General features: G+C 72.3%; 52 protein-coding genes and 1 tRNA gene (2 of these 53 running past the window's edge). 16 read left to right on the top strand and 37 right to left on the bottom strand.

From position 1 onward, the window contains the following. Window positions 1-702, bottom strand: partial view of an AAA family ATPase gene (locus DEI82_RS10275; RefSeq protein WP_375334622.1) — the 5' end (the start) only. The gene continues 3,063 nt to the left of window position 1, outside the view; 702 of the gene's 3,765 nt are visible here — the first part of the coding sequence; the start codon lies at window positions 700-702; its stop codon lies beyond the left edge, outside the window. 138 nt (window positions 703-840) lie between these two features. On the opposite strand from DEI82_RS10275, the gene DEI82_RS10270 reads away from it, so the two are divergent. From DEI82_RS10270 to DEI82_RS10240, 7 genes are all read left to right on the top strand, one after another. Continuing rightward, entirely contained in the window at window positions 841-1,704 is an 864-nt protein-coding gene (locus tag DEI82_RS10270; RefSeq protein ID WP_111036696.1) for a CoA ester lyase, read from the top strand. Continuing rightward, window positions 1,701-2,213, top strand: coding sequence for a DUF6264 family protein (locus DEI82_RS10265; protein WP_111010443.1), 513 nt, complete (start codon window positions 1,701-1,703; stop codon window positions 2,211-2,213). Before DEI82_RS10270 ends, DEI82_RS10265 begins: the two co-directional genes overlap by 4 nt. Window positions 2,214-2,259: 46 nt before the next feature. After that, the gene (gene soxR / locus DEI82_RS10260; protein ID WP_111010444.1) at window positions 2,260-2,805 is read left to right on the top strand and encodes a redox-sensitive transcriptional activator SoxR; all 546 of its coding nucleotides are present in this window, start codon (window positions 2,260-2,262) and stop codon (window positions 2,803-2,805) included. After that, the gene (locus DEI82_RS10255; RefSeq protein ID WP_258372033.1) at window positions 2,802-4,649 is read left to right on the top strand and encodes a gamma-glutamyltransferase family protein; all 1,848 of its coding nucleotides are present in this window, start codon (window positions 2,802-2,804) and stop codon (window positions 4,647-4,649) included. Before soxR ends, DEI82_RS10255 begins: the two co-directional genes overlap by 4 nt. A gap of 127 nt (window positions 4,650-4,776) precedes the next feature. Next, entirely contained in the window at window positions 4,777-5,658 is an 882-nt protein-coding gene (locus DEI82_RS10250; protein ID WP_111010445.1) for an aldo/keto reductase, read from the top strand. A 40-nt stretch (window positions 5,659-5,698) separates the two neighbouring features. Continuing rightward, window positions 5,699-6,397, top strand: a complete 699-nt coding sequence (locus tag DEI82_RS10245; protein WP_111026258.1) for a DUF6766 family protein — start codon at window positions 5,699-5,701, stop codon at window positions 6,395-6,397. 24 nt (window positions 6,398-6,421) lie between these two features. After that, window positions 6,422-7,402: an NAD(P)H-quinone oxidoreductase gene (locus DEI82_RS10240; protein WP_111036695.1), complete on the top strand. Its 981-nt coding sequence runs from the start codon at window positions 6,422-6,424 to the stop codon at window positions 7,400-7,402. A gap of 138 nt (window positions 7,403-7,540) precedes the next feature. Here DEI82_RS10240 and DEI82_RS10235 read toward each other — a convergent pair whose 3' ends face one another. After that, window positions 7,541-8,197, bottom strand: a complete 657-nt coding sequence (locus DEI82_RS10235; RefSeq protein WP_181435175.1) for a TetR/AcrR family transcriptional regulator — start codon at window positions 8,195-8,197, stop codon at window positions 7,541-7,543. A gap of 96 nt (window positions 8,198-8,293) precedes the next feature. On the opposite strand from DEI82_RS10235, the gene DEI82_RS10230 reads away from it, so the two are divergent. Continuing rightward, a complete protein-coding gene (locus DEI82_RS10230; RefSeq protein WP_111036715.1) occupies window positions 8,294-9,769 on the top strand; it encodes an MFS transporter in 1,476 nt (491 codons plus the stop codon). Between the two features lie 116 nt (window positions 9,770-9,885). On the opposite strand, the gene DEI82_RS10225 is transcribed toward DEI82_RS10230, so the two are convergent. From DEI82_RS10225 to DEI82_RS10185, 9 genes are all read right to left on the bottom strand, one after another. Next, complete coding sequence (locus tag DEI82_RS10225; protein WP_258368615.1) at window positions 9,886-10,563, bottom strand: amino acid ABC transporter ATP-binding protein; 678 nt, start codon at window positions 10,561-10,563, stop codon at window positions 9,886-9,888. Window positions 10,564-10,718: 155 nt separating this feature from the next. Next, window positions 10,719-11,585, bottom strand: coding sequence for an amino acid ABC transporter permease (locus DEI82_RS10220; RefSeq protein WP_111013209.1), 867 nt, complete (start codon window positions 11,583-11,585; stop codon window positions 10,719-10,721). A gap of 14 nt (window positions 11,586-11,599) precedes the next feature. Then, window positions 11,600-12,433 carry an ABC transporter substrate-binding protein gene (locus DEI82_RS10215; protein ID WP_111036692.1) on the bottom strand — a complete coding sequence of 278 codons (834 nt, stop codon included), beginning with the start codon at window positions 12,431-12,433 and terminating at the stop codon, window positions 11,600-11,602. Window positions 12,434-12,533: 100 nt separating this feature from the next. Continuing rightward, window positions 12,534-13,175 carry a hypothetical protein gene (locus DEI82_RS10210; RefSeq protein ID WP_111036691.1) on the bottom strand — a complete coding sequence of 214 codons (642 nt, stop codon included), beginning with the start codon at window positions 13,173-13,175 and terminating at the stop codon, window positions 12,534-12,536. Between the two features lie 175 nt (window positions 13,176-13,350). Then, window positions 13,351-13,848 (bottom strand): cupin domain-containing protein, encoded by a 498-nt coding sequence (locus DEI82_RS10205; protein WP_258372032.1) that lies wholly within the window; start codon window positions 13,846-13,848, stop codon window positions 13,351-13,353. Then, on the bottom strand, window positions 13,845-15,203 hold the full coding sequence (locus tag DEI82_RS10200) for an amidohydrolase family protein (RefSeq protein ID WP_309146646.1): 1,359 nt from the start codon (window positions 15,201-15,203) through the stop codon (window positions 13,845-13,847). Before DEI82_RS10200 ends, DEI82_RS10205 begins: the two co-directional genes overlap by 4 nt. Continuing rightward, the gene (locus DEI82_RS10195) at window positions 15,200-16,903 is read right to left on the bottom strand and encodes an adenosylhomocysteinase (protein ID WP_111036713.1); all 1,704 of its coding nucleotides are present in this window, start codon (window positions 16,901-16,903) and stop codon (window positions 15,200-15,202) included. Before DEI82_RS10195 ends, DEI82_RS10200 begins: the two co-directional genes overlap by 4 nt. A gap of 40 nt (window positions 16,904-16,943) precedes the next feature. Next, window positions 16,944-18,017 (bottom strand): PrsW family intramembrane metalloprotease, encoded by a 1,074-nt coding sequence (locus DEI82_RS10190; RefSeq protein ID WP_111036689.1) that lies wholly within the window; start codon window positions 18,015-18,017, stop codon window positions 16,944-16,946. Between the two features lie 34 nt (window positions 18,018-18,051). Next, the gene (locus tag DEI82_RS10185; protein ID WP_111036688.1) at window positions 18,052-19,584 is read right to left on the bottom strand and encodes a carboxylesterase/lipase family protein; all 1,533 of its coding nucleotides are present in this window, start codon (window positions 19,582-19,584) and stop codon (window positions 18,052-18,054) included. 212 nt (window positions 19,585-19,796) lie between these two features. Here DEI82_RS10185 and DEI82_RS10180 point away from each other — a divergent pair, with 212 nt between their 5' ends. Further along, a complete protein-coding gene (locus DEI82_RS10180) occupies window positions 19,797-20,792 on the top strand; it encodes a family 16 glycosylhydrolase (protein ID WP_146242889.1) in 996 nt (331 codons plus the stop codon). Between the two features lie 31 nt (window positions 20,793-20,823). Here DEI82_RS10180 and DEI82_RS10175 read toward each other — a convergent pair whose 3' ends face one another. Then, a complete protein-coding gene (locus tag DEI82_RS10175) occupies window positions 20,824-21,312 on the bottom strand; it encodes a hypothetical protein (protein WP_146242888.1) in 489 nt (162 codons plus the stop codon). A gap of 146 nt (window positions 21,313-21,458) precedes the next feature. On the opposite strand from DEI82_RS10175, the gene DEI82_RS10170 reads away from it, so the two are divergent. Next, window positions 21,459-22,823 (top strand): MFS transporter, encoded by a 1,365-nt coding sequence (locus DEI82_RS10170; RefSeq protein ID WP_111010456.1) that lies wholly within the window; start codon window positions 21,459-21,461, stop codon window positions 22,821-22,823. Window positions 22,824-22,898: 75 nt separating this feature from the next. Here DEI82_RS10170 and DEI82_RS10165 read toward each other — a convergent pair whose 3' ends face one another. The 4 genes from DEI82_RS10165 to DEI82_RS10150 form a co-directional block, all read right to left on the bottom strand. Continuing rightward, a complete protein-coding gene (locus DEI82_RS10165) occupies window positions 22,899-24,860 on the bottom strand; it encodes a prolyl oligopeptidase family serine peptidase (RefSeq protein WP_111036685.1) in 1,962 nt (653 codons plus the stop codon). Between the two features lie 25 nt (window positions 24,861-24,885). Continuing rightward, window positions 24,886-25,269: a DUF2267 domain-containing protein gene (locus DEI82_RS10160; protein WP_111036712.1), complete on the bottom strand. Its 384-nt coding sequence runs from the start codon at window positions 25,267-25,269 to the stop codon at window positions 24,886-24,888. 191 nt (window positions 25,270-25,460) lie between these two features. Continuing rightward, complete coding sequence (locus DEI82_RS10155) at window positions 25,461-26,135, bottom strand: ABC transporter ATP-binding protein (protein WP_111036711.1); 675 nt, start codon at window positions 26,133-26,135, stop codon at window positions 25,461-25,463. Window positions 26,136-26,296: 161 nt separating this feature from the next. After that, on the bottom strand, window positions 26,297-27,844 hold the full coding sequence (locus DEI82_RS10150) for an ABC transporter permease (RefSeq protein ID WP_111036684.1): 1,548 nt from the start codon (window positions 27,842-27,844) through the stop codon (window positions 26,297-26,299). Window positions 27,845-28,046: 202 nt separating this feature from the next. Between DEI82_RS10150 and solA the strand changes: the two genes are divergently transcribed. Continuing rightward, window positions 28,047-29,264 carry an N-methyl-L-tryptophan oxidase gene (gene solA, locus DEI82_RS10145; RefSeq protein ID WP_111036683.1) on the top strand — a complete coding sequence of 406 codons (1,218 nt, stop codon included), beginning with the start codon at window positions 28,047-28,049 and terminating at the stop codon, window positions 29,262-29,264. Window positions 29,265-29,336: 72 nt separating this feature from the next. Here solA and DEI82_RS10140 read toward each other — a convergent pair whose 3' ends face one another. The 5 genes from DEI82_RS10140 to DEI82_RS10120 all read right to left on the bottom strand — a co-directional run bounded on the left by DEI82_RS10140 (window position 29,337) and on the right by DEI82_RS10120 (window position 36,977). Next, window positions 29,337-32,378: a glycoside hydrolase family 38 C-terminal domain-containing protein gene (locus DEI82_RS10140; protein WP_111036682.1), complete on the bottom strand. Its 3,042-nt coding sequence runs from the start codon at window positions 32,376-32,378 to the stop codon at window positions 29,337-29,339. A 22-nt stretch (window positions 32,379-32,400) separates the two neighbouring features. Then, entirely contained in the window at window positions 32,401-33,777 is a 1,377-nt protein-coding gene (locus DEI82_RS10135) for a glycosyl hydrolase (protein WP_111036681.1), read from the bottom strand. Then, a complete protein-coding gene (locus DEI82_RS10130) occupies window positions 33,777-34,598 on the bottom strand; it encodes a carbohydrate ABC transporter permease (protein WP_111010545.1) in 822 nt (273 codons plus the stop codon). Before DEI82_RS10130 ends, DEI82_RS10135 begins: the two co-directional genes overlap by 1 nt. A 158-nt stretch (window positions 34,599-34,756) precedes the next feature. Further along, the gene (locus DEI82_RS10125; RefSeq protein WP_111010462.1) at window positions 34,757-35,635 is read right to left on the bottom strand and encodes a carbohydrate ABC transporter permease; all 879 of its coding nucleotides are present in this window, start codon (window positions 35,633-35,635) and stop codon (window positions 34,757-34,759) included. Between the two features lie 28 nt (window positions 35,636-35,663). Then, window positions 35,664-36,977: a sugar ABC transporter substrate-binding protein gene (locus DEI82_RS10120; protein WP_111036680.1), complete on the bottom strand. Its 1,314-nt coding sequence runs from the start codon at window positions 36,975-36,977 to the stop codon at window positions 35,664-35,666. Between the two features lie 215 nt (window positions 36,978-37,192). Here DEI82_RS10120 and DEI82_RS10115 point away from each other — a divergent pair, with 215 nt between their 5' ends. After that, window positions 37,193-38,266 carry a LacI family DNA-binding transcriptional regulator gene (locus tag DEI82_RS10115; protein ID WP_258370133.1) on the top strand — a complete coding sequence of 358 codons (1,074 nt, stop codon included), beginning with the start codon at window positions 37,193-37,195 and terminating at the stop codon, window positions 38,264-38,266. On the opposite strand, the gene DEI82_RS10110 is transcribed toward DEI82_RS10115, so the two are convergent. The 3 genes from DEI82_RS10110 to DEI82_RS10100 form a co-directional block, all read right to left on the bottom strand. Then, window positions 38,217-41,378: a GH92 family glycosyl hydrolase gene (locus DEI82_RS10110; protein ID WP_258372031.1), complete on the bottom strand. Its 3,162-nt coding sequence runs from the start codon at window positions 41,376-41,378 to the stop codon at window positions 38,217-38,219. The genes DEI82_RS10115 and DEI82_RS10110 overlap by 50 nt on opposite strands. A gap of 141 nt (window positions 41,379-41,519) precedes the next feature. Next, window positions 41,520-41,816 (bottom strand): DUF4190 domain-containing protein, encoded by a 297-nt coding sequence (locus DEI82_RS10105; protein ID WP_111013131.1) that lies wholly within the window; start codon window positions 41,814-41,816, stop codon window positions 41,520-41,522. A 588-nt stretch (window positions 41,817-42,404) separates the two neighbouring features. Continuing rightward, window positions 42,405-42,851, bottom strand: a complete 447-nt coding sequence (locus tag DEI82_RS10100; RefSeq protein WP_111036679.1) for a hypothetical protein — start codon at window positions 42,849-42,851, stop codon at window positions 42,405-42,407. Window positions 42,852-43,044: 193 nt separating this feature from the next. Here DEI82_RS10100 and DEI82_RS10095 point away from each other — a divergent pair, with 193 nt between their 5' ends. The 3 genes from DEI82_RS10095 (at window position 43,045) to DEI82_RS10085 (ending at window position 44,908) form a co-directional block, all read left to right on the top strand. Beyond that, window positions 43,045-44,310 carry a kynureninase gene (locus tag DEI82_RS10095; RefSeq protein WP_111036678.1) on the top strand — a complete coding sequence of 422 codons (1,266 nt, stop codon included), beginning with the start codon at window positions 43,045-43,047 and terminating at the stop codon, window positions 44,308-44,310. A 51-nt stretch (window positions 44,311-44,361) separates the two neighbouring features. After that, window positions 44,362-44,619: a hypothetical protein gene (locus tag DEI82_RS10090; protein WP_111036677.1), complete on the top strand. Its 258-nt coding sequence runs from the start codon at window positions 44,362-44,364 to the stop codon at window positions 44,617-44,619. Window positions 44,620-44,767: 148 nt separating this feature from the next. After that, window positions 44,768-44,908: a hypothetical protein gene (locus DEI82_RS10085; protein WP_220037261.1), complete on the top strand. Its 141-nt coding sequence runs from the start codon at window positions 44,768-44,770 to the stop codon at window positions 44,906-44,908. A gap of 347 nt (window positions 44,909-45,255) precedes the next feature. Here DEI82_RS10085 and nadE read toward each other — a convergent pair whose 3' ends face one another. From nadE to DEI82_RS10020, 13 genes are all read right to left on the bottom strand, one after another. Continuing rightward, a complete protein-coding gene (gene nadE / locus DEI82_RS10080; RefSeq protein WP_111013127.1) occupies window positions 45,256-46,092 on the bottom strand; it encodes an ammonia-dependent NAD(+) synthetase in 837 nt (278 codons plus the stop codon). A 54-nt stretch (window positions 46,093-46,146) separates the two neighbouring features. After that, window positions 46,147-47,229, bottom strand: coding sequence for a LacI family DNA-binding transcriptional regulator (locus DEI82_RS10075; RefSeq protein ID WP_111036676.1), 1,083 nt, complete (start codon window positions 47,227-47,229; stop codon window positions 46,147-46,149). 17 nt (window positions 47,230-47,246) lie between these two features. Beyond that, the gene (locus DEI82_RS10070) at window positions 47,247-48,206 is read right to left on the bottom strand and encodes a ribokinase (protein WP_111010483.1); all 960 of its coding nucleotides are present in this window, start codon (window positions 48,204-48,206) and stop codon (window positions 47,247-47,249) included. Continuing rightward, complete coding sequence (locus DEI82_RS10065; protein WP_258372030.1) at window positions 48,203-49,126, bottom strand: carbohydrate ABC transporter permease; 924 nt, start codon at window positions 49,124-49,126, stop codon at window positions 48,203-48,205. Before DEI82_RS10065 ends, DEI82_RS10070 begins: the two co-directional genes overlap by 4 nt. Beyond that, window positions 49,123-50,124 carry a carbohydrate ABC transporter permease gene (locus DEI82_RS10060; protein ID WP_258372029.1) on the bottom strand — a complete coding sequence of 334 codons (1,002 nt, stop codon included), beginning with the start codon at window positions 50,122-50,124 and terminating at the stop codon, window positions 49,123-49,125. The genes DEI82_RS10065 and DEI82_RS10060 overlap by 4 nt, the downstream gene beginning before the upstream one ends. Before the next feature lie 7 nt (window positions 50,125-50,131). Beyond that, on the bottom strand, window positions 50,132-51,475 hold the full coding sequence (locus tag DEI82_RS10055) for a sugar ABC transporter substrate-binding protein (RefSeq protein ID WP_111010484.1): 1,344 nt from the start codon (window positions 51,473-51,475) through the stop codon (window positions 50,132-50,134). 115 nt (window positions 51,476-51,590) lie between these two features. Further along, window positions 51,591-52,544: a nucleoside hydrolase gene (locus DEI82_RS10050; protein ID WP_111036675.1), complete on the bottom strand. Its 954-nt coding sequence runs from the start codon at window positions 52,542-52,544 to the stop codon at window positions 51,591-51,593. 327 nt (window positions 52,545-52,871) lie between these two features. Beyond that, window positions 52,872-53,354: a VanZ family protein gene (locus tag DEI82_RS10045; RefSeq protein ID WP_375334624.1), complete on the bottom strand. Its 483-nt coding sequence runs from the start codon at window positions 53,352-53,354 to the stop codon at window positions 52,872-52,874. A 199-nt stretch (window positions 53,355-53,553) separates the two neighbouring features. Then, complete coding sequence (locus tag DEI82_RS16005) at window positions 53,554-53,802, bottom strand: hypothetical protein (RefSeq protein ID WP_146242886.1); 249 nt, start codon at window positions 53,800-53,802, stop codon at window positions 53,554-53,556. A gap of 107 nt (window positions 53,803-53,909) precedes the next feature. Next, window positions 53,910-54,122 (bottom strand): hypothetical protein, encoded by a 213-nt coding sequence (locus DEI82_RS10035; protein WP_111010487.1) that lies wholly within the window; start codon window positions 54,120-54,122, stop codon window positions 53,910-53,912. Then, on the bottom strand, window positions 54,119-54,643 hold the full coding sequence (locus tag DEI82_RS10030; protein ID WP_146242885.1) for a hypothetical protein: 525 nt from the start codon (window positions 54,641-54,643) through the stop codon (window positions 54,119-54,121). Before DEI82_RS10030 ends, DEI82_RS10035 begins: the two co-directional genes overlap by 4 nt. A 161-nt stretch (window positions 54,644-54,804) precedes the next feature. Beyond that, window positions 54,805-54,879, bottom strand: a tRNA-Arg gene (locus DEI82_RS10025). Window positions 54,880-54,983: 104 nt separating this feature from the next. After that, window positions 54,984-56,462: an MDR family MFS transporter gene (locus tag DEI82_RS10020; RefSeq protein WP_111036671.1), complete on the bottom strand. Its 1,479-nt coding sequence runs from the start codon at window positions 56,460-56,462 to the stop codon at window positions 54,984-54,986. A gap of 322 nt (window positions 56,463-56,784) precedes the next feature. Between DEI82_RS10020 and DEI82_RS10015 the strand changes: the two genes are divergently transcribed. After that, a protein-coding gene (locus DEI82_RS10015) for an ABC transporter substrate-binding protein (protein WP_111036670.1) crosses the window boundary here: on the top strand, window positions 56,785-57,191 show its start. The gene runs 997 nt beyond the window's last position; 407 of the gene's 1,404 nt are visible here — the first part of the coding sequence; its start codon is at window positions 56,785-56,787; the stop codon falls past the right edge of the window.

Genomic DNA, 57,191 nt, shown 5'->3' with positions numbered 1-57,191 from the left:
CGGGTGGACGCTGAAGTGCGGCAGGTGCGCGGTGAGGCCGCGGAGGCGGTCGATGACCGGGTTCGGCGTGAACGAGCCGTCCTGCTGGGCGAGCGCGACGAAGGCCTCGGCGTCGAGCACGATCCCGAACTGGTCGCGCAGGGCGTCGGCGAGCGCCGGGTTGAGGACGGGCTGGCCGAGCAGTCGGACCTCGAAGTCACGCCCGTGGCGGCGGATGGCGAGCGGCCGGAGGAGGACCGGCCCGCGGTGGTCGACGTCGGCGTGCCGCCAGTCCACCATGCCGATGCCGAGCTCGACCGCGTCGATCCCGCGCACCGTGGCGAGCTCGGTGCCCTTCTCCTCGACGAACCCGGCGGCGATGCGGGCGGCGCGGAACGCGACCTCGTCGCGGATGAGGCTCGACAGCAGGGTCGTCTTGCCGGTGATGAACTGTGCCAGGCCACCCGGGTGGGTCGTGCTGAGCTCGATGCGAGCCCGGGGGTGATCCGAGAAGTGGATGAGCGGGGACGTGCCACCGACACCGGAGAGCTGCTCGCGCCAGGCGTCCCACACGGGCTCGGCCGCGTTCCCCGCCGTGAGTCGCGGGTCCCCGAGGCTCAGCTGCTGTGGGCTCGTCACCTGCTCGGGCGCGCGCAGGTCATCGGCGCGGACGTCGTCATCCACGTCGTCCTCGCGCTCTGCAGTCCTGTCGACACGCCACACACCGATACTGTAGGCGGCCCGCCGAGCCCCGACCGTCAATGAACGCCGATTTCGACACATCCGAGCGTGATCACGCGACCCTCCACAGCAGCCCCCGCGGCCCCTGGCGCGCGGGGGTGGGTGTGGTACCAACGACGCATGGCCATCGACGACCGTCCGCGCACCTCCACCTCCGAACGCCGTGCCGTCCCGGCCGAGATCAGCCGGTCCTGGCTCCTGGTCGCCGCGACCGCCGAGCACGGCTTCGACCGCGCCGCGCGGTCCCGGGCCGACCAGGTCGTGCTCGACATCGAGGACGCGGTCGACCCGAAGCGCAAGCCGGAGGCCCGCGCCACCGTCGCCGCGTGGCTCGCGGGCGGCGGATCGGCATGGGTGCGCATCAACGACGTCACGACGCCGTTCTGGGCGGACGACGTCGAGGCGCTCCGCGGCCTGCCCGGACTGCGGGGCGTGGTCCTCGCCAAGACGGAGGCCGCGGAACAGGTCACCGACACCTGGCACCGCCTCGGGGGCACCCACCCCGTGGTCGCGCTCGTCGAGTCGGCCCTCGGGATCGAGGAGTCCACGGCGATCGCCCGCGCGAAGGGCGCGTTCCGCCTGGCGTTCGGGAGCGGTGACTACCGCCGCGACACCGGTACCTCCGCCGACACCCTGGCCATGGCCTACCCGCGATCCCGGCTCGTGGTCGCGTCACGCGTCGGGGACCTGCCCGGCCCCATCGACGGCCCGACGGTCGGCACGAGTCACCCGATCCTCCGGGAGCAGGCGCAGGTCGCGGTGGCGCTCGGCCTCACCGGCAAGCTGTGCCTCGACACCGACCAGCTGCCCGTGATCAACGAGGTCATCTCGCCCACGCCGGCCGACGTCGCCTGGGCCCGCGACTTCCTCGACGACTTCGAGGCGCGCGACCGCGTGGTCCGGGACGGCAGCGACCTGCCCCGGCTCGGGCGCGCACAGAAGATCGAACGCCTGGCGCAGGCCTTCGGGGTGGAACCCCGATGACCGGGGGGACGGACGGCGGCGCGCCGGACGGCAGCCGGGCCTCCCGGCCGCACATGGAGACGCAGGCCGAACGGGAGGCCCGGATCGCGTGGGAGCAGGGCGGCACCTCGCTCATCCCACCGGTCGGGCGCATCGCCGACCGGGTGGTGACGGTCCTGTTGCTGGCCGCGACCGGCGTCATGACCATCGTGACCGCCGTGATCGCGCTCGTCGCGGTCCTGGCCTCGGCACCGCGATGCCACCCCGCGAGCGGGTGCTCGACCGGAGCGCTCGTCGGCGGCGGCGCGCTCGCGGCCGGCGGTGCGTTCGTCGTCGGGGTCGCGGCGCTCGTCCTGGCGGTGTGGGCCTGGATCCGTCGGCGGAGCTCGTGGTGGATCGCCGCGATCGGCTTCGTGGTGGCCGTCGGATGCGTCGTCGGCGGCGGGGTCCTGTCCGCGTCGGCACTCGGCGACCTCGGCGGCACGACCCCTGCCGGTGACTCTCCGTGGCCCGGCGGGAGCGGGACCTGACAACCCCCAGGACCGCGAGGGGCCGGATCGGTGCGACGATGAACGCGTGCCGACCGCGACCGACCTGTTGACCATCGGCGAGCTGTCGCGCCGGTCGGGGATCGCCCCGTCGGCCATCCGGTACTACGAGGAACGCGGTCTCGTGACGGCGGAACGGACGGCCGGCAACCAGCGACTGTTCCCGCGCCACACGCTCCGTCGGCTCGCGGTCCTCGCCGCCGGGCAGCGAGCCGGTCTGTCCCTCGCCGAGATCCGCGAGGCGTTCGACGCCCTGCCCGCGGACCGTGCCCCGAACCCGGCGGAGTGGACGGCGCTCTCGCGACGATGGGCCGACGCGGTCGACACCCGCATCCGCGAGCTCGAGGCCCTCCGCGACGACCTCGACGGCTGCATCGGGTGCGGCTGTCTGTCCCTGACCCGCTGCGCCCTCGTCAACCCCGGGGACGGCGCCGCCCGCTCCGGCCCCGGTCCGCACCAGCTGCACGGAGTACGCACGGGGTCGCGGCTGCACGAGGCGCGCTCGGGCGGGGACACCGGCATCGTCGCCGACACGAACGCGGCACGGTTCGAACCGACCGAGCGGCCCGCATGACCAGGAAGGACCTCGTGACCTACACGACCCCACCCACGACCATGACCCGCCCCGACCTGCAGGGCACGCACGGCATGAGCGCCTCGACGCACTGGCTGGCCACGGCCTCGGCGCAGTCGGTACTCGAGCGCGGGGGCAACGCGTTCGACGCGGCCGTCGCCGGGGCGTTCGTGCTCCACGTCGTCGAGCCGCACCTCAACGGCCCGGGCGGCGACATGACCGCGGTGTTCGCCACCGCGGCGGACCCCACGCCCGTCGTGCTCATGGGGCAGGGCCCGGCTCCCGCCGGTGCGACCGTCGAGCACTACCGCGGCGAGGGTCTGGAACTCGTGCCGGGGTCGGGCGCCCTCGCGGCCGCCGTGCCCGCCGCCGTCGACGCGTGGCTGCTGCTCCTCCGGGACCACGGCACGTGGGACCTCGCCGACGTCCTGGCCTACGCCATCGGGTACGCGCGCGACGGCCACCCGGTCGCCGCTCGCGTCGCGGACACGATCGGCCGCGTCGCCGACCTGTTCACGGAGCACTGGCCGTCCTCCGCCGAGCGCTGGATGCCCGAGGGCCGGATCCCCGTCGCCGGCGAGGTCGTCCGGAACACCGCGTACGCGGACGTGCTCGCGCGGCTCGTCGCGGCCGGAGAGGGCTCGGCGGACCGGTCGGCACGGATCGACGCGGCCCGGGACGCCTGGGCGTCGGGGTTCGTCGCCGAGGCCGTCGAGCGGTTCGTCCGGACGCCGCACCGGCACTCGTCGGGCACCGACCACGCGGGCGTCATCACGGCTGCCGACATGGCCGGGTTCCGGGCCACGTACGAGCCCGCGGTGACGCTCGAGTTCCGCGGCCACACCATCGCGAAGACCGGCGCCTGGGGGCAGGGGCCCGCACTGCTGCAGACCCTCGCCATCCTCGAACCGCTCGACGACGCCCTGCTCGACCCGTCGACGGTCGAGGGCGCGCACACCATCGTCGAGGCGCAGAAGCTCGCCCTCGCCGACCGCGAGGCGTACTACGGCGACCACGACGTGCCGCTCGAGCGGCTGCTGTCCGCGGCCTACGCAGCCGAGCGACGCGCGCTCATCGCTGACCGGGCCTCCGCCGAGATCCGCCCGGGCGACGCCGGCGTGCCGGCCGGCGCCATGCCCCCGCTCCGCACCGAGTACCTGCCGCCGGCGCTCGACGAGCGCCCCGAGGGCGTCGGGGAACCCACCGTCGACTCGTTCGCCGGCGCGGAACCGCACGTCGGGCCCGACGGCCAGACGCGCGGCGACACGTGCCACATCGACGTCGTCGACCGCTGGGGCAACATCGTGTCGGCCACCCCGTCCGGCGGATGGCTCCAGTCCTCGCCGACGATCCCCGAGCTCGGCTTCTGCCTCGGCACGCGATTGCAGATGACCTGGCTCGAGGAGGGCACCGCCTCGACGCTCCGCCCCGGGCTGCGTCCGCGCACGACGCTCACCCCGACGCTCGTGCTCCGCGACGGCGAGCCCGTCGTCGCCCTCGGCTCCCCCGGCGGTGACCAGCAGGACCAGTGGCAGCTGCTCTACCTGCTCCGGACGATCGTCGGCGGCTGGTCGCCGCAGCAGGCGATCGACGCCCCGGCGCTGCACACGACCTCGTTCCCGGGGTCGTTCTGGCCGCGCACGTGGGAGCCGGCGGGGATCGTCGTCGAGGACCGGATCGGGGACGACGTCATCGCCGGCCTGGAGGCCCGGGGGCACGTCGTCACGCGCGCCGGCGGTTGGACCCTCGGTCGCCTCTCGAGCGTCGGCCGCGACCCACGGACCGGTGTCCTGTCGGCCGCCGCCAACCCGCGGGGCGAGCAGGCGTACGCCGCGGGGCGCTGAAGGTCTGCTCGTCGCCGGCCGCGTTCCCGCTGACCGCTGATCCCTCCACCGGGGCCGGAGAGCTGTCGACATCCACAGGGATGCCTCGCGGGGAACCGGCTCGGTGCGGGCGGCGCATGCTGGAGCCATGAGACAACGGACCATCGGAGACACCGACGTCAGCGCCATCGGTCTGGGCGGCATGCCCATGTCCATCGAGGGGCGACCGGACGAACGCCGCGCGATCGCGACCATCCACGCCGCGCTCGAGGCCGGGGTGACCCTCATCGACACGGCGGACGCCTACCACCTGGGCGGCCACGACGAGGTCGGGCACAACGAATCGCTCATCGCCAAGGCCATCGCGGAGTACGGCGGGGACACGTCGCACGTCGTCATCGCCACGAAGGGGGGACACCTGCGCCCCGGGCCGGACGAGCGGTGGACCCAGAACGGCGACCCGGCCTACCTCAAGGAGGCCGCCAAGGCATCGGCGAAGCGCCTCGGCGTCGAGGCCATCGACCTCTACCAGTTCCACCGGCCCGACCCGGCCGTGCCCTACGCCGACTCGATCGGTGCCCTGGTCGACCTGCTCGACGAGGGCGTCATCCGCATGGCGGGCATCTCGAACGCCGACGTCGACCAGATCCGACAGGCGAACGAGATCCTCGACGGGCGGCTCGTGTCCGTGCAGAACCAGTACTCGCCGGCGTTCCGCACGAGCGAGGTCGAACTCGTCCTGTGCGACGAGCTCGGCATCACGTTCCTGCCGTGGGCTCCGCTCGGCGGCATCACGTCGGCCGGTGACCTCGGGGCCATCCACGAGGCCTTCTCGATCGTCGCGCGCGAGCACGACGTCTCCCCGCAGGTGATCGCGCTGGCGTGGGAGCTGCAGAAGAGCGACGTCGTCATCCCGATCCCGGGTGCGTCGCGACCGCAGTCGATCCTCGATTCCGTGCGGGCGGCCGACGTCAAGCTGCGGCCCGAGCAGATCGAGCGCCTCGACGCGGCGCAGGCACCCGCGGCGTGATCGTGCTCCGCGGTCGGCACGCGGGAACCCGGCGGACGACATGAGCGCCTTCCTGCGTGACCGGCCGCAGGAGTGGACGTGGGCGCGACGGAACGGGCTGCTGCTCGTCAACCTGATCGCGTTCCTCGTCTTCTTCGCGGGAATGGTGTTCAGCGGCTGGCACGTCGCGAACGCCGACGCACTCGAGCACGGCCGGGCGGCGGAGTCCCTCGGCGCGTTCCTGCGGAGCGGGGACTTCGTCGAGGCGACGTTCGAGAACTGGGAGAGCGAGTTCCTCCAGATGGGGTCGTACGTCGTGCTGACGTCGTTCCTGTTCCAGTGGGGGTCGAGCGAGTCGAAGCCCCTGGACGAAGCGGCCGAGCAGGACGACGACCCGCGGGAGCACCGGGACGACGCTCGTGTTCCCTGGCCGGTCCGGCGCGGGGGCCTGGCACTCGTGTTGTACGAGAACTCGCTGCTCATCCTCTTCGCGCTGTTGTTCGTCGGCAGCGTCGTGGGGCACGTCCTCGGCGGTGCTGCGGCCTACAACGAGGACCAACGCGAGCACGGCGGTGCCGTCGTCTCCGGGTGGGGCTACCTCGCCACGAGCCAGTTCTGGTTCGAGTCGATGCAGAACTGGCAATCGGAGTTCATGGTGATCTCGGTCATGATCGTGGCCACCGTGTGGCTCCGGCAGCGCGGCTCGACCCAGTCGAAACGGGTGGCCGCGCCCCGGGACGACACCGGCACGGAGGGCTGAGGAGCCCGGCGTAGCGTCGACCGCATGCACGCCATCACGTTCGACGCTCCCGGCGACGAGGCCGTCCTCGTCTGGTCCGACGCCCCCGACGCCGTCGCCGGTCCGGGTGAGGTCCTGATCGCCGTCGCCGCCGCCGGCATCAACAACGCGGATCTGCTCCAGCGGCGGGGGCACTACCCGGTGCCGCAGGGTGCCTCGCCGATCCTGGGGCTCGAGTGCTCCGGCACGATCGCCGCGGTCGGCGAGGGCGTCAGCGACTGGCACGTGGGCGACCGGGTCTGCGCGCTGCTGAGCGGTGGTGGGTACGCCGAGCTCGTGGCCGTCCCCGCCGCGCAAGTGCTCCCGGTCCCCGACGACCTCGACCTCGTCGCGGCCGCGGGTCTGCCCGAAGCCGCGTGCACGGTGTACTCGAACGTCGGGATGATCGCGGGCCTGCGTCCGGGGCAGTCGCTCCTCGTGCACGGCGGCGGCAGCGGCATGGGGTCACACGCCATCCAGTGGGCGCACGCCCTCGGCGCCCGCGTGTTCGCGACCGCGGGCAGCACGCCGAAGCTCGAGGCAGCCCGGCGGTTCGGCGCCGACGTCGTCATCAACCACCGCGACGAGGACTTCGTCACCGTCGTGCGGGAGCAGACCGACGGCGCCGGGGTCGACGTCGTGCTCGACATCGTGGGGCCGACCTACCTGCAGCGGAACCTCGAAGCGCTCGCGGTGAACGGCCATCTCGTCGTCATCGGCAGCACGGGCTCGGCCCCGGACGCCCCGCTCGACCTCGGGCTCCTCATGCGGAAGCGCGCCAGTGTCACCGCCACGACGCTCCGTGCTCGTCCGGCCGAGGAGAAGGCCGAGATCGTCGCCTCGGTCCGTCGCGAGGTCTGGCCGTTCGTCGAGCGTGGTCGGGTCGCGCCCGTCGTCGACACCGTGCTGCCGATGGCGCAGGCCGCCGACGCGCACCGCCTGGTCGCGGAGGGCGCCACGATCGGCAAGGTCCTCCTGACCCCCTGACCCCTCCGGCCGCCCCCGCCATCCGGTGAGATCGCAGTCGTTGCCGCTCTGAGTCTGGTCAGAGCGGCAACGACTGCGATCTCGCGGAGGAGGGCCGGGCCGGCCGGGCCGGGCCGGGCCGGCCGGGCCGGGGCCGGGTCAGTCCGCGTGCGTGCGCGCGAAGTCGACGATGGCGGCGCACTTGTCACCGAAGCTCGCCTGCATGAGCGCCGCGGCGTCGTCGTCCGTGTCGTACAGGCCGGGCATCTCGATCCCGAGCAGGACGCTGAACAGCATGCCGCTGCCGAGGAACTCGTGCACGCGCTCGGGCGTGAACCCCGCGTCGTGCACGAGGAACCGGTAGATCTCGAGGAACCCGGCTCGTGCCGCGGCGCCGATCGCGGGATCGGCGCCCGACACGAACGCCTGGAGCAGCAGCGTGTGGAACCCGCGCGTGGCAGCGAGGTCGAGGTACGCGTTGCCCACCGCCCGTGCCGCGCCGTGCTCGTCCTCGCCGCGGGCGACCGCGCCGTCGAGGGCGGTTCGGAACGCCGCCATGAGGGTGTCGAGCGTGTCGGCGAGGACCTCGAGGAACAGCTTCTCCTTCGTACCGAACATCCGCACGACGTAGGGCTGGCTGATGCCCGCGGCGCTGGCGATCTGGTCGGTCGTCGTGCCGTGGTACCCGCGTCGCCCGAACACGGTGCGCGCGATGTCGAGGATGAGGACGCGACGCTCCGCCGCGGGCATCCGGGTCGCGGGGGATGCGGCGGATCCAGCGGACGCAGCAGCGGTCGGGAACGATGCGGGACTCACGCTTGACATGGTATCAATCGATTACTACGGTTTGTGATCATCCGATTACAACTGGTGTCGGGCCTCCCGGCCGACGCCCGATCCGCGGAGGCAACGATGACCGCTTCAGCTCCACCCACCCGTCGCATCCCGGTCTGGCTGGCGATCCTCGCCGCCTCGCTCCCGATGTTCATGGCCACGCTCGACAACCTCGTGGTCACGAGCGCGCTTCCCGTCATCCACGAGGACCTCGGCGCCTCGGTCGAGGACCTGCAGTGGATCACGAACGCCTACACCCTGGCGTTCGCCGCCCTCATGCTGCTCGCCGTCGGCATCGGGGACCGCTTCGGCCGTCGACACGTGTTCGTGGTCGGCATCGCGATCTTCACGGTCGCCTCCGCGCTGTGCGCCGTGAGCGGGGACCCCATTTCGCTCATCGCCGCCCGAGCGCTCGAGGGCGCCGGTGCTGCGGCGATCATGCCGCTCTCGCTCACCCTGCTCGTCGGCAGTGTGCCCGACCGGGCACGCTCCGTCGCGATCGGCGTGTGGGGCGGCGTGTCCGGCCTGGGCGTCGCGCTCGGCCCGCTCATCGGCGGCGCCGTCGTCGAGGGCTGGAACTGGCAGGCGATCTTCTGGCTCAACGTGCCGATCGGCGTCATCGCCGTCCCGCTCGCGCTCGCCGCGCTCCCGAACGCACTCGGCGCGAGACTCCGCGCCGACGTCATCGGTGTGCTCCTCGCCGGGCTCGGCGTGCTCGGCATCGTGTTCGGGGTCGTCCGTGGCAACGACGCAGGCTGGGGCAGTGGGCAGGTCGTCGGCGCCCTGGTCGCCGGCGCCGCGCTCCTCGCCGCCTTCATCGTCCGGGAGGCCCGCACGAGCGCACCGCTCCTCCCCTTGCGACTGTTCCGGGACCGGGGCTTCACGCTCGCGAACGCCGTCGCGACCGCGTTCAGCTTCGGCACGTTCGGCGCGGTGTTCATCCTCATCCAGTTCCTGCAGATCGTGCAGGGGAACACCCCGCTGCAGGCCGGCGTCGCCACGATGCCCTGGACCCTCGCGCCGATGGTCATCGCACCGCTCACGGGGTTCACCGCCCCGCGCGTCGGGACCCGTGCGCTCATCGTCGGCGGGCTCGTGCTCCTGTCGGCGGGCCTGTTCGAGATCGCACTGACGATGTCGGCGGACGTCGGATACGGCGTGCTGTTGCCGGGCTTCCTGCTGGCGGGCGTCGGCATGGGCCTGGTGTTCGCGCCGCTGTCCACGGCGGTCCTGGCGAGCATGCCCCCGGAGGACCACGCCAAGGCGTCCGGCACGAACTCGACGCTCCGCGAGATCGGGATCGCGCTCGGGATCGCCGTCCTCACCGCGGTGTTCACGGGCGCGGGCGGCCAGCTGACGCCGACGGGGTACGTGTCGGCCGCCCAGCCCGCCGTGGTCGTGGGCGCCGGCGTGGTGCTCCTGGCGGCGGTGCTGGCCCTCTTCCTGCCGAGCGGGGTGCTCCGACGCGGGGCGCCCACCCCGGAGGCGGAGTCGGCGCTCCCGACGCAGGCGGTCCTCCCGGACGCGGCCCCGGCCCCGGCCCCGGCCGCCTGACCGCCGCCCCACTTCGGCGAAATCGCAGTCGTTGCCGTTTCGAACCCTTCCAGAACGGCAACGACTGCGATCTCGCGGAGGGGTGTGTGAGGGGATCGGGCGGCCCGCGCACCGGGTCAGCGCTGCACGCGCGCCAGGAACGCCCGGAGCGCAGGGTGCTGCGGATCCCCGAGCACGGCGTCGGGCGACCCCTGCTCGGCGACGGCCCCCTCGTGCAGGAACACCACGCGGTCGGCGACCCGGCGGGCGAACGACATCTCGTGCGTCGTCATGAGGATCGTCGAGCCGCCCTGCTTCAGGTCGCGCACGAGGTCGAGCACCTCGCCGACGAGCTGCGGGTCGAGGGCGCTCGTGACCTCGTCGAGCAGGAGCAGCTCGGGGTCGGTGGCGATCGCGCGCACGATGGCGACCCGCTGCTGCTGTCCGCCCGAGAGCCGGTCCGGGTACGCCCCCGCGAACGCCCCGAGGCCGATGCGGTCGAGCAGCCGGCGCGCGGTCGTCTCGGCCTCGGCGCGCGGGATCCGGTGGACACGGCGGGCTGCGATCGTGACGTTGTCGAGCACGGTCATGTGCGGGAACAGGTTGAACTGCTGGAACACGACACCGATGCGTCCGCGGGTGGCGTCGACGTCGACACGGGGATCGGAGATGTCCTGCCCCTGCAGCAGGATCTGGCCGTCGTCGATCGGCTCGAGCAGGTTCACCGTCCGCAGCAGGGTCGACTTACCGGATCCCGAGGCGCCGATGACCACGACGACGTCGTGCCGGTCGACGGCCAGGTCGATGCCGCGCAGGACCGCCGTGTCCCCGAAGGTCTTGCGGAGGCCGCGGAGCTCGAGGACCGGCGCGTCGGTGGCGGACGGGTGCCGAGCCTCCCGACCGGCCGGCGAACCGGACCGACCGGGCCGGGAGGAGCGGCTGGTGTCCGGCGCGCTCGTCGCGTCCGCGGTCACACCGCACCACCGCTCTGCTCCCGCCGCTGCTGGCGCAGCGCGAGCGCGTCGGTGAGCCGGATGAGCGGCAGGCTGATGAGCACGAACAGGAGCCCCGCGACGAAGTACGGCGTGAAGTCGTACGACTCGGCCTGCGCGATGTTCGCGGCCCGCACGGCGTCCACCGCGCCGAGGATCGACACGAGCCCGACGTCCTTCTGCATCGACACGAAGTCGTTCATGAGCGCCGGGGTGACCTTCCGCAGCCCCTGCGGCAGGACGACGAGCCGGAGCGTCTGCGCATGCGACAGGCCGAGCGACCGCGCGGCCAGGCGCTGGGACGGGTGCACGGCCTCCATGCCGGCGCGGAGCACCTCGGCGACGTACGACGAGTAGGTCAGGATGATCGCGATGGTGCCCCAGACCTCGGCGGGGAACCGCGGGAAGACACCGAGCCCCGGCACGCCGTAGCCGACCAGGTACAGCACGATGATGAGCGGCAGGCCCCGGAAGAGGTCCGTGTACCCGGTGGCGAGCAGCCGGAGCGGGAAGGCCACGGGGCTCCGGAGCCCTCGGACGACGGCCAGGAGCGTCGCGAACACGGCGACGCCGATCGACGCGAAGAACAGGATCCGGACGTTGAGCCACAGCCCGAGCAGGATGTCGGGGAAGGCTGAGACCGCCGTCTCCGGGTCGAAGAACGACTGCTGCACGGCCGCCCATCCGGGGGTGTTGACGACGCCGACCCAGACGAGCGCGACCACCACGAGCGACGAGACGATGCTCACCGCCACCGAGCGGCGGCCCCGCTGGCGCCGGTACAGCCGCCGCTCGACCTCGATCTCGCTCGGCGCCGCGACGACGGTGGTCGGGGTGGTGGTCACGGACCGCGTCCCGATCAGTGCAGGACGGGCACGTCGACCGCGGTCGACAGCCACTTGGTCGTGATGCGCTGCAGCGTGCCGTCGGCCTTGAGCGCGCGGATCGCCCCGCTCACCTTCGGCGTCAGCGCCGAGCCCTTCGGCAGGACGATGCCGAACTGGTCACCCGTGCCCGACGAGGCGGGGAACTGACCGACGACCTCGCCCTTCTTCAGTTCCGCGGACGCGACGTAGAACGCGGTGGGCAGGTCCGTGACGACGGCGTCGATCTGTCCGCTCTTGAGCGCGAGGACCGCGTCGTCGTTCGAGTTGAACACCTGCGGCTGTCCGAGGGCGTCCTTCGCGACGTCGTAGCTCGTGGTGCCGGTGGCGACGCCGACCTTCAGGCCCTTGAGCGCGCTGATGCTCGTGGCGTCGGCCGCCTTCGACCCCGACGTCGTCACGACCGCCTGCGTGGTCGTGTAGTACGGCGCCGAGAAGTCGACCGCCTGCTTCCGCTTCGCCGTGATGCTGAACTGCTGGATGTTCATGTCCCAGTCCTTGGCACCGGGTGCGATGGCGCTGTCGAAGGTGCTCCGCTTCCAGACCACGTCGTCCTTCGCGTAGCCCATCTCCTGCGCGACGGCGTACGCGACGGCCGCCTCGAACCCCTTGCCGGACTGCGGCTTGTTCCCCTCGACCCAGGGCGAGTACGCGGGCTGGCCGGTGGCGATCGTCAGCTTGCCGGCCGTGACGGTCCCGCTGCCGGAGCCGGAGCCGCCGGCGCTGCAGGCCGCGAGGGTGAGCGCGACGACCGCGGCGGCGACCGCCACGAGTGTGCGAGGGGTGCGGGGTCGGCGTCGAGGGGACACGGGCTGCCTCCGGGGCGGTCGCGAGCGGGGTGTGCTGCGGATCGTACGGGGCCGGGAGGCCCGGCGCGAGTTGATGACGCGCCGTTCCGTCCCGCGGTCGTCAGCCGGCGCTCGACGGATCGGCCTCGGCGTCGTCGTCCGTGACGAACACCACCGTCATGACCTTCCGCCGCCGGTCCGTGATGACCCACGTGAAGTCCCAGGCGACGTCGTCGAACCACCCACTCCAGGCCTGGAACGAGTCGTCGATGCGGAAGTCCTCGTACCGATCCCCCACGAGGGCGTCGCTGAAGGCCCGGCCGATGCGCTTCGCCTCGGCGGCGCGACCCTTGAACGAGGCCGACGACCCGCCCCAGATGAGGGCGCTCGCGATCATGCCGTCGAGTTCCACGGCCGCACGTTCCTCGAACGTGTCGGCGTCGAACCGGACGTCCTGGTCGATGCCGGGGAGCGCGGCCGCCATCGCGGGCGACGTCAGGAGTGCCTCCACGAGGCCGTACTCGTCCACCCGGTTGCGGCAGAGGTACCAGGCGGTCGTCTCGTCGTCACCCGTCACGTCGAACGCGGCCCCGAACACGGAACCGCGCACGATCACCGATCGGAACGCGGCGAGGACGGCCTCGATCGCGGGGTCGGTCGGTTCCCGGAGCCGGAAGGTGAGCCCGGCGCGGGACCGTTCCAGGGTGGCGGCGTCGGGGCGGGCATCCTGCTGGTCGATCTCCAGCCACGAGGTCGTGCTCATGCCACCACTCCACCACGTCGCGGGGCCGGCTGCACCCTCCCCGCCGCCGAGATCGCACTCGTTGCCGCTCAGGAGGGTCTCGAAGCGGCAACGAGTGCGATCTCGGCGGATGAAAGGCGGCCGGCAGGCCGACGGCCGGCAGGCCGACGGCCGGCAGGCCGACGGCCGGCCGCGGTCAGGTTGCCAGGGTGAAGTCCTCGAACGCGAATCCCGGCGACACCAGGCAGCTGACGAGCACCTCGCCCTGGCCGGGCAGGGTCCGCTGCCACACGCCCCCGCGGACGAACGCCTGCGCGTCGTTCACACGGTCGCGCCCGGCGTCCGGTCCGAGGGTGATCCGCGCGCCGGGCTCCGGGGCGTCACCGCTGCCGCCGAGTTCGAGGACGACGGCGTCCGGCCCGTGCCACATCCAGATCTCGTCCGAGGTCACCCGGTGCCACGCCGACGCCTCCCCCGGTGGCAGGAGGAAGTGGATGAGCGTCGCGGCCGGTCGCTCCCCCGCGGGCGTCGTCACCACGGCGGGCGACGTCCACGTGCGGACGTACCAGCCGCCCTCGGGGTGCGGTTCCATGCCGAGGGCGCGGGCGCGGGGCGGGACGTCGAGCCACTCGACGAGGTCACCGGCGACGGTGCGGCGGGCGACCATGCCGGGGCGGGGCGGGGTGTCGTTCACGGGGTCCTCTCGGGGACGTGGGTGGCGGTGAGCACGGTCCCGTCGACGGCGCGGACCACACCGCGGATGACGGTGGCCCTCGCCCGGCCGGCGCCGTCCTCCGCGAGTTCCGCGAGGGCGTCCGCGACGGTCCGCGCGTCGACGTCGAACACCGCGAGGTCGGCCCGTGCGCCGACGGCGAGGTGGCCGACGCGGTCCGGCCCGACGTCGAGGCCCATCGCGTGCGCGCCGCCGAGGGTCGCCGCCGCGAGCAACCGCTCGTGCAGGTCGCGGGCGCCGTACCCCTGGTTCCGCGCGATGCGGTGCAGGGCCGCGACGTCCGCCATGAGGTCGAGGGAGGGCGACGACGACAGCGAGTCCGTGCCGACCGCGATCGCGCTGCCCTCGCGCAGGTAGTCGGCGACGGGCGGCGGGTCGAGCCCGATGACGGCGTTCGACCGCGGGCAGAGGGCGACGGCGGTCCCGCGCGCGCGGAGCAGCGCCCGGTCGGCGGCGGTCATGTACACGCCGTGGGCGATGTGACAGTCCGGCCCGAGAACCCCGAGCCGGTCGACGAACGTCGTGGCGCTCGCGCCGAAGCCGAGTGCGCGGAGCGCCCGGAACGACGGCACGTTCGCCTGGTGCCAGTCGGCGCCCCGGCCGAGTCCGACGACGCCGGCGAGGCCCGGCACGGGTTCGAGGGCGCGGCGTTCCGCCTCGAACGCCGACTCGCCCAGGTGCAGGTGCAACCGGAGTCCCCGCTGACGCACGATGTCGGGCAGGTCGAGCAACGGGCCCACGTCGAGCGAGTACGGCGCGTGCGGTGACAGACCGGCACCCGGGTGCTCCGGGATGTGCTCGAGTTCGCCGAGGACCTGGTCACGCCCCCGCTCCTGCCAGGCGGCGTTCTCCCAGTCCATGACCTCCCAGTACGCGATGCCCCCGAGTCCCGCGTCGGCGAGGACGGACACCGCCTCGAGGTCGGTGATGATGTCCGCGATGCTCGTGACGCCGGCCCGGATGGACTGCGCGGCCCCCTCGGCCGCGTCGGCACCCCAGTCGTGCTCGCGCCCGCCGTAGTCGGCGGTGAACGCCGCCGCCCAGTCCTCGAACCCCCGGTACCGGCCGGCGCCGACCGCGGCCATGCCGGTGTACTGGAGGTGCGAGTGCGCGTTGACGAGACCGGGCAGGAGTGCGCCGCGCCAGCGGCGCTCCGTGTACGGCAGGCCACGGGCGGCGAGCTGGTCGACGACCCAGGCGCGTTCGCCGACGTGGAGGATGCGGTCGCCCCGGACGGCGACGGCACCGTCCAGGATCGGTGGCGCGGTCATCGGCACGACGACGTGCGCCGAGTGCACGGTGACCGACGCGCTCACGGTGGGGCTCCGAACCGCGTGGTGCGGACGCCGGAGGCCCGCCCCTGCGCGCCCCCGTCGGGGTCGGGTCCGCGAGGCGAGTCGACGGCGAGTCCGAGATCGGCCAGTGCCGCCGCGGCGATGCGGGCGTCCGCGGCGGGGTCGATCGGGTGCACGCCGACGGGCAGCTCCGCCCCGTGCTCGAGCAGCATCCGCACCGCGGCGAGCTGCACCGCGAAGGACAGGTCCATGATCTCGATCGGGTTGCCCTCGGCCGCCGTGACGTTCACGCACCCGCCCCCGTCGACGAGGACCACCGCGCGCTCGGTGCCCGGCACGGTCATCCGTTCGAGGCGAGGAGCGATGGTCGTGCGGACGCTGCCGGCGGCGTGAGCATCGTCGGTCGCGACCTCCTGGTCGATCCCGCCCGCCACCGCGACGACCGCCTCGGGTGCGCACGCCCGCAGCACGTCGAGCGACACCGTGTCCCGCACGCCCGTGGCCGACATCACGAGGTCGGCACCGGCCACGGCGGTCCTGACGGGCGCGACGTCGTACCCCGCGAACACGGCCTGCAGTGCCCGCACGGGATCGGTCTCGGCGACGACGACGCGCAGCCCGAGCGCCGTCAGGACCTGGGCGACCCCCTCGCCGACCGGACCGTACCCGATCACGGCTGCCGTGCCTCCCGCGGCCGGCAGCCGCGCCACGGCATCGCGCGCGGTGACGGCGTCGAGCAGGTCGAACACCGCGAAGACCGTGGACTGCCCGGTCCCGTACCGGTTGTCGAACAGCGTCTTGGCGCGCGCGTCGTTCACCGCGACGACCGGCAGCCGCAGCGCACCCTGTTCGGCCATGGTCCGGAGGGGGCGCAGGCCGCTCGTGGTCTCCTCGGCCGCGCCGACCATGCCGGGCAGGAGTTCGGGCCGTGCCTCGTGGAGGAGCCGGATGACGTGGGCGCCGTCGTCGAGCAGGATCTGCGGCTCGCGGTCGAGCATCTCGAGGGCGAGCCGCCGCTGCCCCGCGAGGTCGACCGTGCTCGACGCGAACACGACGAGGCCGGCGTCGCGGAGCGCGGCCGCCACGGCGTCGTCGGTCTCGTCCGCGTGCGCGTAGACGACGACGTCGGCCCCCGCGTCCTGCAGGAGCAACGACAGGACCGCCGTCTTCGGCTCGAGCACCATCGCGACGCCGACGCGGACCCCGGCGAGCGCGCGGTCGGCGCGGAGCTGGGCGGCGATCGCCCTGCTCACGGGCATGTGCCGGCCGGCCCACCGGATGCGCTCGGCGGCGAACGCGTCACGCTCGGGCTCGCGTCCGGTGCTCACCAGGAACACGCCGTCGGCGTGGTGCGGGACCGCGAGCACGCCGGGGCGCGCGACGACGACCGGGCCGAAGGCGTCCTCGTCGACCGCGGGGACGTGACGACCCGCGTCGATCACGACGAGCGTGCGGCCTCGGGGTGGGGCGCCGTGCGCGTCGACGGCCGCGGTGCTCTCGGCGGGGTCGCCGGTGCACCAGAGCTGGTCGACCGGCCCCTCCGGCGCGTGTCGGGCGCCCATCGCGGTGAGCACGGCGCGGAGTGTCGACGCGTCGGGGCCGGGGCCCACGACGCGGAACCGGCGTCCGGCGACGAGCAGGTTCGTGGCCGCCGCGTACCGGCGGACGGCAGCGCCGGCCCAGGCGAGCACGTCCGGGTCGGCGTCGTGCGCGGGCGGCATGCGGTCAGTGTAGGACCAGTGCCGCCGCTGGTCGGGCGCGTCAGCGGAGGACGTGCGGCGGCGGCGTGCTCCCCCACCCGTCGTCATCGCCACGCTGGTCGACGGCACCGCCGTGCTGGTGGCCGGCACCGAAGGCGGCCTCGGGACCGGACTCGGCAGCCGGTCGGTTCGGCCGCGGGTACCGCCGGCGGTAGTGCACCAGCACCGCCACGAGCACGATGACGCCGACGACCGACACGATCGCGATCCCGATCAGGTAGAGCACGTTCGTCAGCGCCGACACCGCACCGGCGGACCCGGGCGGGAGCGTGCCGTACATGAGTTCCATGCGCGCGTTGCCGGTGACGAGCAGCGCGATGAGCGCCGCGATCTCGCTCGTCGAGTCCCACAACCCGTGCAGCAGGGCCACGCCGACGTACGCCACGAGCACGAGCCACGACCAGCGGATGCGCTGGCTGCCGTGGGCGAGGCCGAAGATGACCGCCCCGAGGATCGCGGTCCAGAGCACGTGGCCGACCGGCGAGAGCACGGCGCGGATGACCTCGGTCTGGAGCAGCGAGAACAGGTCGATGCCCTGCTGGGTGATCGCCGCGTTGAACGCGTACCCAGCAGACTCGAACGCGGCGAACCCGGCGCCGACGGTGGCGCCGAGCAGCGCTCCCTGGCGCGCGGTCTTCGGCCGGACCCGCCATCCGACGAAGAGCAGGAGCACGCCCTTGACGAACTCCTCGACGAACCCGACGGCGATGTACAGGAACACGTTCTGGTGCAGGTTCGCCTCGAGCACGGATGCCCCGAGCACGCCGAGGATGCCGCCGACGAAGAACGCGACGATGAGCTGCATCGTGCTGACCGTCCCCGTGACCCGCTCGATGACGAACAGCACGACGGTGAACGGCACGAGGAAGCTGCCGAGCAGGATGATCGTCGGCACGAGGTTCGTGTTCCGCGTGAACACGGTCACGACGATCGTGACGAGCCAGAGCGCCAGCCCGAGGAGCAGGGTCTTCCACCACCAGCCGTGGCGGTGGTGCGCGTGCGGTCGGGGGACGTCGTCGTAGTCCGGGTCGATCGGTGCGTCGAACGCAGTGCGCGCCGGGTCGGTGGTGGCCATGCCCACCATCGTGCTCCGCGGGGGCGGACAGCGCTCAGAACTCGTAGTGCACGCCGCTCCAGGCTTCGCGCACCGGACGGTCCGGGTCCCGCTCGACGTGGCTGACGCGGTCGATGCAGAGCGTCTCCCGGTCCTCGGCGGTGTACCGGGGCCAGGTCCAGCCTCGGTGGGACGGCACGCCGTCGCGCGCGAACGCGGTCCAGGAGCCGGCGAGGACCTCGTGGATCCGCCGTCGGGTCGCGGGCGTGTCGGTGCCGGCCACGATCCTCCCGAGCGGTGTGCGGAAGGTCCTGAACAGGTAGGGCAGTTCGGTGCCGTGCGCGGCGCCGAGCCCGACGAGCCGCATGAGCGGCGACGCGTGGTCGAACCGGTACATCCAGGTGGGGTTGCCTGCGGCGGCGTGCGCCTCGGCCATGTCGATCGACGGCACGTGGAACACGCCGTCCCCGCCGGCGGCCACCCAGTCGCGGCGAGGCCGGTCCGCGTCGTCGGCGTACAGCCGCCGGATGCGCTGCCAGGCCTCCGGGTCCGTGCCGGCCACGAGTCGTTCGACGCGCTCCCGCGTGTTCGGCAGGATCGGGGTCCGCGCGTGCTTGAACAGCGACGCCTCGTCGTGGTTCGTGCCGATCACGAGTGGCACCGGCGCCGTCCGCCCGGCCCGGGCGGCGGCGAGCGGGTGTTCCGGCAGGACGTCGCCGTCGATCGTCGGCGACATGACGGCGACGAGCGGGGACTCCCGGGTCACCGCGTCGTCGACTTCCTCGGCCACCGTCTGGAGGCGCGACACCGGCATCGCTCGCATCGCCCGCCCGGCGTGGGCCGGGTCGAGTCCGAGTCGTCGCGCGAGCATGCGCGCGTGCTCCGCCTTGTTCTCGGGCGAGTGCGCGGTCATCGGGTGTGCGCTCTGCGCGATCGCCCCGGCGAGCACCGGCCGGGCGGACGGCGCGGCCAACAGGGTCGTCACCGAGTTCCCGCCGGAGGACTCGCCGAACACGGTGATCCGGGCCGGGTCCCCACCGAAGCCGGCGACGTTCTCGGCGACCCACTCGAGGGCGGCGATCTGGTCGCGCAGGGTGCAGTTCGCGTCGAAGGTCACACCGTCGCCGCCGAGCACGCGGAGGTCCATGCTGCCGAACACGCCGAGCCGGTACGAGACGGTCACGAGGACGACGCCGAGCCGGGCGAGGGCGCCGCCGTCGTAGTCGGGTGTCCCGCCCGAGCCGGACCGGTAGGCGCCGCCGTGCACGAACACGAGCACGGGCAGGCCGTCCGCGTCGGTCGGACTGCTGACGGTGACGTACAGGCAGTCCTCGGACTGCGGGAACCGCCGAGCGATGCCGCCCGTGTAGGGGTGCGGGCGCTGCGGACCGGCCGGGCCGGGCGCGACGGCGGGTCGGACACCCTCCCACGGCCTGACGCGGCGCGGCGCTCGCCACCGGAGCTCCCCGACCGGCGGCTCGGCGTACGGCACGCCGAGCCAACGGCGGATCCCGTCCCGCTCGAGGCCGCGGACGGCGCCGCCCGTGGTCCGGACGGTCAGGGGCTCTGTGGACGTCGGCGTGGTCATCGTCGGTCGACGCTACGCCGCGGTCCCGGTGCGCGAGGCGCCCCGGTCAGGAGGCCTCGACGACGACCTCGCTCCGGGCACTGCCGGTACCCCCCGTCCGCGGGGTGTCGGGCCGACCGGGGGCGGCGGTAGCCTCACAGGACCCGAACGGCCGGGCCGTCGCGCTGTACCCGCCGCGCAGATCCCGACCCGCCATCTGACCTGGAGTCTCCGTGGACTCGAACGACAGGGCGCCCCGAACGCCCTGGGACCACGACGTGCCCGAGCGCGCCGACCGGACCCGAACGCACGCGTACCACCGACGCACCCGCCGGCCGGCGCTCGCCGTCGGCGTCGCACTGTCCCTCGCGCTCGTGCTCGCGGCGTGCGCGCCCGCGCGGAGTGGCGCGCAGTCCCTCCCGACGTTCGACGCCCGCTCGTCCACCGCCGCCAGCACGGCCACCGCGACGGCGACCGGGGAGCCCGCGCCGTCCCAGGACGAGGCCGTCCCCACGCCCGGGTCGTTCGACGAGTTCGACGGACCGGCGGGTGCCGCTCCGGACCCGGCCCACTGGAGCGCCCAGACCGGCGCGGGCGGATGGGGCAACCACGAGCTGCAGACCTACACGGCGTCGAACGGGGTGCTCGACGGCCACGGCCACCTCGTCATCACGGCGGACATCGGCCCCGACGGCGGTCCCCCGTACACCTCCGCCCGGCTGACGACCCACGGCAAGGCGTCCTTCGGGTACGGCACGGTCTCCGCGCGGATCCAGGTCCCGCAGGGCGGGTCGCTCGTGCCGGCGTTCTGGATGCTCGGCTCCGACGTCGACACGGTCGGCTGGCCGGAGTGCGGCGAGATCGACGTCGTCGAGGCCCCGATCGACACGCACCGCACCTCGCACTTCCTGCACGGCCCGGGCGAGGACGACCCGGACCACAACGTGCAGGCCGGCGGGATCCTCATGCACACCCAGGCGATGAGCAAGGGGTTCCACACGTACTCGGTCACCCGGTCGCCGGGGCACGTCGTCATCAGCGTGGACGGTGTCGTCGGCACGGACATCACCGAGGCGACCGCCCCCAGCGCCCTGAAGTGGGTGTTCGACGGACAGTTCGACCTCATCCTCAGCCTCGCGATCGGCGGGTCGGTGCCGCACCCGACAGCGAGCACGCCGCGGACGGCTCAGATGGTCGTCGACTGGGTCCGGTACGCGCCGGCACGGTGACGACCGAGCTGGCGGACGAGCCGCGGCGGGGTCAGCCCGACAGCGCGATGCGGAACACCTGGACGCCCACGGCGCCGAGCGCCGACAGTCCGAGCCGGAGGCGGAACGACCGCCCCGACCGCGGCGCCGCGGGCGACACGGCCGCACGCACCTGGTAGAGGATCTCGGCCGACAGCTGCCGCTGCAGCCGCGCGGGCGCCGAACGCGCCGCGCTGCTCGTCGACACCGCGACGACGACGGCGTCTGGCGTCAAGTGCGCCTCGACCGCGCGGAGGACGTCGATGGCGCGGCGGAGCGACGAACGCCGCCCGCTGTTCCGCACGGCGAGGACGGCAACCGGGCAGCGCACGTCGTCCGGCAGCTCGTCACGGCGGTCCGGGCGGATGATCGGCAGCTCGATCCGGTGTGCGAACGCCTCGAGCGCTGCGACGACCTCTCCCGCGTCCCCGTCGAGCAGCACCGGCGAGAGGTCGTCGCGCGCGGCGGCCAAATCGGCTCGCGGTCCGCGGCGTCGGGGCATCGGCTCCTCCTCGGTCGGACGTCCAGGTGCCCCCATCCCACACCTCGGAGGCCCATGGCGGAACCTGAGAACCCGATGGTCGACCAATCCGTACGATGCGCTGGGTACCGGGCGGGAGTGCTCCGACCGGCGGACGAGGAGCGATCATGAGCACCACCACACGGACCCCGGAGCAGCGTCGGAAGGGATTCCTCGCGCGCATGACGTTCGCCTGCGCCTGGGGCGAGGGCCTGGACGGTTTCGACCTCGGCCTCATCAGCGTCGTCCTGCCGCTCATCTCGACGGCCCTCCACGTGAACGCCCTGGAGGCGGGCCTCATCGGTGCGTCGTCCCTCATCGGCATCTTCGTCGGGGCGCCACTGACGGGCCTCCTGACCGACCGGTTCGGACGGAAGACCGTGTTCACGGTCGACATCATCGCGTTCGTCGTCCTCGGCCTGCTGCAGGCCTTCGTGACCGACGCCTGGCAGCTCCTCGCCGTCCGCATCGCGCTCGGGATCGCGATCGGCGCCGAGTACTCGATCGGCGCAGCGATGCTGGCCGAGTTCGCCCCCGCGAAGAGCCGGGGACGGCGCCTGTCCGGGCTGCTCGTGTGTTGGTACGCCGGGTACCTCGCCGCGGTCGTGGTCGGGTACGCGCTCGTCGACCTCGGGCACCTCAACTGGCGGTGGGTGCTCGCGACGAGCATCCTCCCGGCGATCGTCACCGTCATCGTCCGCATCGGTTTCCCGGAGTCCCCGCGGTGGCTGCTGCACCGTGGTCGCGAGCAGGAGGCCCGCGCGGTGATCGACCAGCGCCTCGGCGGCGGCGCGTACTACGAGCAAGAGGACTACGGCTCCGAGGAGCAGAAGGCCGGCGGCTACCGCGCCCTGTTCGCGCCGGGGAACCGGAAGCGCGTGACCTTCATCGCCGTGTTCTGGGCCTGCAACGTCGCCCCCTACTTCGCGATCTTCACGTTCGCACCGACCGTGCTCAAGTCGCTCGCGCTGCACAACGAGACGGCCGGCACCATCACCGTCAACGGCATGGCCGCCGTCGGGGCGCTCGTCGGGATGCTCACCATCGAGCGGATCGGCCGTCGCCCGCAGCTCATCCCGCCGTTCTGGATCATGGCGGTCGCCCTGGCCGTGGTCGGCTTCTGGGGCAGCGCGCCGGGTGCGGTCGTCGTCGTGTGCTTCGCCGTGTTCTCGTTCATGAACGCGCTGCAGGGCAACCTCACCGCCGTCTACCCCATCGAGGTGTTCCCGACCGAGGTCCGCTCGACCGGTGTGGGCTTCACCGCCGCGTGCAGCCGCGTCGGCGCCGCCGCGGGGACCTTCCTGCTCCCGGTGGGCATCACGACGCTCGGCATCGGACCGTGCATGCTCATCGCCGCGGCGATCTGCGTGGTCGGCGCGATCGTCTCGCAGGTCATGGCACCGGAGACGACGGGGCGTGGCCTGCACGACACGAGCACGGGCGAGTTCAACGCCCGCGCGCTGCAGGGGCGGCTCCCGGAGCGCGTGGGCTGACGGCCTGGAGGAACGGCGCGGGCTGGTCACACTCATCCCGACCGCGCCCGCGGGCGCCCGTCGGCGCGCCCGCGATCAGTCGAGCGGCAGCGCGGGGACGCTCGGCGTCGCGAACCCCAGGATCTGCCCGTAGAACGCGAGCTCCTTCTCCGTCGCGTCGATGATGGTCGCGGCCTTCCGGAACCCGTGCCCCTCGCCCGCGTAGGTGACGTAGGCGTGCGGGATGCCCCGCTCCCGCATGGCGTCGCGGAACAGCTCGGCCTGCGACGGCGGCACGACCCGGTCGTCGAGGCCCTGGAGCAGGAGCACGGGCGTGCGGAGCTGGTCGACGGCGTGCAGGGGGGCGCGTTCGCGGTACAGCGCCGCGGCCTCCGGCATGGGCCCGATGAGCCCGTCGAGGTAGCGCGACTCGAAGTCGTGGGTGTCCTGCGCGAACCGCTCGAGCTCCGCGACCCCGAAGTACGAGACCCCGGCGGCGAACACGTCGGACCGGGTGAGTGCGGACAGGACCGTCCAGCCGCCGGCCGAGCCGCCGCGGATCGCGAGGCGTGCCGGATCGGCGAGCCCGGCCTCCCCGAGACCCCGCACCGCGGCGATCGTGTCCTCGACGTCGACGACGCCCCACTGGCCCCGCAGGGTCTCGCGGTAGGCGCGGCCGTACCCGGTCGACCCGCCGTAGTCGATGTCGACCACCCCGATCCCGCGGCTCGTCCAGTACGCGATGCGCATGTCGAGCGCGGCCACCGCCTGCGAGGTCGGACCGCCGTGCACGACCGCGACGTACGGGGGGAGTTCGCCCTGCGGGGCGACGTGGTCGGGGTTCCGCGGCGGGTACACGATCGCGTGCACGGTCCGCGCGCCCGGGAACTCCCGGCGCTCGGCCACCGGCAGGTACCGGGCGTCGGGCAGGTCGTCGGCGTCGAGCCGGACGTCCTCGGCGGCTCCGGTCGCGAGGTCGAGGAGCCGGGCCCCGGCACCGACCGTCGACGCACCGGAGGTCACGAGGACCCGGCCGTCCCGGGCCCCGCCCACGGCGATGCTCGTCCACGGCGTCTCGATCGGCTCCGGGTCCCGCTCGCCGGTCGGGTCGAGCACGACGAGTGAGGTGGACCCGAAGGTGCGGGTGGCGAGCAGGCGGCCGTCCGGCAGCAGCGTGTACCAGCGGGTGCCGAGCCTCCAGAGCGGTCCCCCGTACTCGGCGGCGTCCGGGTGCAGCGGTGTCCGGACGCCGCCGAGCGTGATCCGCTCGAGGTTCCACCAGCCGGTCGGGTCCGCGATCGCGACGAGCGTGTCGTCGTCGAGCCACTCGGGCTGGAGGACCGACTCCGTGGGCGACCCGGCGAGCGTCCGCCAGGTGCCCGCGACGCCGTCGTCACCGACGGAAGCGACGCGGAGCTCGGTGCCGTCCCAGGGCATCCGCGGGTGGTCCCAGGCGATCCAGGCCAGGTGCCGGCCGTTCGGTGACCACCGCGGGGCGGCGAGGAAGTCGGATCCGCCGACGACGCTGCGGACCGCCGCGGGATCGGTCGCCGCGGAGCCGTCGACCGGCACGGCGACGACGTCACGGACGATGTCGGTCGTGTTCTCGCCGGTCTTCGTGGCGCTCGGAGTGTGGGTCTCGCGCACCGCCACGACCTCGTCCCCGCGCAGGCTCACGTCCCCGTACCGGTGGTGCGTGCCGTCGGTCCCGAGTGGCGTGAGCGGTCGGGGCTCCGGGGCGCCCGGCTCCAGCACGTACAGGCGCTGGTCGGTGAACTCGACGAACACCAGGACACCCCGGTCGTCGGCCGCCCAGGCACCACCGCCGTACTCGTGCACGCGGCTCGCGGCGTTCCACGGAGCGGGCAGGACGTCGACCACCGCGCCCGACGCGTCGCGGCGTCGGACCGCCGAGCGGCCGTCCTCCTGCGGGCGGAGCTCGAGCCACCAGACCTCGTCGCCCACCCAGCGCGGGCCGGACACGGGGTGGCCGTTCGTGGTGAGGTCCGCTGCGGAGATCGGGGAGGTCCAGGAGCCGTACGGCGTCGTTGCGGGCATACGCCCATCGTGGCAGACGGGGACGTCAGACCTTCAGGTGGAAGAGCGCGACGTACTCCTTCGGCAGCTGGGTCGTCACGTGGTCCCACACGCCCTTCGACACGGCCTCGTGCAGGACGGCGAACACGACGGTCGCACCCTCGAGCGCGGTGTCGGCGTCGACGCCCGCCCGTTCGGCCACGCGTCGGCAGAACTCGTCGGCCCCGAACCGCTCGGACGCCTCACCGTCGCGGAGGAGCGGCGTGCGGAGCTCCTCGGGCAGCTCCGCGGCGAGGTCGGCGGCCTCGCCCCCACTGAGCCGCTCGGCCAACGTCAGGAGCGTCGCGTCCGTGATGGGCCGAGCCCGGGTGCGGGTGTGGGTGATGTCGGCTCGCTGTGCCACGAGGTCCACGAACTCTCCGGCGTCCATCGGTCCCTGCCGTTCTCGCTCCGACGACGCCGCCGGGGACGGCGACGTCCGGTCCACGGTGTCGTTGTGCCCTGCAGTGTCGTCGGGACGCCTGCGGTGTCGTTCAGGTCCGGGCGCCGCCCCGCGGGCCTCGCCCACGGCGTGCCGATGCCCCCGCCTCCCTACCGAGACGGGGGCACCAGCGGTCCGTGTCAGATGTCGCGCACCTGCCCCTGCTCGATGCGGAGCCGGCGCTCGGCGCGCCGGGCGACCCACGAGTCGTGGGTGACGATCACGACGGTGAGCCCGCGGTCCCGCCACTGCCGCTCGATGAGCGACATGATCTCGTCGCGCGTGGCCTCGTCGAGCGCCCCGGTGGGTTCGTCGGCGAGGAGCACGCTCGGGTCCTTCACCAGTGCCCGGGCGATCGCGACGCGCTGCTGCTGTCCGCCCGACAGCTCGGCCGGCAGGTGGGACAGCCGCTCACCCAGGCCGACCTCCTGCAGTGCCGCAGTTGCTCGTCGGTGCACTTCGTCCCTCCCGACCCGCGCCAGCGAGCCGGCGAACGCCGTCTCGACGTTCTCGAGCGCGGTGAGCGTGGGGATCAGGTTGAACGACTGGAACACGAACCCGATCTCGGTCGCGCGGATGTCGGTGAGTGCGGCACCCCCTGCGGTCGAGAGGTCGTGGCCGCCGAGCCGGACCGCGCCCGAGGTCGGTCGGTCGAGCGCGCCGAGCATCTGCAGCAGCGTCGACTTGCCGCCGCCGGTCGGACCCTGGATCGCGACGAGCTGCCCCCTCGGGATCACGAGGTCCACGCCCGCGAGAGCCGTGACCTGCTTGCCCTTCTGCGCGTAGCGCTTCGTCACCCCGGTGAGCTGGTACATCGCTGCCGAGGGGTGGGCCGACGCGGTGCCGACCGTACGGGGTGCCGTGGTGGTCGGTGCCCCTGCCTCCGTGGTGTCGTCGGTCGTGGTGGTCATCGGGGCGCCTGCTTCCGTGGTGTCATCGGTCGTGGTGCTGATGGGCAGGGTGCGGCTGTCGGTCATCAGGCCACGCTCCGCAGCGCCGCCGCCGGACGCAGCCGGGAGGCCCGCCACCCGCCGAACACCCCGGACAGCAGTCCGCCGGTGATCGCCAGCCCGATCGCGACCACGATGATCTCGACCGTCACGGGGGCGTGGAGGACCACCTCCGTCGCCGAGGACGCAGCCCGACCGGCTGCGCTCGCCGCACCGTTCGCGGCGCCGGAACCGGCCGCCGCCGTCGCCGCGCTGCCGGGTCCTGCCCCGCCGGGGCCACCCGCGCTGGTGCTGCTGGACGCGCTGGCGGAGATGGTGGGGGCGATGACGTTGATGACGAGGATGCCGACCAGGCCCGCGACGGCTCCGACGACGCCGCCGATGACGCCCTGGACGAACGACTCCCCGGCGACCTGCCGGGTGATGCGGCCGTTGGACCAGCCGATGGCCTTCAGGGTGCCGAACTCGCGGGTGCGGCGGCTGACGCCGGAGATCGTGAACAGGATGGCGATGAGGAACGCGGCGGCGAGGACCACGATCGACAGCCAGGTGCCGAGGTTCGACACGAGGCTCGACGCGGTCGAGAGGGACCCGGACACGCTCGATGCGAGGTCGGCCTCGGTGGAGACGGTCGCCTTGGTGAGCTTCTTCTCGAGCGCGGTCTTGATGCTGCTGACGTCCGAGGACGAGGTCGCCGAGACGTAGACCGAGGTCACCTTGCCGGTCTCACCGGACAGCTCCTGTGCGGTGTCGAGCGGGATGTACATGTCCGATGCGGTGCTCGAGGACGAGCTCGTCGACGCGACGATGCCGACCACGGTGAACGTCGTGTCGCCGATCGAGATGGTGTCGCCGACGGTCTTCGACTCGGTCTTCGCGTACGTCGTGTCGAGCACGACGACGTCCTTCCCGGCGTCCGAAGCCCTGAGCGCCCGACCCTTCGTCACCTCGGCGCTCGTCAGCGGGCCGACCGTGGTGCTCGACGTCGCGATGCCCTCGACGGTGGTCTGGTCGACGCTGAAGCTGCCGCCGCCGAAGCCGCCCGCGGGACCGCCGTCGGTCGACTGGCCCGAGCCCGAGGTGCCGGACCCCGCGGTGCCCGAGGACGACGAGCCCGAGGACGACGAGCCGGAGGTGCCCGACGACGACCCGGACGAGACCGAGCCCGAGAACGAGTTCTCGGTCAGCTGCAGCACGCCCGTTGCGGCGGCGACGCCCGAGGTGTTCGCGACCTTCGTCACCGTGCTCGCGGCCATCGTCGAGGTACCCCGCTGTACGGAGAGGGTCGACTGTGACAGGTTCGTCTTCCCGCTCGAGCCCGACGACGAGCCGGACCCCGAGCCGAAGTCGAAGCTCGGTGGTTTGCTCGACGACGCGGTCGCCGTCTTCGTCACGGTGATGTCGGTGCCGACGCCGTAGACCGACTCGAGCACGCTGGACTGCGCTGCCTTCACACCGCTCGAGATCGACGACACGATGATCACGAGTGCGATGGCCAACGCCATCCCGATCGCGATGATCACGGTCTGCTTCTTGCGGTTCGTGAGCTCGCGCCTCAGGTACGTCGTGAACATGGGGTCTCCTCGCCAGGGTCGGCTCCTGGTCTCCGGCTCGTGCGGTCGCACGGCGGGGCCGACTGCGATGACGCTACGAACGGGTCCTCGCCGCCACCTCTCGGCCTCCCGGGTGACCTCGATGAGGCCCCAGTGAGGTCGGTGAGAAACGACGGGGTCGGCTGGCGGATCTGCGGCATGATGCGTCTGCGATGATCACCGCATGGACGTCGGTCATCCCTCCACCGGTCGGTCGCGCGGGGCGACCGGGGGCTCCGGGGCCACGGACGCCGAGGTCCGCGTCCCGGGCACGGTCGTCGTCGGGCTCGGAGGCATCGGCTCGGCCGCCGCGTACCACCTCGCCGCACGGGGTGCGACGGTGCTCGGACTCGACCCGCGCCTCCCGGGTCACCGCGACGGTTCGTCGCACGGCCGGTCGCGCCTGGTGCGGCAGGCGTACGCCGAGGGCCCCGAGTACGTCGCGCTCACGACCGCCGCCTGGAGGCTGTGGCACGAACTCGAGCAGGCGTCCGGCACCCGTCTGCTGACCGAGAGCGGCGTGCTCGCCGTCGCTCCGATCGGGGGGGCCCTCGTGGCGGACACCCTCGCCGCGGCCCGCGCGCACGGACTCCCCGTCGAGCACCTCACGGCGACCGCGATCCGTGATCGGTTCCCGGCATTCCGCGTCGCCGACGGCTGGGAGGGCGTCCTCGAGCGGGAAGCGGGATTCGTCGACCCCGAGGCGACGGTCCGCGCCCACCACCGACTCGCCCAGGAGCACGGCGCGGAGTTCCGCGCGGAACGCGTCGTCGACATCGCGTTCGGAGCGCACCCGCTCGTCCGCACCGACGTCGCCGCCTACCGCGCGGACCGGGTCGTGGTGGCGGCCGGACCATGGGCGCCCGAGCTGCTCGCCGCGACGGGCCTCCGGATCGTGGCCCGCCGCAAGGTGGTCGCGCACTTCGCGCCGACGGACCCCCGGGGTCTCGGGGCCGACGCCATGCCGGGCTTCTCCATCCAGCACGACGGGCACCTGTACTACGGGTTCCCGGACCACGACGGGCAGGGCGTCAAGATCGGCCGGCACGATGGTGGCGAGGACACGACCCCGGACACGATCGACCGCGTGGTCCGCCCCGACGAGGTCGCCGAACTCCGCGGTGTCCTCGAGCGGTTCCTGCCCGGGGCCGCGGGCGCGGACCTCGACGCGTACTCGTGCATGTACACGATGAGCAGCGACGAGGACTTCATCCTCGGCGCGCTCCCCGGGGCGCCGGCGTGCTTCGTCGCGACCGGCTGCTCCGGGCACGCGTTCAAGTTCGTGCCGGTGCTCGGCGAGGTGCTCGCAGACCTCGCGCTCGGGGTCCGGCCGCGGTACGACATCGGGTTCCTCTCGCCCGATCGCGCTGCGGCCCGGGCGAGCGCGGCCATCGACCGTTGACCGCGCCGCCCGACGTGGCCGCCCGCGGGCGGCGCGGTCGTCAGCCCCGGACCGCGCCGCCCGACACCGGCCTCAGCCCAGCGTGAACCGCAGCGTGCGGACCTCGAAGCCGCCGAGTGCGAGGTCGACCGTCGCGGGGTCGGTCGCCGCGACGGTGCTCGACGCGCCGGTGGTCGCCGCGTCGACGATCGCCTCCTCGAGCAGGGTGACCTCGGTGACGGCCGCGACGTCGGCCGCGACGGTCACGGTCCCGCGGGCACGACGACCCGCCGGCTCGTACACCCGGACGACGAGGTCGCCCGAGCGGTCGTCCGCGAGCTTGACGCTCGACAGCACGAGGTCGTCGGACACCGTCACGAGCGGGTCGAACCCGTGGTCGCCCGTCACGGTCCGGGCGTCGACGTTGAGGAGCACGCCCTCCTCGGTCGCACCGGCCACCGACGTCCCGACGACGAGTCCGAAGCGGTGCGTCTGCACGCCCTGGTCCGTCTCGGGGTCGGGGAACCGCGGTGCACGGAGCAGCGACAGCCGGAGCGTCGTCGTGACGTCCCCGTCGACGGCGTCCCGCGTCATGTCGTACCCGTGGATCGAGTCGTTGACGAGCGCGACGCCGAAGCCCGGCTCCTCCGCGAGCACGTACCGGTGCATGGACGTCTCGAACTTCGCGGCCTCCCACGAGGTGTTGCTGTGGGTGACGCGCTTGTTCGCGCCGAACTGGGTCTCGGCGATCGTGTGCTCCGCGCGGACGTCGAGCGGGAACGCGACCTTGAGGAACTTCTCCGTCTCGTGCCAGTCGACGACCTGGGCGACCTCGAGCGTGCGGGACCCCGGCGCCAGGGACAGCGTCTGCTCGATCGACGACTCCGAGAACGACCGGCGGACGACGATCCGGGCGACGCCGTCGGCACCGGTCGACACGGTCAGCTCGTCGACCCCGCGGATGTCCTCGACCCGGTTGCGGTAGTAGCGGTCGACGTCCCACGCGTCCCACATGTTCGGGAAGTCCTGGTGGAGCTGCAGCAGGTTTCCCGCCTGGCCGGGCGCGATCGCGTCCCGCCCGGACCCGAGGTCGACCGCGGAGGTCACGAGCCCCTCGGCGGAGACCGTGATGCGGACGAGGTCGTTCTCGAGCACGTGGGCGTCGCCGTCCTCCGTGATCGTGACGGGAGCGACCTGCGGCACGGAGGCCGCGACGACCGCCCCGAGCGCGGGCGCCCCGCCCCGGGCGAACGGCGCGGGGTTCACCAGGACGGGGGTGTCCCCCTCGCCGACGAGCGCGCGGACGGCCTGCGCGATGATCGCCACGAGGGCGTCGGCGACGCGCGCGTACTGCTCGACGGCCTCGCGGTGCACCCAGGCGATCGACGTGCCGGGCAGGATGTCGTGGAACTGCTGCAGGAGCACCTGCTGCCACAGGGCGTCGAGCTCGTCGTACGGGTAGGCGAACCCGGTGCGGGCCGCGGCGGTGGCGCACCACAGCTCGGCCTCGATGAGCAGGTGCTCCGCGCGGCGGTTCCCCTGCTTGGTCCCGTGCTGCGACGTCAGGGTCGCGCGGTGCAGCTCGAGGTAGAGCTCACCGACCCACACGGGCGGGTTCGCGAGCTCGCCGCGGGCACGCTCGAAGAACGCGTCCGGGTGCTCCCACGCGACCTGCGCGCTGCCCTCGAGGTCCGCCAGGCGCGCGGCCTTGCCGGTCATCTCGCGCGTGGTCCCGCCACCGCCGTCGCCCCACCCGACGGGCGCGATCGACCCGGACGCCAGGCGGTTCTCGCGGAACTGCCGCGACGCCTTCGCGACCTCGGAGCCGGACAGCTGCGAGTTGTAGGTGTCCATGGACGGGAAGTGCGAGAACACGCGGGACCCGTCGATGCCCTCCCACAGGAACGTGTGGTGCGGGAACTTGTTCACCTGGTTCCACGAGATCTTCTGCGTGAAGAACCACTCGAACCCGGCGCGACGCATGAGCTGCGGTAGGGCCGGCGAGTACCCGAAGCTGTCCGGCAACCAGACACCCTTCGGCCGGATCCCGAACTCGCGCTCGAAGAACCGCTGACCCTGCGAGAACTGCCGGACGATCGACTCGCCGGTCGGCATCACGGTGTCCGACTCGACCCACATGCCACCGAGGGGCAGGAACCGACCCGCTGCCACGGCCTCCTTGACGCGCGCGTACACCTCGGGGCGGTGCTCCTTGATCCAGGCGTACTGCTGCGCGCTCGACATGCCGTAGACGAAGTCGTCGGTCTGGTCGATGAGCTCCGTCATCGACGAGGTGGTCCGCGCCACCTTGCGGATCGTCTCGCGCACGGGCCAGAGCCATGCGGAGTCGATGTGGGCGTGCCCGACGGCGGAGATCCGGTGGGCCGAGGCCTCGGCCGGGGACGCGAGCACGTCGGCGAGCGCCGCTCGGGCGTCGGGCGCGGTCTCGGGGATGTGCTGCAGGTCGAGGGCGTCGAGGGCGTCGTCGAGCGCCTGCAGGATCCGCATCCGTCGCGGCCCCTGGGGCAGTTCGGCCTGGAGCTCGAGCAGCACCTCGATGTCGAGGGCGAGCTCGTGCACCTCGGCCTCGAACACGGTCAGGTCCATGCGGCGCGACGTGTACAACCGCCGTGACGACGACGTCTGGATGTCCCCTTCCTGCGTCGGGAGGAAGGGGTGGTAGTCGAGCAGCACGGGGTTCGACGCGCCCTCGAGGTACAGGTCGACGAGCTCGCCGCCCTCGGCCTGCTCGGTGACCAGGACCCACTGGTTGCGCGGGTTGATCGACTTCACCGGGCTGCCGTCCGGTCGGTAGACGAGGCCCTCGCACTGGAACCCCGGCATGTTCACGTCGAACCCGAGGTCGATGCGCGCCTCGACCCGACGTCCGGCCCACTGCTCGGGCACGGTCCCGGTGACGTGGAACCAGGTGGTCCCCCACGCGGCGCCCCACGGCGTCCCGACCTCGTACGGCCGGTAGGCGAGCGCGAGGCCCTCGGCGGGGGTGATCGGCTCGCCGGGGAGCTCGTTCCACTCGACCGTCAGCGGGACCGCCGTCGCGTGCACGGCCGGCAGGATCCGTTCGTCGAGGACCCGGCGCGCTCGGCCGATGGTGAGGGGGATGTCGTCGTGCATCAGTGCCTTCCGGATGAGGTGGTCAGGGCATCGTGGCGGGGTGCGCCACCGCGGTGTGGACGGCGCGGGTGTCCGCCGGGACGTCGTGCAGCGTGCGGATGCCGCGTTCGGCCAGGAGTCCGGAGTCTCCCGCGCGCGAGCGCAGGACGACCTGCGGTCCGCGGCCGAGCGACTCGGCCAGCGCGACCCAGGCGAGCGAGAACCGTCCCCCGGGGGCGGCCGTCGCGCGGACGTCCGGGGCGCGACGGCCGTCGGGCAGGACGTCGTCGAGGACGAGCGCGTCCGCCGGCGGCGCGAGCCGCTCGAGTGCCGCGCCGGCACCGTCGCCGAACGCACGGGCGAGCTCGGCGAATCGCTCGCCGGTCGGCTTGCGGCGTCCGTCGTTCGTGAAGAGTCCGAGGTCGTACTCGAGCTCAGGGAAGTCGGCGAGCGACCGCGCGACGTCGTGCGAGCACCACCAGGTGATGCCGAACAGCTGCTGCACCTCGACGGCGTGCCGGATCGTGCCCTCGAGGAACGCTGGGGCGTCGTCGACCGGGACCACGTTCGTCGGGGCGCCGACCTCCTGGAGCCAGTTCGGTCGGTCCGCGGTCCGGTTCCACGCCGCGGCGAGCTGGAGCAGGTACTCGCCGTGCCGGACGGACCCGGTGCCGAGCGGACCGTGCACGCGGGCGGCCCCGTTGAACACCCACGAGTGCGTGACGGTCATGTCGCCGTGCTCGGCCGCGTGCTCCGGACCGAACGGCTGCGCGTCGTCGTACCAGGCGGCGTCGTACTGCGCGACCGTGACGGACGGGGCGGCCGTGCGCCGGGCCTCCCGGCCGACGCCGGACGGGAGGCCCGGAGCCGGGACCGCGTCCGGCACCGATGCGCCGAGCCCGCGGCGCGCCGCCGCGACCATCGTCGTGAGCCAGTCCCCGGCCTCCCGGTCGGTCACTGCATGCGGGGTCGGGTGCGGGGCGTGCGCGAACTGGTTCAGCTCGTTGCCGAGCGTGACGCCGAGCAGGTTCGGCCGGCCGGCGAGCGCCGCGGACAGCGCCTGCACGTAGTCGGCGGTCGACGCGACGACGTCCGGGTCGGTGAACACGTTCCGACGATGCCAGCTCTCGAGCCACGACGGCACGAAGTCGAAGCTCGACAGGTGCCCCTGCAGCGCGTCGACGTTGACGTCGAGCCCGAACGACGCGGCGATGTCGACGACCGTCGCGACGTCGTCGAGCGCCGACGCCCGGATGAGCGTCCGGTTCGGCTGCACGAGTGGCCAGAGCGGGAACACGCGGACGTGGTCGACGCCCAGGCCGGCGATCTGCTCGAGGTCACGCGCCACCGCGAACGGCGAGAAGTCGAGCCACGAGTGGAACCAACCCTCAGCGGGCGTGTAGTTGACGCCGAAGCGCATCAGCCCTTGACCCCGCCCTCTTCGACGCCCTTGAAGAAGAAGCGCTGGAGCACCGAGAAGATCACCGCGATCGGGATGAACGCGATCATCGTGCCCGCCGCGATGAGGCGCTGGTCGTTCGAGAACGTGCCCTGCAGGTACTGGAGTCCGACGGTCAGGGTCAGCTTGTCCGGCGTCTGCAGCACGATGAGCGGCCAGAGGAAGTCGTCCCACGCGCCGATGAACGAGAAGATCGCGATGACGGCGATCGTGCCCTGCACGGCGGGCAGCGCGACGAACCGGAGGCGCTGCCACGAGTTCGCGCCGTCCATCACGGCCGCCTGGTCGATCTCCTCGGGGATCTGCCGGAACGCGTTGTACATGAGCAGCACGTTGAGCGCGGCGATCATCCCCGGCAGGGCGACGCCGACGAGCGAGTCCGCGAGCCCGAGGTCCTTGATCGTGACGAACTGCGAGACGATCGTGACCTCGCCGGGGAGCACGAGCGTCGCGAGGAACAGCCCGAGCACCACCTTCTTGCCCCGGAACTGCAGGCGGGCCACGGCGAACCCGGCGAGCGTGGCGAACACGACGTTGCCGACCACGTCGAGCGCGGCGACGACGAGCGAGTTCCCGATGTAGGTGAACACGGGGATCGCGTCGGCGACCTTGACGTAGTTGAGGAACGTCGGCTGGCTCGGTACGAACTCCGGCGTCTGCGTGTAGATGTCCTCGCCCGCACCCTTGAGCGAGGTCGACAGCTGCCACAGGAACGGCCCGATGGTGATGAACAGCACCACCACGAGCAGCACGTAGCGGAACACCTTCTCCTTCGTGCTCATGGTGCCGAAGGTGCGGCTCCGGCGGCGGCGCCCGTCCGGACCGACGCGCCGGGTCCGTCCCGTCCCTCCCGGTCGGGAGGCGCGGCTGCCGCCCGCAGCGTTCGCTGCGGTCCCGCGGTCTCCGGAGACGACCGGTTCGCACGTCGTCGTCGTGTTCGTCACTGCTCCGCCTTGTTGTTGATGCGTGCGAGGACCAGCATCGGCACGAGCGTGACGACGAAGAGCAGGATGCTCAGGGCCGACGCGTAGCCGAGGTTGCCGGTGAAGCCGCGGGCGTACTCCTGGATGAGGCTGACGAGTGACTCGTCCTGGCCGCCGGGGCCGCCCTTGCCGTTGGTGAGGACGTAGAGCTCCGAGAACACCCGCAGCGCCGAGACGCACACGAGGATCCCGACGAGCGTCATGGTGCCGCGGACGCCCGGCATGGTCACGCTCCAGAACCGGCGGACGGCGCCGGCCCCGTCGAGTGCCGCGGCCTCGTGCAGGTCCTTGCCGACGTTCCCGAGCGCCGCCAGGAAGATGATCATGTAGTAGCCGAGGCCCTTCCACACCGTCAGGCTGATCGCGCTGAAGAGCACGAGCCATCGGTCGGTGAGGAACGGGAGCGGCCCCTGGATGACGTGCAGGCTCTGAGCGACCTCGTTCACCACGCCGCGGTCGTCGAGGATCCAGGTCCAGATGAGCCCGACGACCACCGCCGACGCGATGACGGGCGTGTAGTACGCGGTCCGGAAGAACGCGATCCCGGGCAGGTTCTTCTCGACCAGGAGCGCGATGAGGAGCGGGAGGATCGTCAGCAGCGGCAGGCAGATCGCCATGTAGACGACGCTGTTGAGCAGCGCCTGCCACACCTGGGGGTCGGCGAGCAGGGTGCTGAAGTTCTTCAGGCCCACCCACGCGCTCACCCCGCCGAGCGGGCTGGCGTTCGTGAACGACAGCCGCACGGTGTTGATCGACGGCCAGAAGCTGAACACGAGCAGCCACACCAGGGCCGGCGCGATCAGGATCCACGGCGTGTACCAACGGTTCGCTCGCATGGCGATCCTCCCTCTCCTGGTGGTGGCGTCAGCCGTTCGCGAGCAGGGTGTTCATCTTGGTCTGCGCGGTCTGCAGCGCCTTCATGCTCGTGGTCTGGCCCTTCATGGCGAGCGCGATCTGCTGGTCGAGGAACGTCGTCATGGAGTCGTTCGCCTCGACCGGCGTCAGGTTCTTCGCCGTCTTCAGTGCCGTGTTCGCCAGGACGCGGGCCGTGCCGTTCTCGGTGCCGTCGTCCTTCGAGAAGAACGGGTCCGACTGCGAGGACTTCGTCGACGGGAAGATGTTGACGAGCTTGGCGAAGGCCTTCTGGTTCGCGGCGTTCGTCATGAACTGGGCGAACGCGTTCGCGGTGGCGAGGTGCTTCGACTTCTGCGACACGCTGAGGCCCTGTACGTACAGCGGCGGGGTGTCGAGCGCCGGCGAGACGACGACGTCGTTCTTGAGCGACGGGTTGTTCGTCTCGAAGTCGCTGAGCGAGGACGCGCCACCCGTCGTCCAGGCCACCTTGCCCTGCGTGAACAGGGTCGAGTTGCCGAGGTAGTCGGAGTTGAGGACCGACGACGGCATGTAGCCGTTCTGGTACGCGGTGGCGTACTGGTCGATGAGCGACGCCGCCTTCTTCGTGGCGAACGTGAACTTCGTGCCGTCGCTGTTGAGCACCTTGACGCCGGCGAGGGTGAAGTCGCTCAGCGTGGGCTTGCGGCTCATCAGGTAGTCGTTCGGGCAGTGCTCGTGCATGGTCTTGGCCTGCGCGAAGAGCTGCTGCGTGGTCGCCGGCGGCTTCGACGAGTCGAGACCGCACTGGTCGAGCATCGACTTGTTCCAGAAGTCGACGTCCGTGTTGAGGTACCAGGGGTACCCGTACACGCCACCCTTCGTCTCCTTGTAGTCGTAGGCGTCGACCGAGCCCGCCGTGTAGGTGCTCCGCAGCGAGCTGTCGGCCTTGCTGACGTCCTCGAGGATCCCGCGCTTCGCCAGGGGCAGCGCGATGTCCGGGGGCAGGTTGACGACGTCCGGCAGGGTGTTCGACGACGCCTGGCTCAGGACCTTGTCGGAGTAGCCGTCGCCGGGCTGGTCGACGAGCTTGACGGTCGTGCCGGGGTGCTTCTTCTCGAACGCCGCGATCACGCCCTTGAGGTACCCCGTGAACTTGGGCGTCAGCGCCCAGGTCTGGAGCGTGATCGTGCCGGTGACGTCGCCGCCGGCGCTGCTGCCGCCGCTGTTGCTGCCCGCGGAGCAGCCGGTCAGGACGAGCGCGGCCGCCGCGGCGGTCGCCAGGCCTGCGGCGAACGTCGCTCGCCTCCGGCCGGAGGTGGGTGCTGTGGTGGTACGACGTGACATTGCGTGGACTCCCTTGTTCGCCGCAGCAACTGAAGCGGTTCAGATCCGCCATCAGTCGCGGCATCGCTACCGCTGTTGCAGGTGAGCATGAAGGACTAAAGCGCTATAGTCAAGCCGCGGCGTGTCCCCGGTCGTTCGCCGCGGCGACACCCGGTGGTCACTCGCCGGGCGCGGTGCCATTCGCCAACGGGCGCGGGTGCCGCCATGATGAGCGCGTGGACGACGAGGGGGCCGGTGCAGCGACGATGCCGCAACCGAAACGGGTGACGATCGCCGAGATCGCAGCACGGGCCGGCGTGTCCACGGGAGCGGTCTCGTTCGCACTGAACGACCGGCCGGGTGTCTCGGCGGCCACCCGGTCGCGCATCCTCGAGGTCGCCCGCGAGCTCAACTGGCGTCCCCACTCGGCCGCGCGGGCCCTCGGCGGCGCCCGCGCCGGCACCATCGGGTTCGTGCTCAACCGGCCCGCGCGCACGCTCGGGACGGAGTCGTTCTTCGGCGACCTCATCTCCGGGATCCAGCTCGGCCTCGCCGGGACCCACGTCGGGATGAACCTCCTCGTCGCGCGTGACGTCGACGAGGAGCTCGAGACGTACCGCGAGTGGTGGAGCGGGCACCGCGTGGACGGCGTCGTGCTCATCGACCCGCGAGCCGACGACCCCCGCCTCGCGTTGCTCGCCGAACTCGGCCTGCCCGCCGTCGTCGTCGGCTCGCATCCGTCGCCGCCGGGCACCTGGCCCACCGTGTGGATCGACGACTCGGACGCCGCGGACACCGTGTTCGGGTACCTGCACGCGCTCGGCCACACCCGCATCGCGCACGTCGCCGGACCACCGCAGTTCGAGCACACGGCCATGCGCGCCGCGGCGCTGCAGCGATTCGCCCGGGAGGCCCGGCTCGAGTCCGCCGAGTCGTTCACCACCGACTACTCGTCGGACGCCGGCGCCGCGATCACTCGGACCCTGCTCGTCGGCCCGCGCCGCCCCACGGCGATCGTCTACGACAACGACGTGCTCGCTGTCGCCGGGCTCGGTGTCGCCGCCGAGATGGGGGTCCCCGTGCCCGACGACCTGTCGATCGCGTCGTTCGACGACTCCGCCATGGCGCGGCTCGTCCGGCCCGCGCTCACGACCCTGACCCGCGACACCGTCGAGCTCGGCGAGCGTGCGGCCCGACTGCTGCTCGAGCAGGTCGAGGCCGGGACCCCGCTGACGTCGCGCCCCGGCCCCGCCCTGACGCTCAGCGTCCGGGAGTCGACCGCGAGGCCGCGACGACCTCGAGCTGGGTGAGCCCGACCGGCCGCGACGCCGTGAACCGGATCGCACCGCGCTCGACCCCGCCCGCGATCCGGAACACCCGGGTCTGCGCGGCCCAGGCGAACTCCTCGCCGACCCGCTCGTCCGCCGTGGCGACCCGGCCGTCCGCGTCGACCCACGCCACCGTCCACCCGTACGTCCCCGGCTCGGCCACCGTGACGGTGTACAGCGACGCGGCCGCGACGGACACCGGTACCTCGACGGGCTCCCCCGCGGCGAGCCGCACGACGCTCCTCCCGGTGTCGTCGGTGACCGGCGACGCGCCGACCGGCAGGACGTCCGCGGGCGTGTCCGCGAAGCCGTGGAGCTCGGACGCCGACACCGGGCGCGACCCGGCGGCCCACCCGAGTGGCTCGTCCGACAGCGTGAACACCACGTGCGCGCCGCGGGCGATCACCGCGTGCGGGATCGACACCGACTCCCACGGTTCACCGTCGACGGTGACGGACGCCACGTACGGGCCGCGGCACGGCCCCGCGACCTCGACGACCGTGGTCGCGTCGCCCAGGTGCAGCTCGGTCCGTCGGACGGTCGGCGGGACGAGCACGTAGGTCCCGGTCGCGGGCGCGAGCGGGTACAGCCCGATCGTGACGAACACGTACCAGGCGCTCATCTCGCCGTTGTCCTCGTCGCCCGGGTACCCCTGGCCGAGGTCCGACCCGACGAACAGGCGCGTGACGCACTCGCGGAGCGTCGCGTGCGCGTCGTCGTGTCGGCCGGCCCACATCGGTGCGAACGGGATGTGGTGCGCCGGCTGGTTCGACAGACCGAGCATCCCCATGCGGACGTCCCGCGCCTCGGTCATCTCGTGGATCGCGAACCCGTACGAGCCGGAACGGTCCGTCGCACCGGTCTCGCCGGCGGCGCGGAACCGGGCCATCGCGGCGAGGAGCCCCTCGGGCCCGCCGTGCAGGGCCATGACACCGGCCCCATCGTGCGGGGCGGTGACCATCGTGCCCCACGCGTTCGTCTCGGTGTAGTCCGTCCCCCACTCCGCCGGGTCGAACGCCTCGCCCTCGACCCGCCAGTCCCCGTCGGGACGACGGCCGACGAAGAACCCGAGCCCCGGGTGGAACACGTTCCGGTACTGCAGGGACCGCCGGGCGAACCACTCGGCCTCGGCGTCGAGTCGTTCCGCCTCCGACGAACCGGGCACGGCGCGGTCGGCGAGCAGCCGCGCCATGACCGCGAGCCCCCAGTCGTTGATCGCCGCGTCGAGGGTCCACGACATCCCCTCGTGCGTGTCGGTGTCGACGTACCCGCGGAACGCGCCCGGGAGGACCCCCTTGCGTCCCACGCGCGGGTCCGGTGACGGCACGGTCGCGTTGCGCACCGCGCTCCGGTACGCCGTCGCGAGGTCGAACCCCGGGACGCCCTTGGCCGCGAGGTCCGCGAACACGGTGTCACTCGTCGTGCCGGTCATGACGTCCTCGGCACCGGGGGCGCTCCAGCGGGGCGTCCAGCCGCCGTCGCGGTGGTGCTGCACGAAGCCCTCGGCGAGTGCCCCGGTCCGCTCGGGTGTGAGGAGCGCGAGCAGCGGCCACGCCGTGCGGTAGGTGTCCCAGAACCCGTTCGTCGTCGCGAACGGCCCCGACCCGACCTCGGGCCCGGGCTCGTCGCGGACGGGGGTGTCGAGGACCGTGCCGTAGGGCGAGCGGTAGCGGGGCTCGCCGGTCAGCGCGGTCTCCCCGGCGGTGTTCGGGTACAGGAACAGCCGGTACAGGCCCGAGTAGAGCGACACGAGCTGGTCCTCGGAGGCACCCTCGAACGACATCGTGGCGAGCGCCGCCGACCACCGCCGCTCGGCCTCGGCGCACATGGCGTCGACGTCGCCCGCAGCGCGCAGGTTCGCGGCCGCGTCCTCCGCCGACACCGTCGAGATCCCGATGAGCACGTCGACCGGTGCCGTGCCGTCGACGACGAACCAGCCGCCGAGCCGGCCGTCCTCGACCGTCGTCCGGTCCGTGACCACGCCGTGGACCCGCAGGTGCACGTGGTGCGGCGGCGTCTGCGGTCGGTCGTCGAGGAGCGCGTCGACCACCCCGACGCCGTCCTCGACCCGCACGGACGCCGAGCGGACGACGCCGTGGTGGTCGAGCACGACCGATGCACGCTCCCCCGGGAAGGTGAACCGGAACCCGAGCGCGAACTCCCCCGCCGTCATCTCCGCGGTCACCCCGCCGTCGAACGCCACCCGGTAGCGGTGCGGGCCCGCGAGCTCGTCCGCGCGGTCGAACGGCAGCGCGCGGGCCGCGCGGTCGGTGTCCGGCTCGACGAGCGGGCTCGGCATGATCTGGAACACCCCGCGGTCGCCCATCCACGGCGAGGGGATGTGGGACGTGGCGAACGCCTGGAGCGCCGGCCGGCCGTCGCCGTCGACGTGCTCGTGGTACGCGTACGGCCAGCGAGGATCGGACGCGTCGGTCATGGGCAGCCCGAACACGCCGCCGTGCGGGACCGCCACGAGCGGCGCCGTGTTCCCGCGCGAGAACCGCGACGAGGCGTGCGTCCCCCGGGTCGTCACGACGTGGTCGAGCGGCCGGGAGGCCCGGGGCGGCGCCGTCACGATCCGCACGTCGTCGAGCCAGCCCCGTAGCGGTGCCGCCGCGCCGTCGGCGGCGACCCGGTCGGCGCGGCCGAGCCGCGCCTCCAGACGGTCCACCGTGCGCCCGGCGAACGGCGTCAGGTCGACGGTGCGGCGGTTCCACTGGTCCACCCAGAGCATGCGCGCGTCGTCCTGCGCCTCCGGCGTCATCGGGACCGCGTACTGGTCACGCGCCGACGCGGAGGCACGGCTGCCGTCCGTGAACACGACGTCGAGCGCGAAGGCGGTCGCGTCCCAGAACCCGTCGAGGTCGGCCTCGGTCGGCTCGGCGCGACCGGCCGGCAGCACCCGCTCCGGGAACCACACCCACGTGAGCCGGTCGCCCGCGGCCACCGGCCGCTCGGCCGCGAACGGGACCTCGGCGACCGCCTGGTCGGGGCCGTGTCGCTCCACCAGGTACGCCTCGGCGGAGGAGAACCCGACCCCGTTCCGCGCCGCCACCGCCGTCGTCGGACCGCTGCTCCGCACCAGTGCTCGCATCGGGCCAGCCTACGAGCCCGGGCACGGCCCGTCCGCGGCCACCGCCGGCCACCATCCCCGCGAGCGACGTGACGATGCGGAACGTCTACTCGCGGAGCGGTGACCGGCGCCGTGTCATGGGAGTGAGGCTCCGACGCGGGGTCAGTGGTTGACGAAGAAGAAGTAGTGCTGCAGGCCGAAGACGAGCGCGAGGATGCCCCACACGACGCCGATGACGCCGAGGACGATGCCCGCGATCGCCTGGCCGTGACCGCGCTCCCCCTTGGCCGGCGAGCGACGCAGGCCGACGACGCCGAGGACCAGGGCGACGAGGCTGAGGACGCCCCAGAAGCTGATGACGAGGCCGACGATGCCGATGACGAGTGCGGAGATGGCGACGCCGTTGCGCCGCCCGGAGTCTGCGGTGCCGTACCGCTCGGGCTGGGTGTTGGTGACCATGGGATCGGGCTCCTCGGTGTCGTGGTCGGTTGGATGACCTGAGGAAAGCACCGGTTGGAGCGCAGCGTTCCTGGTTCTCAGCGAACGGGGTACAGCGAGGGGGACTTCGCCAGCGAACGGGGGACGTTCCGACCGGCGCGAGCACCACGGCGTCACCGTCGGGTGCGGGTGGTGCGCGTGCCCGAACAGACACCGACTGACCAGGACGAGTCCGTGCTCGCGATCCGCGAGGGCCGCTTCGGCGGACCGGGGACTCCGAGCCCGTGCAGGACGCGACGGCCTCGACTCCGCAGGCGGTGACGGCCCTCGGCGCCGCCGCTCCGTGGTACACAACGGGGTCCCTCGGTGCCGGCGCGACCTCCGTGCTGTCGGTCTCGGCGATCACCCGCGCACGGCACCGGACCCGCAGCGAGTGGGGCGATCGAGATCGGGGACGGCCCCGGCAACCCCTGACGGACACGGGCCCGGGCGGTCGGCTCCTCGCCGGCCGCCCGGGCCCGTGCTCGCGCGGATCAGCGTCGCGCGATCGGCTCCTCGCCGTGGTTGATGAGGCCGAGCCACGCGCCGAACCGGCGTCCGCTCACGACCTCACGCTCGTCGGTCTGCTGCTGTGGGTCCACCACGGGTCGCTGCATCGGTGCTCCTGTCGTTCCTGACGAGGTACAACCGGACCGGGCGATGCGCATTCCCGCGCAGCGTGATCCGGCGACGCATGAGTTCGCCGTAGGGCACGGGGAGCGTCTGTCGCACCCCGCCGAGCAGCACCATCGTGCCGTCGACGCGGACCACGTCGAAGCCCGCCATCGTGAGGTCCGCGGTCGGTGTCGGCCCGAGCGCGTCGATCACGACGTCGGCGTCACCCTCGACCGTCGCGGCGATCGCCGACGCGTCCGCAGCGCGGTCGCCGACGGACCGGACGGTCCGCACGCGCGGGTCGAGTGCGGCGAGCCGCTCGAGGCTGGAGGCGTTGCGTCCAGCCAGGCCGGCGTCAAACGGGTCCGCACACGGTCGGGGCGTGTCCAGCACCTGGCGCATGCGTCGTTCCTGGTGCCCGACCAGCCCGAGCAGACGCTGACGATCTACCGGCAGATCTGAGGCTCGGGCCGCTGCGACCGCACATCGGCGTCGGCCGGACGGCCCGGGGACGGAGCGCGGCCCCCCGCGACGCCGTACGCTGGCTGTCCGGCGCTCGGGTCCTGACCGCCGACCGCGCCGAGGAGTCCCTGACATGACCGACCAGACGTCCGTCGCCGACGACCGGGTCGGACGCGACGCCCCGCGGGCGACCGCACCGGACTCGCTCGAACTCGACCGCACCGACCCGCTCGCGGAACACGTCGCCGCATTCGTCCCGAGCACCGAGGTCCGCGCGTACCTCGACGGCAACTCGCTCGGGCGACCGCTCCTCGCCACTGCCGAGCGGCTGCAGCGATTCGTGACGCACGACTGGGGCAGTCGCCTCATCCGCTCGTGGGACGAGCAGTGGATGACGCTCCCGCTCGAGCTCGGCGACCGGATCGGTGCCGTGTGCCTCGGCGCCGCGGCGGGGCAGACCGTCGTCGCGGACTCCACGACGGTGCTCCTGTACAAGACGATCCGCGCCGCCGTGGCCGCGCGGCCCGACCGCACCGAGATCGTCATCGACGACGACGACTTCCCGACCGACCGCTTCGTCGTCGAGGGCATCGCCGCCGAGTGCGGGCTCTCCGTGCGGTGGATCGCGGCCGACCCGGTCACCGGTGTGACGGTCGAGCAGGTCGAGGAGGCCGTGTCCGCCTCGACCGCGGTGGTCGTGCTGAGCCACGTCGCCTACCGCTCCGGCGTCATCGCCGACGTGCCCGGTATCACCGCGGCGGCGCACGCGGTGGGCGCGCTCGTGCTCTGGGACCTCTGCCACTCCGCCGGCGTCGTGCCGACGTCGCTCGACGCGTGGGACGTCGACCTCGCCGTCGGCTGCACCTACAAGTTCCTCAACGGCGGCCCGGGCTCCCCCGCGTTCGCCTACGCCGCCGAGCGGCTGCAGGCCGACCTGCGGCAGCCAATCCAGGGGTGGATGGGCGCCGCCGACGTGTTCAGCATGGCCGACGGCTACACGCCCTCGCCGGGGATGCGCCGCCTCGTCAGCGGGACGCCGCCCGTCGTCGGCATGCTCGCGATGCAGGACATGCTCGACCTCCTCGAGCGGGTCGGCATCGACGCGGTCCGCGCGAAGTCCGTCGCGCTCACCGAACACGCGATCGCGCTCGTCGACGACCTGCTCGCCCCGTTCGGCGTCGTCGTCTCCAGCCCCCGCGACGCCGACGTCCGCGGCAGCCACGTGACGATCACGCACCCGGCGTTCCGCGAGGTGACCGCGGCGCTCTGGGCACAGGACGTCATCCCCGACCACCGGAACCCGAACGGCATCCGGCTCGGCCTCTCACCCCTGTCGACCACGTTCGCGGAGGTCCGACTGGCCGTCGAGGCGATCCGCGCCGAGCTCGCCGGGCGGTAGGAGCGCGCACGCCGCGTCGTTCCCGGTACGGTCAGCCCCGGGGGTGGTGCCGTGCCGGGACAGACCGCGGACGACGGCCGGTCGACACCGGCCGCGCGCATGGACTCGTCCGCACACATCGACTCGTCGCTCGCGATCCACGACGGCCGTTTCTGCGGACCGCCCGTCGACCACCGCCGGGCAATCGCTCGATCGGTCCTCTGGTTCCTCGGTGCCGCGGGCACCGTGCTCCTCGTGTGTCTGCTCGTCGAGCATCATCGGCTTCGTCGCTCGTTCGCCCTCGCGCGCCGGGCGGTCCCGGCCTCCTGACCGGCGCCGCTCGGACGACCGCGTCCCGCTCCACGCCGTCGAGTTCTGCGGCGTCCCAGTACCCTGCCGACGTGATCCCTGCGGGCTGGACGATCAACCACTTCTCCCTGAGCAATCCCGAGGGGAAGGGGCAGGGCACGTCCCGGAGTTGCTTCGTCGGCTCGCCGACGCCATCGACAGCCTCGGTGACGTCGACGTGCAGGGCGTCACCTTCAGCAGCAAGGTGACCGACGGCGAGGATGACCTCACCATGACGGTCTACTACCACCGGGAGCCGCGGCGACGGTAGGGCACCGTTCATCGAAGGACGACGGACGGACATCGCGACGCAGCCGGGCCGGAGCGTCGATCCGAACTGCGTGTCCCTTGCTCGAAGACCCCGGTCTCTCACAGAGGGCCGAAGTCGGATCGGCGGCGCAGCGCTATCGCCCGCGCGAGCGGACGAAGAGCACGGCGGCGATGGCCAACACCACGATGATCCCCGCGACGAACAGCCATGGAGGAACGCCCGCGCCGTGCTGAGGGCTCACCGGCGCAGCCGCGAGGCTCACTGCTCTCACTCGATCGACCACCGGCATGTCCCCTCCTGTTCCCGACACGGTTCGTCGTGCGCGGCCTGACCAGCTCTGACGCGCCCTACGGACGCGGGCTCGCCCCGCCCCACCAGGTGTCGAACGGCGTCGCGGGCACGCGGCGCTTGTGCTCGGTGGCCCGGTAGCGGGTCTCGATCGCCTCGGCGACCTCCTCGGGCACGTCGTGGCCCTGCAGGTACGCGTCGATCTCGGCGTAGCTGAGGCCGAGGTTCGCCTCGTCGGTCTGACCGGGCAGGTCGTCGAGCAGGTCGGCCGTGGGCGCCTTCTCGTAGAGCCGCGCCGGCGCGCCGAGGTGCTCGAGGAGCTGACGGCCCTGGCTCTTCGTCAGGCCGGTCAGCGGGGTGATGTCGACGCCGCCGTCCCCGTACTTCGTGAAGAAGCCGGTCACGGCCTCCGCGGCGTGGTCGGTGCCGACGACGAGCAGACCGCGCTGCCCGGCGACCGCGTACTGCGCGACCATCCGCATGCGGGCCTTGACGTTGCCCTTGACGAAGTCGCTCAGGGCGGTGCCCGACTCGGCGACGTCCTGGACGACGCCGTCGACCCCGTGCTCGATGTTCACGGTGATGCCCGGGTCGGCGGCGATGAAGCGGAGCGCGAGCTGCGCGTCGTCCTCGTCGGCCTGCACGCGGTACGGCATGCGCACCGTGGTGAACTCGGCCGGATGCCCCTCGGCCCGGAGCGACTCGACGGCGAGCTGGCACAGACGCCCGGCGAGCGAGGAGTCCTGACCGCCGCTGATCGCGAGCACGAAGCCCTTGGCGCCGGTGGCGAGCAGGTAGTCCCGGAGGAAGGCGACACGGCGCGCCACCTCCTGCTCCGGGTCGATGACCGGCTGGACGTCGAGGTCGGCGGCGATGGCCGCTTGGAGTTCACGCACGGAACCAGTATCCCGCCGTCGGCGCCGCCGGCACGAAAGCCGAGTCGAACCGCGTCACCTGCTCGTCGATCTCCCGGTCGTCGTCCCGTGGTCCACGGCCGACGGGGCGAGGAGCTCGCACCCGCAGCTCCGGCCGACGACGAGGTTCCCACGGAGCCGACTGCGCGCTGCCGGAGCCGTCGGGTCCGCGATGCCTGCGATGAGCTGCCGGGCGGCGAGTTCCGCGATCAGCTCGACGTCCTGCCGCACCGTCGACAGCGGGGGCACGGTGTACGGGGCGATCCGCGTGCCTCCCACTGCGACGACGGCGACGTCCTCGGGGACGCGGAGCCCGAGTTCGGCGCAAGCGGAGATGACGCCGACCGCCTGGGCGTCGTTCGTGGCGAAGACGGCGGTGGGGCCGCGGCCGTGGACGACCCAGGGACGACCGTGACTGCTCAGGAGCTGCATGGCGGCCGAGTACCCACCCTCCTCCGAGATCTCCCCGTAGGCGAGCAGTTCCGGTCCGGAGGGCAGTCCCTCGCTCCCGGTCGCGGTGCGCCACCCGGCGATGCGCTCCGCCTCGCTGGTGAGCCGCGGCGTCCCGGCGATGCAGGCGACCAGCATGTGCCCGTGCTGCAGGACCAGGTGCCCGACGGCGGTCGCGGCGTCCAACGCGTCCTGGGCGCTCACGGTCGACCAGCCCGGATGGGTCCCCGCTCCGTCGAGACTCACCACGGGGCGATCGGCCTGCCACGTCGGGGTGCTGGCGAGCGAGACACCGGGGGCGAACACGAGGCCGTCGACGTTGCGGTCGATGAACGACTGCAGGTACCGCTCCTCACGTGCCCGGTCGAAGTACGTGTTGCCGGTGAGCACGAGGTAGCCCCGAGCGCTGAACTGCCGCTCCACCGACTCCCCGAGTTCCGCCATGAACGGATCGCGGGGGTTCGGCGTGAGGTACCCGATCGACCGGGTGCTGCCGTTGCGGAGCGACGACGCGATGGCGTTCGGTCGGTACCCGAGGTCGGCGATCGCCGCCTCGACCCGCTCGCGGGTGGTGGCGGAGACGGGGCGCGGCCCGTTGTTGATGACGTAGCTCACGACGGCGGGCGAGACCCCCGCAGCCCGAGCGACGTCCGACCGTGTCACTGGCATGGGTCGATCTTCCCGCGTCAGCTGATCGGTCCGGTGACGGCCCTCTCCGTCGTGAGGTCGGCGAGCGTCGGGTACGAGGACTGCGCCCCCGGCGTGCGGACCGCGAACGTCCCGGCGGCCACACCGATCGCGGTCGCCTCGCCGAGCCCGCCGCCGCGCGCGAGCGTCGCCGCGAGTGCACCGACGAACGCGTCGCCGGCGCCGGTCGTGTCGACGACCCGGTCCGGGGGCGTGGCGGGGAGGTGCCCCTCGCCTCCCGAGTCGGCCCAGCAGGCGCCCTGCGCGCCGAGGGTGATGACCACCGAACGGGCGGTACCGAGCAGGGTGCGGACCGCCGCAGCGGCCTGCTCCGGATCCGCGATGGGCCGCCCGACGAGCGCGGTCGCCTCGGACTCGTTGAGCACCAGTGGGTCGCAGACCGCGAGCAGGTCGTCCGGGAGGCGCTGGTACGGAGCGAGGTTGAGCACGCACCGCGCTCCCGCCTCCACCCCCGCCCGGAGCGCCGTCGCGATGATCTGCGGTCGGAGCTCCGCCTGCACGACGACGATCGCCCGCTCGGCCTCCGCCGCGAGGCGTCGCACCGTCCGGTCGACGCGGCTCGCGGTGAGCGCGAAGTTCGTGCCGGGCACCACCGTGATCGCATTCTCGCCGGAGTCGTACACCGACACGAGCGCGAGTCCCGTCCGACCGCGGTCGATGATCTCGACCTCCGAGGTGTCGACGCCCTCGCTCCGCAGGCCGCGGAGGAGGTCGGTGCCGTCCGGGTCGTCACCGACGCTGGCGACGAAGCTCACGTCGCCGTTGAGCCGTGCTGCGGCGACCGCCTGGTTCGCGCCCTTGCCACCGGGCTGTCGCAGGAGGTCCTGGGCGAGGACCGTCTCCCCCGGCGCAGGCGGAGCGGTCACCCGCACGATGTAGTCCTGGTTGGCCGAGCCGACGACGATGATGTGCGCGGATCCCGGCGCTTCCGTGCTCACTTCTCACCACTTCCGATCGACAGCCGGCCGAAGAACCGCTGCAGGATGAAGAGACTGATCGCCGGCACGAGCGACAGCAGGACGGCACCCGCGAAGTTCTCGCCGTAGTTCGCGCTGTGCTCCCCGAACGTCGACGCGAGCGCCACCGGCGCGAGCTGCTTCGAGTCGTCGGTGACGACCAGCAGCGGCCACAGGTACGAGGTCCACTGCGCGAGGAAGATGAGCAGGGCGGAGTTCGTCAGCGCCGGACCGGACATCCGGAGGTACAACGAGAAGAGGATCTTCGGCTCGCTCGCGCCGTCGAGCATGGCGGCTTCTCGGTAGGAAACCGGGATGCCGAGGAACGCCTGCCGGAGGTTGAAGATGGCCAGGCCGTTCCCGATCCCGGGCAGGATCAGACCGATGAGGCTGTTGCCGAGCCCCCAGTCCGTGAACTGCTGCGCCAGCGGGATGGCGATCGCCTCGAAGGGGACCATGAAGCTGATCACGATGACGGCGAAGACGATGTTCCGTCCGCGGAACCGGTACACGGCGAGCGGGTACGCGGCGGCCGCGGACACGAGGATCCCGACGACGACGGACGCGATGCACACGATCGCCGAGTTGAGGAGCGCCGTGCCGAAGCCGTCGTGGACGAGCAGCCCGACGTAGTTCTGCACCGTCACCCGCGAGGGGACGAACAGGCGCCAGGTCAACGGCGACATGGTCGTGAGCACGTCCATGTTCGGCCGGAAGGACCCGATGAGGATCCACAGCGCCGGGAGCATGAAGACGGCGCTGACGACGATCGCGACGACCGTCAGCACGAAGCGGGTCGTCGACCACCGCCGCCGACGGGGTGCTCCGGGTGACGCGACGTCGTCGCTCACGGTCGACGCGACCGCGGCCGGGAGGCCCACCATGCCGCTGTCGGCCGTCATGCGTCCTCTCCGTCCTCGCGGAGCAGCCGGAACTGCAGGACGACGAACACCAGCATGATCACGGTCAGCACGATCACCTCGGCCGAGCCGAGGTTCTGGCTGCCGTACCCGTAGGTGGTCCGGTACGCGTCGAACATGAGCAGCGTGGTGCTGTCCTGCGGCCCACCGTTCGTCAGCAGCTGCACGGGGACGAACAGCACGAAGTTCGCGACCGTGTCGGCGACGAGCACGAACAGCAGCTGTCGACGGAGCATCGGCAGGGTGATCCGCAGGAACGTCCGGACGGGGCCGGCGCGGTCGAGCTTGGCCGCTTCGTAGAGCTCGCCCGGGATCGCCTGGATGCCGGACACCAGGAACATCATCCAGTAGCCGATGCCGATCCAGGACGCGACGATGATGATGCAGGCCAGCGCCTGCCGCGGCGAGGTGAGGAACGGCTGCGTGCCGCCGCCGATCGCGGTGATCGCAGCGTTGATCGGCCCCTGCGGGTTGAACGCCGCGCCCCACGCGATGCAGGAGCCGACGATCGGGATCGTCACCGGCACGACGAGGAGTGTCCGCCAGAGCCCGACGAGCGGGATCCGCTGCGTGAGGAGCACGGCGACGAGGAGCGCGACCACGATCTGCAGCGGGTTGATGACGACGTTGAACAGGAGCGTGCGGCCGACCGTCGCCAGGAAGGCCGGATCGCCGAACAGCGACTCGTAGTTGCCGAACCCGGTGAAGGTCGGGGGGATGAGGCCGCCCGGGAACGCCTTGAGCAGGCTGGACCCGACGGCGTCGATCGTCGGGGCGACCCGCAGGACGGCGAGGGCGATGACCGCGGGGGCGAGGAACACGATGCCCCAGACGAGCTCGCGTCGTGCGCCCGCGCGGCCGGTGCGGCGCCGGACCGGGACGGGCGTGCCGAAGCGGTTGCGGACCTCCCGGCGTGCGGTCCGGGGACCGGGGCGGCGCGTGCGGGCCGCCCCGGTCGTGGTGTCGGTGGTCGAGATCACGGGCGGCCTACTTGTACTTCGCCCAGGCGGTCGTCAGCTTCGCCTTCGCGGCGTCGAGCGCCTGCTTCGGGTCGGCCCCGTTCCGGATGTCCGAGTAGGCCTGGTTGATGATGGACTCGAACTCGATGTAGCCGATCGTCTTGACGCGCGACACCGCGGTCTGCGACGTCTCGTGGTTGATGATCTTCGCCGCGTCGGCCCCTGCAGCCGACTGGAACACGGGCTTGTCGAAGTAGAGCTGCTTGCCCTTGACGTTCGCGGCGAGCTCCGGGTTGCTCCGGTAGCGGATGTAGCCCGAGCCGTTGTCGACCGCGAGCCACTTCATGAACACCGCGGTGGCGTCCTTCTGCTTGCTGAAGGGGTTCATCGCGACGGACCACGAACCGGTCGGCGTCGCGACCTGCTTGCTGTCCGCGAAGGCGGGCATCGGTGCCACGCCCCAGTGCACCTTCGACGCCTGGAGCTCCGGCAGGAGCCAGGGCCCCTCGACCGAGTACGCCACCTGGCCGGCGAGGAACGCGGGGTCGGTCTGGTCAGCGGTCATGCCCTTCGGAGCCGCGCCCGAGGCGAAGATCGAGCGGTACCACGTCATCGCCTTCACCCACGCACTGTTGGTGAAGTCCGGCGTCAGGTTGTCCTTGCCGTCCGCCCCGACCGAACCTCCGAGCTGGACCGACAGCGGCTCGAGCTGGTAGTAGCGGTCGAACTGGCCGAACGTCATGCCGTACTGCGCGCCGGCCTGCTTGGCCTTCAGCGCGTCGGACGCCAGGTCCTGCCAGGTCATCCGGCTGCTCGTGGACGCGGAGGGTGTGGGGAGCCCGGCCTTCGCCAGCAGGTCCTTGTTGTAGTACAGGAGCTGCGTCGAGTTCGCGATCGGGAGGGCGTACAGCTTGCCCTTCTGGACGCCCGTCTCGTACGACACCTTGTCGAACGACGACGAGTACCCGCCGAACTGGGACGTCAGGTCCTCGGCCTCACCGCGGCTGGCCAGCGCGGCGATGCGCGGCTGGTCCGCCCAGTAGAGGTCCGGGTCGCCGCCCTTGTTCGACACGTGCGAGTCGACGGTCGAGTTGAGGGAGTCGAACGGCACGGTCTGCCACTTGATCGTGATGTTCGGGTGTGCCTTCTCGAACGCGTCGACGACCGGCTGCATGTTGTCCGGGGACTTGAGGCTGAGGATGCTGAGCACCTTGACGGTGGTCTTCGGGTCCTTCGACGGGATGGACCAGCTCCCCGAGGAGGATGCGGCACCCCCGCCGCTCGAGCATCCGGTCAGGGCGAGTGCGCCGGCGATGACGCCGGCGGCGGTGACGAGCAGCCGACGACGGCCGTGGTGGACGTGTGATCGCATTGGTCCCTCCATTGGGTGTGCGGATCGTGGGTACGGTGAACGGCCCGGCGCCCGGGGCGGACGACGGTTGTGCGGGCGGCGGTCGGAGCGGGTGCCGGGCTGGCGCTCCGACGGCTCAGAGGTCGGCGATGCGCCCCAGGAAGTGGTCGGTGAACGCGGCGACGTCGACCTCGGTCGCGATCCTGCAGTTCGGCGCGGGTGCGTCCGGCCCGTGCCCGAGGTCGGTGACGAGCACGCCACGCGCGAGTCCGTCGCCGGTGACGACGTCGACCGCGGCGTCGACCCAGGTGAGGAACTCGGGGTGCGTCAGCGCCGCGACGGCGAGCGGGTCGTGCATCGCGCACGAATCCCGGTTGCGCGGGTCGCCCGGGTCGCGCTCGGCGATGTGGTCGATCCACGCGTTCGTCGATTCGCCCGCGAGGGCGGCGAAGTCGCGGCCCGAGTCGGTGAGACGACGAGCGTCGTCGCGGGTGAGTCGGACCTGCAACGTGACGTCGAGACCGACCCACCGCTGCGGTGCACCGGAGCGCAGCACGGTCGCGGCGGCTTCGGGGTCCACCCAGACGTTGAACTCGCCCGGCATGCTCCGGTGGGCCATGGTGCCGAGGAACACGCCGCCCATCATCACGATCTCCTTGACCGACGACGCCAGTCGTGGCTCCATCGTGAGAGCGAGCGCGATGTTCGTCAGCGGCCCGATCGCGCAGATCGTGATCTCGCCCGGGTTCGCCATCACGTGCTCGATGATCCGGTGCGCCGCGTGGCCCGGGTCGGGCTCCAGGCCGACCCCGTACGTGCTGACGACCTCGGGGGACGGCTCACGCCGGCGCTCCGGGTGGACGAGCGGTGTCGGGGCGCCCTTGACGACCGGGACGTCGATGCCCAGCCGACGGCGGAGTTCGAGCGTCAGGAGCGTGGCGCTCTCGACGTCGGTGTTCCCGTTGACGGTGGTGACCAGTTCGAGGTCGATCTCGGGTTCGGCCACCGCGAGGGCGAACGCGAACCCGTCATCGATGTCGCTGCCCGGGGCACCCATGGCGAGGTCGGTGTCGAGGATGAGACGAGTCATCGCGAACTCCCTTGTTCAACTCGTGTTGCGTCGCTTCCTGACTGCGAGTTAACACGAGTTGCGCGGCGCGGACAAGGGGTGATCCAGAAATGGTCGGGCGAGAGACCTCGATGGGCGTCAGCGTCCGCACTCCGGTCGATCACCGCAGTCGCGCGGGCTCGGCCATCCCGTCTCCTCCGGGGACCGCTTCCACACCAGCTCCGACCGAGCCCCCTCGGCACGAACTCCGAGGAGGAGCCGCCCAGCCTCAGCCCCTGGAAAGCGGACCCGTTGATCGCTCGGGTCGCTCATCCGGCCACGCCGGTCGGATCGCCCGACCGCGATCCATCAGTGCAGACCTGATCCCCACCGGGAGCGGGCTGAGGCTCCGCGCTTCCCGGGCATCGGTGACCTCGGGTCCGGACTCGGCCACCACACGAACGGCGTCGCGACGCGCGAGAGCTGTGGTACGCGCGACAGGAGGCGGACGACCGCGATCCCCACGAGCGCCCCGATGGTGTTGCCGATCACGTCGTCGATGTCGGCGACACGCCCCGTGCTCACGGTCATGTCGCCGACGAGCTGGACCACTTCGATCGTGACGCTCAGCAGGAACGCGATGGTCCCGAGTCGGATGACGGATCCCCGGACGAGGAACGGCAGGAGCACCCCGATCGGAACGAACAGGACGATGTTGAGGACCATGCCCGACGGGTCGCGCGGCACGGTCGCCACCGGGATGAGTTGCACGAACACCGGCCATGGCGGGAGCGTGGCTCGTTCCGCACCGAGGACGATCGGGGCGGGGAACAGCACCGACCGGAGCAGCACGATCCCGAACAGGCAGGCGGCGCCAGCGGTGATCGTGCGCGAGAGGGTCAGACGGTCGCGCTGCCGCAGCCGCCACAACAGGAGCACCCAGACGACGATCGCGGCAGGGATGAGGACGGGCAACGCGGGAACCACGGACGGCAGGCTATCGGCGACGCTCGCGCTGTGCCTGCGCGGGCGGAGGTCGTGGCAGCTGCCGTCAATGGTTCCTGCGGCGCTGCGCAGACAGGGCGCGAACCCATCGGAGCCAGCCTTCGAGTTCGGCTCGTGCTGCTTCCACACTGTGGTGACTTCCCTCGACGGTCCCGTCGATCGAACGCGCCGCGAAGCCCTGCTCGTGGGTCACCGTGCCGACGAGGTGTCCTCCGAGGAACGCGTCGAGACCATCATCGGCTTCCACCCACGCCAGATCGTGGAACGCGTCGGTCCCGGCTGGCAGATCGCTCATGGTTCGTCCTCGCGATCCTCGGGGGCGAGCGGTTCGAGATGAGGCTGCCGCGGTGCTGCTCGGCTCGAGAAGACCCACGCGCGGATCGCGGGGTCCCGGTCGATCGCCTACCGGTGGACGTCGGCCGTGGAGCGCGATTGGGGCCGCTGCACGATGACGACCGGGCAACCGGGCCCACCCTGGTAGACGAGCGTGCCGCCCCCGTCGAGGTCGACGTGCTTCACACCAGGGTCGTTGACCAACGAGTCGAGCTGCCGGCCATCGGCCACGACGTCGAGGCGGTACTCGCGGCCGCCCACGACCGCGTACACGTCGTTCACGCTCGACCCCGGGGCGTGAAGGAGATCCGTTCCGCGGCGCGGGTCACTTCCTTCGCCCGCGCATCACGGTCCTCGGCCTCGCCCTGTGCCACATCGATCCGTCGCTGCTTCTCCAAAGCCACGTTCCGGCTGATCTCCTCGATCACCGTTGCGATCTCCTCCGCGAGACCCTGCTCGAGCTCTTCCAACGAGGTGTAACCGATCAGGAGGCGACGATCGGCGATCTCGAGCGTGACCTCGGGGTACCCCGCCGTCGCCATGGCGTTCCGGACACTGCTCGTGACGATCCCCTGGGCCTCCATGGGTTCGGGACGACGGTTGAACACCGCCGGGACGGTGTACCGCGCCGACGAGGCGGGGAGCGGGTTGGGAAGGCCAGAGACCACGACGCCGGCGAGAGCCAGGGATTGGAGATGGGTGTCGGTCATGATGTCGCCGCTTCCGTCGACGGCTCCCGCACGCTCGCGCTCGAGAGGATCCCGAGCGGATCTGTGGTGGCCGCTCCTCGAGCCTCCTCTCACCGCCTGGAAGCGCGCCTGCGACCCATGGGCAGCGCGCGGATCAGTCGGAGAAACCGGCGGACGAGGTGTGCTGCGGTCGCTGGGGGCAGGAGGAGGGACCTCTCAAGGGCGCGGCTACCGAGCTGGCTGGACCTTCGATCCCGGCACGGCGACGACGACGGTGGTGCCCCTGGAGGGACTCGAACCCCCAACCCTTTCCTTAGGACGGAACTGCTCTTCCATTGAGCTACAGAGGCAGGCGCCAGCCACTCTACCGGCCCCACCACGGACGGACGGGAGGCGCGACACCAGCCCGGTGCCGCGCCTCCCGTCCGATCGATGTGGGGGGGTGGGGCGGCTCCTACGCGGACGCCACCGGCTGCTCGGCCCCGGCCTCGGCCTCGGCCCGCGCAGCTGCGGTCGCGGGCGCAGCGCCGAGCGCCGGCTCCGCGTCCTCAGCGGCCCCGGCGGCAGACGCCACCCCGCCCTGCGCCGCCCGCCGGTGCCCCGGCAGGAACAGCACGGCGACCAGGAGCACGACGGCGATCGCGGCGATCGCGACGAACACCAGGTGCATCGCGGTCATGAGCCCGGCGCCCTCGGGGACGCCGGCGGCGTTGAGCTGCACGTGCGCGTTGACGACCGCGCCGAACACCGCGACGCCGATGGCCGAACCCATCGAGCGGGCGAACATGTTCGTGCCGGTCACGGCACCGCGCTCGCTCCAGGTGGCGGACGACTGGGCGGCGATCAGCGTCGGCACGGCGGTCAGGCCCATGCCCGCGCCGATGACGAAGCAGAACAGGGCGACGAGCCAGATCGACGAGTGCACGGCGAGCGTGATGGTGAGCACCGCACCGATGAGCACGAGCGTCGACCCGATGACCGAGGTGACGCGGAACCCGAACCGCAGGTAGAAGCGCCCGGCCTGCGACGCCGAGATCGGCCATCCGAGGGTGAGCGCCGCGAGCGCGAACCCGGCGATGAGGGCCGACGCCCCGAGGACGTCCTGCGCGTAGATCGGCACGTACGTGGACAGGCCCATCACGATGACGCCGATGATGAGCGACGCGATCGTGGACGCGGCGACCACGCGACGCTTCAGCAGGCCGAGCGAGAAGATCGGCTGCGCGACGCGGAGCTCGACGACGACGAACGCGACCAGGAGGACCGCGGCGGCGATGAAGATCGCGAACGAAGCGGGGGCGTCCCAGGCCCACGACGTCCCGCCCTCGAGCAGACCGAGCAGGAGCGCGGTCGTCCCGCCGCCGAGCAGGGCCGCGCCGAGGTAGTCGATGCGCTGCCGGTCCTGCGACGCGTCACGCTGCTCGTGGTAGGCGCGGATGAGCATGACGCCGGCGACGATGGCGAGCGGGATGTTGATCCAGAAGATCCACCGCCACGCGCCGATCTGGCTGAACAGGCCACCGAGGGTCGGCCCGACGACCGAGGCGATGCCCCAGACCGAAGCGAGGTAGCCCTGCGTCTTCGCGCGCTCCTCGAGCGTGTAGATGTCGCTCGTGATCGTCATCGAGATCGGCAGCACGGCGCCCGCGCCGAGGCCCTGCACGACCCGCGCCAGGATGAGGACGGGCATCGACCACGCGGCGCCACACAGCACCGAGCCGAGCAGGAACAGGCCGATCCCGACGAGCAGCAGACGCTTGCGGCCGAGCACGTCGGCGAGGCGCCCGTAGATCGGCACCGAGACCGCCTGCGCGAGCAGGTACACCGAGAACAGCCAGGGCAGCTGCTGGAAGTGCCCGAGGTCCTTGGCGATGGACGACGACGCCGTCGCGATGATCGTGGAGTCGAGGGCGACCAGTGCGGTCGCGAGCATCAGGGCCAGGAGGATCGGGCCGCGCTCGGAGCGCAGGCCCACGCCGGAGCGAGCAGGAGGTGCGGAGGGTGCAGAGGGTGCAGACACCTCGGGGGCAACTCCGAGCGCTGGCTCAGCATTCCGCAGACACGCGTGACGCCGTCGAACACCCGTCGTCCTGCTGAACACCGCGATCCCGGGGCTCGACGGGACGATCGGTGTGCAACGTGGGCACGGCGATGTCGGGATGGATTGCAACGATGCAAAAACTGCCCTATGGTTGCGGCGTCGCCCCGGCTGGCACGCCCGGCGGCTCTCTGATCAACGACGATAGGAAGACCCCATGATCCTTCGAGGACAGGCAGCGCGGCGCCCGACCGCGCGTACCCGAGGTCGCGGCGCGGCGGCGATCGCGCTGGCCGCCGTCGCCGCGATCGGCCTCGCGGCCTGCTCGAGCAGCGGTAGCTCGACGGCGAGCGGCGCCGGGCACTCGTCCCCGAGCCCGTCGTCCACGACGACGGCCTCCTGCTCCTCGTCCGCCACCAAGCTGACGTTCTGGGGGTGGCCGGCCGGCTACGACCTCGCCGTCGAGGAGTTCAACAAGACCCACCCCGACGTCTGCGTCGCGCTCGAGAACGCCGGTGCGTCGACGCAGGAGTACACGAAGCTCACCGACGCGATCAAGGCGGGCAACGGCGCTCCGGACGTGGCGACGATCGAGTACTTCGAGCTGCCGTCGTTCGAGGCGAC

It is taken from the genome of Curtobacterium sp. MCBD17_019 (assembly GCF_003234555.1).
In the GTDB taxonomy this organism is placed as follows: domain Bacteria; phylum Actinomycetota; class Actinomycetes; order Actinomycetales; family Microbacteriaceae; genus Curtobacterium.
This window is presented reverse-complemented; position numbering and strand designations above follow the sequence as displayed.

What these genes read in the sequence shown, in the direction of transcription:
- DEI82_RS10195 (WP_111036713.1), bottom strand. Translation starts at nt 16,903, where the DNA reads ATGCCGCCCGCGCACGACGCCGACCCGGACGTGCTCGCCTGGGCCGGC.
- DEI82_RS10245 (WP_111026258.1), top strand. Translation starts at nt 5,699, where the DNA reads ATGAGCGCCTTCCTGCGTGACCGGCCGCAGGAGTGGACGTGGGCGCGA.
- DEI82_RS16005 (WP_146242886.1), bottom strand. Translation starts at nt 53,802, where the DNA reads ATGAGCGATCTGCCAGCCGGGACCGACGCGTTCCACGATCTGGCGTGG.
- DEI82_RS10125 (WP_111010462.1), bottom strand. Translation starts at nt 35,635, where the DNA reads ATGCGAGCGAACCGTTGGTACACGCCGTGGATCCTGATCGCGCCGGCC.
- DEI82_RS10075 (WP_111036676.1), bottom strand. Translation starts at nt 47,229, where the DNA reads ATGCCAGTGACACGGTCGGACGTCGCTCGGGCTGCGGGGGTCTCGCCC.
- DEI82_RS10065 (WP_258372030.1), bottom strand. Translation starts at nt 49,126, where the DNA reads ATGACGGCCGACAGCGGCATGGTGGGCCTCCCGGCCGCGGTCGCGTCG.
- DEI82_RS10255 (WP_258372033.1), top strand. Translation starts at nt 2,802, where the DNA reads ATGACCAGGAAGGACCTCGTGACCTACACGACCCCACCCACGACCATG.
- DEI82_RS10170 (WP_111010456.1), top strand. Translation starts at nt 21,459, where the DNA reads ATGAGCACCACCACACGGACCCCGGAGCAGCGTCGGAAGGGATTCCTC.
- solA (WP_111036683.1), top strand. Translation starts at nt 28,047, where the DNA reads ATGGACGTCGGTCATCCCTCCACCGGTCGGTCGCGCGGGGCGACCGGG.
- DEI82_RS10135 (WP_111036681.1), bottom strand. Translation starts at nt 33,777, where the DNA reads ATGCGCTTCGGCGTCAACTACACGCCCGCTGAGGGTTGGTTCCACTCG.
- DEI82_RS10105 (WP_111013131.1), bottom strand. Translation starts at nt 41,816, where the DNA reads ATGGTCACCAACACCCAGCCCGAGCGGTACGGCACCGCAGACTCCGGG.
- DEI82_RS10120 (WP_111036680.1), bottom strand. Translation starts at nt 36,977, where the DNA reads ATGTCACGTCGTACCACCACAGCACCCACCTCCGGCCGGAGGCGAGCG.
- DEI82_RS10250 (WP_111010445.1), top strand. Translation starts at nt 4,777, where the DNA reads ATGAGACAACGGACCATCGGAGACACCGACGTCAGCGCCATCGGTCTG.
- DEI82_RS10100 (WP_111036679.1), bottom strand. Translation starts at nt 42,851, where the DNA reads ATGCGCCAGGTGCTGGACACGCCCCGACCGTGTGCGGACCCGTTTGAC.
- DEI82_RS10175 (WP_146242888.1), bottom strand. Translation starts at nt 21,312, where the DNA reads ATGCCCCGACGCCGCGGACCGCGAGCCGATTTGGCCGCCGCGCGCGAC.
- DEI82_RS10140 (WP_111036682.1), bottom strand. Translation starts at nt 32,378, where the DNA reads ATGCACGACGACATCCCCCTCACCATCGGCCGAGCGCGCCGGGTCCTC.
- DEI82_RS10130 (WP_111010545.1), bottom strand. Translation starts at nt 34,598, where the DNA reads ATGAGCACGAAGGAGAAGGTGTTCCGCTACGTGCTGCTCGTGGTGGTG.
- DEI82_RS10270 (WP_111036696.1), top strand. Translation starts at nt 841, where the DNA reads ATGGCCATCGACGACCGTCCGCGCACCTCCACCTCCGAACGCCGTGCC.
- DEI82_RS10160 (WP_111036712.1), bottom strand. Translation starts at nt 25,269, where the DNA reads ATGGACGCCGGAGAGTTCGTGGACCTCGTGGCACAGCGAGCCGACATC.
- DEI82_RS10265 (WP_111010443.1), top strand. Translation starts at nt 1,701, where the DNA reads ATGACCGGGGGGACGGACGGCGGCGCGCCGGACGGCAGCCGGGCCTCC.
- DEI82_RS10155 (WP_111036711.1), bottom strand. Translation starts at nt 26,135, where the DNA reads ATGTACCAGCTCACCGGGGTGACGAAGCGCTACGCGCAGAAGGGCAAG.
- DEI82_RS10055 (WP_111010484.1), bottom strand. Translation starts at nt 51,475, where the DNA reads ATGCGATCACACGTCCACCACGGCCGTCGTCGGCTGCTCGTCACCGCC.
- DEI82_RS10020 (WP_111036671.1), bottom strand. Translation starts at nt 56,462, where the DNA reads ATGCTCGCGACCGCACTGGTCGCCCTCGACTCCACGATCATCGCGACG.
- DEI82_RS10095 (WP_111036678.1), top strand. Translation starts at nt 43,045, where the DNA reads ATGACCGACCAGACGTCCGTCGCCGACGACCGGGTCGGACGCGACGCC.
- DEI82_RS10230 (WP_111036715.1), top strand. Translation starts at nt 8,294, where the DNA reads ATGACCGCTTCAGCTCCACCCACCCGTCGCATCCCGGTCTGGCTGGCG.
- DEI82_RS10240 (WP_111036695.1), top strand. Translation starts at nt 6,422, where the DNA reads ATGCACGCCATCACGTTCGACGCTCCCGGCGACGAGGCCGTCCTCGTC.
- DEI82_RS10185 (WP_111036688.1), bottom strand. Translation starts at nt 19,584, where the DNA reads ATGACCACGCCGACGTCCACAGAGCCCCTGACCGTCCGGACCACGGGC.
- DEI82_RS10165 (WP_111036685.1), bottom strand. Translation starts at nt 24,860, where the DNA reads ATGCCCGCAACGACGCCGTACGGCTCCTGGACCTCCCCGATCTCCGCA.
- DEI82_RS10190 (WP_111036689.1), bottom strand. Translation starts at nt 18,017, where the DNA reads ATGGCCACCACCGACCCGGCGCGCACTGCGTTCGACGCACCGATCGAC.
- DEI82_RS10150 (WP_111036684.1), bottom strand. Translation starts at nt 27,844, where the DNA reads ATGTTCACGACGTACCTGAGGCGCGAGCTCACGAACCGCAAGAAGCAG.
- DEI82_RS10210 (WP_111036691.1), bottom strand. Translation starts at nt 13,175, where the DNA reads ATGAGCACGACCTCGTGGCTGGAGATCGACCAGCAGGATGCCCGCCCC.
- DEI82_RS10110 (WP_258372031.1), bottom strand. Translation starts at nt 41,378, where the DNA reads ATGCGAGCACTGGTGCGGAGCAGCGGTCCGACGACGGCGGTGGCGGCG.
- DEI82_RS10050 (WP_111036675.1), bottom strand. Translation starts at nt 52,544, where the DNA reads ATGACTCGTCTCATCCTCGACACCGACCTCGCCATGGGTGCCCCGGGC.